This is a genomic window from Aestuariibius violaceus, assembly GCF_040779325.2.
Taxonomy (GTDB): Bacteria; Pseudomonadota; Alphaproteobacteria; order Rhodobacterales; family Rhodobacteraceae; genus Aestuariibius; species Aestuariibius violaceus.
Genome location: NZ_JBFONT020000004.1, coordinates 53,918 through 109,071, shown reverse-complemented (window position 1 = coordinate 109,071; position 55,154 = coordinate 53,918). Strand labels below are relative to the sequence as shown.

The 55,154-nt window shown below is 66.1% G+C and carries 56 protein-coding genes and 1 riboswitch (1 of these 57 cut by a window edge); of the genes, 31 read left to right on the top strand and 25 right to left on the bottom strand.

From position 1 onward, the window contains the following. Positions 1-112, bottom strand: partial view of a TetR/AcrR family transcriptional regulator gene (locus AADZ90_RS14420; RefSeq protein ID WP_367310825.1) — the start only. The gene continues 476 nt to the left of window position 1, outside the view; the window shows 112 of its 588 coding nt (coding positions 1-112); its start codon is at positions 110-112; its stop codon lies beyond the left edge, outside the window. A gap of 81 nt (positions 113-193) precedes the next feature. Between AADZ90_RS14420 and AADZ90_RS14415 the strand changes: the two genes are divergently transcribed. The 10 genes from AADZ90_RS14415 to AADZ90_RS14370 all read left to right on the top strand — a co-directional run bounded on the left by AADZ90_RS14415 (position 194) and on the right by AADZ90_RS14370 (position 9,619). Continuing rightward, complete coding sequence (locus AADZ90_RS14415; protein WP_367310826.1) at positions 194-1,597, top strand: flavin monoamine oxidase family protein; 1,404 nt, start codon at positions 194-196, stop codon at positions 1,595-1,597. 138 nt (positions 1,598-1,735) lie between these two features. Continuing rightward, complete coding sequence (gene coxB, locus AADZ90_RS14410; RefSeq protein ID WP_367310827.1) at positions 1,736-2,587, top strand: cytochrome c oxidase subunit II; 852 nt, start codon at positions 1,736-1,738, stop codon at positions 2,585-2,587. A 64-nt stretch (positions 2,588-2,651) separates the two neighbouring features. Beyond that, the gene (cyoE, locus tag AADZ90_RS14405; protein ID WP_367310828.1) at positions 2,652-3,581 is read left to right on the top strand and encodes a heme o synthase; all 930 of its coding nucleotides are present in this window, start codon (positions 2,652-2,654) and stop codon (positions 3,579-3,581) included. Further along, positions 3,578-3,778, top strand: a complete 201-nt coding sequence (locus AADZ90_RS14400; RefSeq protein ID WP_367310829.1) for a cytochrome c oxidase system small membrane protein — start codon at positions 3,578-3,580, stop codon at positions 3,776-3,778. The genes cyoE and AADZ90_RS14400 overlap by 4 nt, the downstream gene beginning before the upstream one ends. After that, positions 3,775-4,383: a cytochrome c oxidase assembly protein gene (locus AADZ90_RS14395; RefSeq protein ID WP_367310830.1), complete on the top strand. Its 609-nt coding sequence runs from the start codon at positions 3,775-3,777 to the stop codon at positions 4,381-4,383. The genes AADZ90_RS14400 and AADZ90_RS14395 overlap by 4 nt, the downstream gene beginning before the upstream one ends. A gap of 19 nt (positions 4,384-4,402) precedes the next feature. Further along, on the top strand, positions 4,403-5,194 hold the full coding sequence (locus AADZ90_RS14390) for a cytochrome c oxidase subunit 3 (protein WP_367310831.1): 792 nt from the start codon (positions 4,403-4,405) through the stop codon (positions 5,192-5,194). A gap of 111 nt (positions 5,195-5,305) precedes the next feature. Continuing rightward, complete coding sequence (locus AADZ90_RS14385) at positions 5,306-5,965, top strand: SURF1 family protein (RefSeq protein ID WP_367310832.1); 660 nt, start codon at positions 5,306-5,308, stop codon at positions 5,963-5,965. A 3-nt stretch (positions 5,966-5,968) separates the two neighbouring features. Next, positions 5,969-7,366, top strand: coding sequence for a threonine synthase (thrC, locus tag AADZ90_RS14380; protein ID WP_367310833.1), 1,398 nt, complete (start codon positions 5,969-5,971; stop codon positions 7,364-7,366). Positions 7,367-7,742: 376 nt separating this feature from the next. Beyond that, entirely contained in the window at positions 7,743-9,032 is a 1,290-nt protein-coding gene (locus AADZ90_RS14375; RefSeq protein ID WP_411997052.1) for a M16 family metallopeptidase, read from the top strand. Further along, on the top strand, positions 9,029-9,619 hold the full coding sequence (locus tag AADZ90_RS14370; protein WP_367310834.1) for a GNAT family N-acetyltransferase: 591 nt from the start codon (positions 9,029-9,031) through the stop codon (positions 9,617-9,619). Before AADZ90_RS14375 ends, AADZ90_RS14370 begins: the two co-directional genes overlap by 4 nt. A gap of 70 nt (positions 9,620-9,689) precedes the next feature. Here the strand turns inward: AADZ90_RS14370 and AADZ90_RS14365 are convergent, their stop codons facing one another. Next, positions 9,690-10,898, bottom strand: coding sequence for an MFS transporter (locus AADZ90_RS14365; RefSeq protein ID WP_367310835.1), 1,209 nt, complete (start codon positions 10,896-10,898; stop codon positions 9,690-9,692). A gap of 147 nt (positions 10,899-11,045) precedes the next feature. On the opposite strand from AADZ90_RS14365, the gene AADZ90_RS14360 reads away from it, so the two are divergent. Both AADZ90_RS14360 and AADZ90_RS14355 read left to right on the top strand, forming a co-directional pair. After that, entirely contained in the window at positions 11,046-11,858 is an 813-nt protein-coding gene (locus AADZ90_RS14360) for an MBL fold metallo-hydrolase (protein ID WP_367310836.1), read from the top strand. Further along, positions 11,855-13,267 (top strand): FAD-binding oxidoreductase, encoded by a 1,413-nt coding sequence (locus AADZ90_RS14355; RefSeq protein WP_367310837.1) that lies wholly within the window; start codon positions 11,855-11,857, stop codon positions 13,265-13,267. The genes AADZ90_RS14360 and AADZ90_RS14355 overlap by 4 nt, the downstream gene beginning before the upstream one ends. A 255-nt stretch (positions 13,268-13,522) precedes the next feature. Here the strand turns inward: AADZ90_RS14355 and AADZ90_RS14350 are convergent, their stop codons facing one another. The 4 genes from AADZ90_RS14350 to AADZ90_RS14335 all read right to left on the bottom strand — a co-directional run bounded on the left by AADZ90_RS14350 (position 13,523) and on the right by AADZ90_RS14335 (position 15,971). Further along, a complete protein-coding gene (locus AADZ90_RS14350) occupies positions 13,523-13,786 on the bottom strand; it encodes a hypothetical protein (protein ID WP_367310838.1) in 264 nt (87 codons plus the stop codon). Positions 13,787-13,929: 143 nt separating this feature from the next. After that, positions 13,930-14,463 (bottom strand): adenine phosphoribosyltransferase, encoded by a 534-nt coding sequence (locus AADZ90_RS14345; RefSeq protein ID WP_367310950.1) that lies wholly within the window; start codon positions 14,461-14,463, stop codon positions 13,930-13,932. 5 nt (positions 14,464-14,468) lie between these two features. Then, a complete protein-coding gene (locus tag AADZ90_RS14340) occupies positions 14,469-15,095 on the bottom strand; it encodes a LysE family translocator (protein ID WP_367310839.1) in 627 nt (208 codons plus the stop codon). Between the two features lie 9 nt (positions 15,096-15,104). Then, complete coding sequence (locus AADZ90_RS14335; RefSeq protein WP_367310840.1) at positions 15,105-15,971, bottom strand: S-methyl-5'-thioadenosine phosphorylase; 867 nt, start codon at positions 15,969-15,971, stop codon at positions 15,105-15,107. 239 nt (positions 15,972-16,210) lie between these two features. Here AADZ90_RS14335 and AADZ90_RS14330 point away from each other — a divergent pair, with 239 nt between their 5' ends. Continuing rightward, positions 16,211-17,821 carry a SulP family inorganic anion transporter gene (locus AADZ90_RS14330; RefSeq protein ID WP_411997056.1) on the top strand — a complete coding sequence of 537 codons (1,611 nt, stop codon included), beginning with the start codon at positions 16,211-16,213 and terminating at the stop codon, positions 17,819-17,821. A 3-nt stretch (positions 17,822-17,824) separates the two neighbouring features. Here the strand turns inward: AADZ90_RS14330 and AADZ90_RS14325 are convergent, their stop codons facing one another. The 3 genes from AADZ90_RS14325 to AADZ90_RS14315 all read right to left on the bottom strand — a co-directional run bounded on the left by AADZ90_RS14325 (position 17,825) and on the right by AADZ90_RS14315 (position 19,597). Beyond that, complete coding sequence (locus tag AADZ90_RS14325; RefSeq protein WP_367310842.1) at positions 17,825-18,277, bottom strand: cupin domain-containing protein; 453 nt, start codon at positions 18,275-18,277, stop codon at positions 17,825-17,827. 62 nt (positions 18,278-18,339) lie between these two features. Further along, a complete protein-coding gene (locus AADZ90_RS14320; protein ID WP_367310843.1) occupies positions 18,340-18,990 on the bottom strand; it encodes a CatB-related O-acetyltransferase in 651 nt (216 codons plus the stop codon). A gap of 1 nt (position 18,991) precedes the next feature. Then, on the bottom strand, positions 18,992-19,597 hold the full coding sequence (locus AADZ90_RS14315) for a flavin reductase family protein (protein ID WP_367310951.1): 606 nt from the start codon (positions 19,595-19,597) through the stop codon (positions 18,992-18,994). Between the two features lie 71 nt (positions 19,598-19,668). On the opposite strand from AADZ90_RS14315, the gene AADZ90_RS14310 reads away from it, so the two are divergent. Then, complete coding sequence (locus AADZ90_RS14310; protein WP_367310844.1) at positions 19,669-20,157, top strand: GNAT family N-acetyltransferase; 489 nt, start codon at positions 19,669-19,671, stop codon at positions 20,155-20,157. Between the two features lie 31 nt (positions 20,158-20,188). After that, complete coding sequence (locus tag AADZ90_RS14305; protein WP_367310845.1) at positions 20,189-21,001, top strand: EcsC family protein; 813 nt, start codon at positions 20,189-20,191, stop codon at positions 20,999-21,001. Positions 21,002-21,007: 6 nt separating this feature from the next. Here AADZ90_RS14305 and AADZ90_RS14300 read toward each other — a convergent pair whose 3' ends face one another. From AADZ90_RS14300 to AADZ90_RS14285, 4 genes are all read right to left on the bottom strand, one after another. Then, positions 21,008-23,206: a hybrid sensor histidine kinase/response regulator gene (locus AADZ90_RS14300; protein WP_367310846.1), complete on the bottom strand. Its 2,199-nt coding sequence runs from the start codon at positions 23,204-23,206 to the stop codon at positions 21,008-21,010. Further along, complete coding sequence (locus AADZ90_RS14295) at positions 23,203-24,381, bottom strand: FIST N-terminal domain-containing protein (protein ID WP_367310847.1); 1,179 nt, start codon at positions 24,379-24,381, stop codon at positions 23,203-23,205. Before AADZ90_RS14295 ends, AADZ90_RS14300 begins: the two co-directional genes overlap by 4 nt. 42 nt (positions 24,382-24,423) lie before the next feature. Next, on the bottom strand, positions 24,424-25,119 hold the full coding sequence (locus AADZ90_RS14290; RefSeq protein ID WP_367310848.1) for a response regulator transcription factor: 696 nt from the start codon (positions 25,117-25,119) through the stop codon (positions 24,424-24,426). Between the two features lie 210 nt (positions 25,120-25,329). Next, a complete protein-coding gene (locus AADZ90_RS14285; RefSeq protein ID WP_367310849.1) occupies positions 25,330-27,096 on the bottom strand; it encodes a PQQ-dependent methanol/ethanol family dehydrogenase in 1,767 nt (588 codons plus the stop codon). A 176-nt stretch (positions 27,097-27,272) separates the two neighbouring features. Here AADZ90_RS14285 and AADZ90_RS14280 point away from each other — a divergent pair, with 176 nt between their 5' ends. The 3 genes from AADZ90_RS14280 (at position 27,273) to AADZ90_RS14270 (ending at position 29,541) form a co-directional block, all read left to right on the top strand. Continuing rightward, on the top strand, positions 27,273-27,797 hold the full coding sequence (locus tag AADZ90_RS14280; protein WP_367310850.1) for a hypothetical protein: 525 nt from the start codon (positions 27,273-27,275) through the stop codon (positions 27,795-27,797). A 77-nt stretch (positions 27,798-27,874) separates the two neighbouring features. Continuing rightward, positions 27,875-28,843 carry an ABC transporter substrate-binding protein gene (locus tag AADZ90_RS14275; RefSeq protein WP_367310851.1) on the top strand — a complete coding sequence of 323 codons (969 nt, stop codon included), beginning with the start codon at positions 27,875-27,877 and terminating at the stop codon, positions 28,841-28,843. Positions 28,844-28,848: 5 nt separating this feature from the next. Further along, complete coding sequence (locus AADZ90_RS14270) at positions 28,849-29,541, top strand: ABC transporter ATP-binding protein (protein ID WP_367310852.1); 693 nt, start codon at positions 28,849-28,851, stop codon at positions 29,539-29,541. Here AADZ90_RS14270 and AADZ90_RS14265 read toward each other — a convergent pair. The 6 genes from AADZ90_RS14265 to AADZ90_RS14240 form a co-directional block, all read right to left on the bottom strand. Further along, complete coding sequence (locus AADZ90_RS14265; protein WP_411997051.1) at positions 29,481-30,017, bottom strand: tetratricopeptide repeat protein; 537 nt, start codon at positions 30,015-30,017, stop codon at positions 29,481-29,483. The genes AADZ90_RS14270 and AADZ90_RS14265 overlap by 61 nt on opposite strands. Before the next feature lie 54 nt (positions 30,018-30,071). Continuing rightward, a complete protein-coding gene (locus tag AADZ90_RS14260) occupies positions 30,072-30,854 on the bottom strand; it encodes an ABC transporter permease (protein ID WP_367310854.1) in 783 nt (260 codons plus the stop codon). A 100-nt stretch (positions 30,855-30,954) separates the two neighbouring features. Then, positions 30,955-31,686: an ABC transporter ATP-binding protein gene (locus AADZ90_RS14255; RefSeq protein WP_367310855.1), complete on the bottom strand. Its 732-nt coding sequence runs from the start codon at positions 31,684-31,686 to the stop codon at positions 30,955-30,957. Then, complete coding sequence (locus AADZ90_RS14250; RefSeq protein ID WP_367310856.1) at positions 31,667-32,107, bottom strand: hypothetical protein; 441 nt, start codon at positions 32,105-32,107, stop codon at positions 31,667-31,669. Before AADZ90_RS14250 ends, AADZ90_RS14255 begins: the two co-directional genes overlap by 20 nt. 79 nt (positions 32,108-32,186) lie before the next feature. After that, positions 32,187-33,143 carry a YVTN family beta-propeller repeat protein gene (locus AADZ90_RS14245; protein ID WP_367310857.1) on the bottom strand — a complete coding sequence of 319 codons (957 nt, stop codon included), beginning with the start codon at positions 33,141-33,143 and terminating at the stop codon, positions 32,187-32,189. A 284-nt stretch (positions 33,144-33,427) separates the two neighbouring features. Further along, complete coding sequence (locus AADZ90_RS14240; RefSeq protein WP_367310858.1) at positions 33,428-34,600, bottom strand: ABC transporter substrate-binding protein; 1,173 nt, start codon at positions 34,598-34,600, stop codon at positions 33,428-33,430. 154 nt (positions 34,601-34,754) lie between these two features. Here AADZ90_RS14240 and pedF point away from each other — a divergent pair, with 154 nt between their 5' ends. The 6 genes from pedF (at position 34,755) to AADZ90_RS14210 (ending at position 41,096) form a co-directional block, all read left to right on the top strand. Then, positions 34,755-35,441, top strand: a complete 687-nt coding sequence (gene pedF / locus AADZ90_RS14235; protein WP_367310859.1) for a cytochrome c-550 PedF — start codon at positions 34,755-34,757, stop codon at positions 35,439-35,441. 39 nt (positions 35,442-35,480) lie between these two features. Further along, a complete protein-coding gene (locus tag AADZ90_RS14230; protein WP_411997050.1) occupies positions 35,481-36,377 on the top strand; it encodes a substrate-binding periplasmic protein in 897 nt (298 codons plus the stop codon). A 286-nt stretch (positions 36,378-36,663) separates the two neighbouring features. After that, positions 36,664-37,197 (top strand): SRPBCC family protein, encoded by a 534-nt coding sequence (locus AADZ90_RS14225; protein WP_367310861.1) that lies wholly within the window; start codon positions 36,664-36,666, stop codon positions 37,195-37,197. Positions 37,198-37,237: 40 nt separating this feature from the next. Further along, positions 37,238-37,729, top strand: coding sequence for a (2Fe-2S)-binding protein (locus AADZ90_RS14220; protein WP_367310862.1), 492 nt, complete (start codon positions 37,238-37,240; stop codon positions 37,727-37,729). A 103-nt stretch (positions 37,730-37,832) separates the two neighbouring features. Further along, positions 37,833-40,199, top strand: coding sequence for a xanthine dehydrogenase family protein molybdopterin-binding subunit (locus tag AADZ90_RS14215; RefSeq protein WP_367310863.1), 2,367 nt, complete (start codon positions 37,833-37,835; stop codon positions 40,197-40,199). 78 nt (positions 40,200-40,277) lie between these two features. Beyond that, a complete protein-coding gene (locus tag AADZ90_RS14210; protein ID WP_367310864.1) occupies positions 40,278-41,096 on the top strand; it encodes an FAD binding domain-containing protein in 819 nt (272 codons plus the stop codon). A 308-nt stretch (positions 41,097-41,404) separates the two neighbouring features. On the opposite strand, the gene AADZ90_RS14205 is transcribed toward AADZ90_RS14210, so the two are convergent. Then, positions 41,405-42,274: an FAD:protein FMN transferase gene (locus AADZ90_RS14205; RefSeq protein ID WP_367310865.1), complete on the bottom strand. Its 870-nt coding sequence runs from the start codon at positions 42,272-42,274 to the stop codon at positions 41,405-41,407. Then, positions 42,271-44,373 (bottom strand): 4Fe-4S binding protein, encoded by a 2,103-nt coding sequence (locus AADZ90_RS14200; protein ID WP_411997049.1) that lies wholly within the window; start codon positions 44,371-44,373, stop codon positions 42,271-42,273. Before AADZ90_RS14200 ends, AADZ90_RS14205 begins: the two co-directional genes overlap by 4 nt. A gap of 88 nt (positions 44,374-44,461) precedes the next feature. On the opposite strand from AADZ90_RS14200, the gene AADZ90_RS14195 reads away from it, so the two are divergent. Beyond that, entirely contained in the window at positions 44,462-45,223 is a 762-nt protein-coding gene (locus AADZ90_RS14195) for an ABC transporter permease (protein ID WP_367310867.1), read from the top strand. Positions 45,224-45,431: 208 nt separating this feature from the next. Here the strand turns inward: AADZ90_RS14195 and AADZ90_RS14190 are convergent, their stop codons facing one another. Continuing rightward, the gene (locus AADZ90_RS14190) at positions 45,432-45,839 is read right to left on the bottom strand and encodes a hypothetical protein (RefSeq protein ID WP_367310868.1); all 408 of its coding nucleotides are present in this window, start codon (positions 45,837-45,839) and stop codon (positions 45,432-45,434) included. Positions 45,840-45,998: 159 nt separating this feature from the next. Between AADZ90_RS14190 and AADZ90_RS14185 the strand changes: the two genes are divergently transcribed. The 5 genes from AADZ90_RS14185 to AADZ90_RS14165 all read left to right on the top strand — a co-directional run bounded on the left by AADZ90_RS14185 (position 45,999) and on the right by AADZ90_RS14165 (position 51,302). Beyond that, a complete protein-coding gene (locus tag AADZ90_RS14185; RefSeq protein WP_367310869.1) occupies positions 45,999-47,699 on the top strand; it encodes an NAD(P)H-dependent oxidoreductase subunit E in 1,701 nt (566 codons plus the stop codon). Between the two features lie 71 nt (positions 47,700-47,770). Further along, on the top strand, positions 47,771-48,853 hold the full coding sequence (gene ftsY / locus AADZ90_RS14180; RefSeq protein ID WP_367310870.1) for a signal recognition particle-docking protein FtsY: 1,083 nt from the start codon (positions 47,771-47,773) through the stop codon (positions 48,851-48,853). Continuing rightward, positions 48,850-49,779: a hypothetical protein gene (locus AADZ90_RS14175; RefSeq protein ID WP_367310871.1), complete on the top strand. Its 930-nt coding sequence runs from the start codon at positions 48,850-48,852 to the stop codon at positions 49,777-49,779. The genes ftsY and AADZ90_RS14175 overlap by 4 nt, the downstream gene beginning before the upstream one ends. After that, positions 49,776-50,681: an EamA family transporter gene (locus AADZ90_RS14170; RefSeq protein ID WP_367310872.1), complete on the top strand. Its 906-nt coding sequence runs from the start codon at positions 49,776-49,778 to the stop codon at positions 50,679-50,681. The genes AADZ90_RS14175 and AADZ90_RS14170 overlap by 4 nt, the downstream gene beginning before the upstream one ends. Continuing rightward, positions 50,682-51,302 (top strand): inner membrane-spanning protein YciB, encoded by a 621-nt coding sequence (locus AADZ90_RS14165; protein ID WP_367310873.1) that lies wholly within the window; start codon positions 50,682-50,684, stop codon positions 51,300-51,302. Between the two features lie 394 nt (positions 51,303-51,696). Here AADZ90_RS14165 and AADZ90_RS14160 read toward each other — a convergent pair whose 3' ends face one another. The 3 genes from AADZ90_RS14160 to AADZ90_RS14150 form a co-directional block, all read right to left on the bottom strand. After that, positions 51,697-52,035, bottom strand: a complete 339-nt coding sequence (locus tag AADZ90_RS14160; protein WP_367310874.1) for a hypothetical protein — start codon at positions 52,033-52,035, stop codon at positions 51,697-51,699. A 67-nt stretch (positions 52,036-52,102) separates the two neighbouring features. After that, entirely contained in the window at positions 52,103-52,804 is a 702-nt protein-coding gene (locus tag AADZ90_RS14155; RefSeq protein ID WP_367310875.1) for a glutathione S-transferase N-terminal domain-containing protein, read from the bottom strand. 29 nt (positions 52,805-52,833) lie between these two features. After that, positions 52,834-53,736, bottom strand: a complete 903-nt coding sequence (locus AADZ90_RS14150) for an alpha/beta fold hydrolase (RefSeq protein WP_367310876.1) — start codon at positions 53,734-53,736, stop codon at positions 52,834-52,836. 123 nt (positions 53,737-53,859) lie between these two features. After that, positions 53,860-53,937: riboswitch (SAM riboswitch) on the top strand. A 45-nt stretch (positions 53,938-53,982) separates the two neighbouring features. On the opposite strand from AADZ90_RS14150, the gene metZ reads away from it, so the two are divergent. After that, positions 53,983-55,143 carry an O-succinylhomoserine sulfhydrylase gene (metZ, locus tag AADZ90_RS14145; RefSeq protein WP_367310877.1) on the top strand — a complete coding sequence of 387 codons (1,161 nt, stop codon included), beginning with the start codon at positions 53,983-53,985 and terminating at the stop codon, positions 55,141-55,143. Positions 55,144-55,154 lie beyond the last annotated feature (11 nt).

Here is a 55,154-nt window from a genome sequence, read left to right as displayed (position 1 = left end):
GCCGCCGGGTGACATCGCGCGTGGCGGCCTGGGCGAGGCCTTTTTCGAGGATCACCGCATGGGCGGCCTCGATGATCTGCTGGCGCCGATCGGCCCCTGAAATGCGCGTCATGGACACCCTCGCTTGACAATTCGAAGTTGTTGAGCAAGTGCTCAATTGAACACTTGCTCAACTGATGGAGGCTTGGGGCAGATGGTCGAGACTGTCAATGTCGTCGTGGTGGGAGGCGGGGCTGCCGGGCTTTCGGCGGCGGTCGAGATCGAGGCGCAGGGCCTCTCCTGCCGCATTCTGGAAGCGCAGGCGCGGCTTGGCGGGCGGGTCGACACCGTAAGCCTTCCCGATGGCGGCGCGTTCGACCGCGGCGCGCAGCTGGTGAACGGGGACATGACGGCGGTTCTGGCGCTCGCGCGGGAGGCGGGGCTGGCCTGCCATCCGATCCCGGGCGGGGGCCGCGATCTTTGTGTGGTGGGCGGCGAGGTGTTGTCCCGGAGCGAGCTGATCTCGGCTGAGGAGATCTTCGAATTGCTGGAGGCCGAGATCGTGCGCTGGGACAGCCCGAAGGAGATCCTGCGCGCCCTGTGGCAGACCTATCGCTGGTGGACCACCCCGTGGGAGGGCGTGGGCGAGGCCGGCCGCGCGGTGAGCCGTGCGGTTTCCCGCGGGACGGCGCCGGCGGGCAGCCTGGCAGCGGCTATCGACGGGATGCTGCTTTGCAAGGAGGATGCGGCGCTGACCTATGCGATGATGTGCGAACTGACCGGTGCCGCGCCCGAGGCGCTGGATGCCGTGGCCATCCGGGCCGCCTTTCTGCGCTATGCGTCCGACCGGGACGATGCGGAGTTCCAGCTGGCCGGCGGGATGGGCGGGATCGTCGCGGCACTTGCCCGGAAGCTTCGGCACGAACCCCTGCTGGAGGCGTCCGTGCGGGAGGTGCAGGTGAGTGACGGTGGGGTCGAGGTGAACTCGGCCAGGGGGCGCCTGCTGTGCGACCGCGTCATCGTGGCCGTGCCGCCGCCCGTGGCCCGCGGGATCACATTCGGCATGGATCGGGAGGTAGAGCTTCGATCGCTGCTCGACGCGTTCGAGGCGGGGGACATGATCAAGACCGTTCTTCTTTATGGTGATGCGTTCTGGCGGCTGGACGGGTTGAGCGGAGCCGTGTCTTTCGCCGATCCGCCCGGTCTGGAGGTCCTCGATACCAGCCCCGGGGATGGCGGGCCGCCGCGGCTGACCGCATTCCTTGGCGGGCCGGAGGCGCGGTTGCGTGCCGCTTTGCCGCCCGAGGAGCGCCGCGCGAAGCTGCTGGACGATCTTGCGCGCGCCCTGGGGCCGACCGCCGCCGCCCCGCAGCAGGTGGCGGAAGCCCTCTGGATCGACGACGCCTGGGTCGGCGGCGGGTACAACGCCACTGTGCGCCTTGGCCGGTGCCGCGACGCAGTCGAGCGGCTGTCGCGCTGGGACGGGCCTGTGCGTTTTGCGGGGGCGGAGTTGTCGGACACGTTCTGGGGCTATGTCGAGGGCGCCATCCGCAGCGGACGCGCCGTGGCCCGGGATGTCGGCAGCACCGTCACAGGTGCGACGCGGGTCCGGGTGTGAGGCCCGGTGGGCCGTGATGGTTGGGTCCTCCGCCATACAGCCTGCTCAAAGCGTCTATCTGACGCGCCGCGATCGCTTGTCTCGCGCGGAGATATATGGTTTTGGACCGGCAACGAAGAACCGATGCCGGGACACATCATGACCGTAATCCGTAAAGCCGCGATTTCTCTTGCCGCAACCTTGGTTGCCGGTGCCGCCACGGCCCAGGATGCCTTAGGCGACCTGGAGATTGTCGGGGCGCCTGTCCCGGGGGGCACGGGGTTCCAGCCGTCGGCGACGGAGCTGGCGCGGGATGTCGTCTGGTTGGACACCATGCTGCTGGTGATCATCACGGCGATCACGCTGTTTGTGCTGGGACTGATGGCCTACGTGATCCTGCGCTACAACGAGCGGGCGAACAAGACGCCGGCAACCTTCACGCACAACTCGCCGCTCGAGATCGCCTGGACGGTGGTGCCGATCGTGATCCTGGTCTTTATCGGGGCGTTCTCGCTGCCGGTCCTGTTCAAGCAGCAGGAGATTCCGGAGGCGGATCTGACGATCAAGGTGACGGGATATCAGTGGTACTGGGGCTATGAATATGTCGATGACGACGTGCGCTTCGACAGCTTTATGATCGGGTATGGCGAGGGCAATCTGAACGACGGAATCGTCGAACAGCTGGAAGAGGCCGGATATACGGCCAACGAGTTCCGGCTGGCCACGGATACGGCTGTGGTCGTGCCTGTTGGCGCGACGGTCGTGATGCAGGTGACGGGCGCGGATGTGATCCATTCCTGGACGATCCCGGCCTTCGGCGTGAAGCAGGACGGGGTACCGGGGCGTCTGGCCGAGCTGTGGTTCGCGGCGGAGCGCGAGGGCATCTATTTCGGCCAGTGTTCCGAGCTGTGCGGGAAAGACCATGCCTATATGCCGATCACGGTAAAGGTGGTCAGCCAGGAGGCCTACGATTCCTGGCTTGAGCAGGCGAAGGTCGATTTCCCGGCCTAAGGATCTGGCGGGGTGAGCCCCGCCTTGCGGACGGATGTTGACCGTCCTGAGCGGTGAGAAACGAATGACGGATGCAAGCCTGAACGAAGGGCTCCCGCACGAAGCGGGGTTTGGCGACTACGTGGCGCTGTTGAAGCCGCGGGTGATGTCGCTTGTCGTGTTCACGGCGTTTGTCGGGTTGCTCGTGGCGCCGGTCAACGTGCATCCGTTCATTGGATTGGTTGCCATCCTGTGCATCGCGGTCGGCGCCGGGGCGTCCGGCGCGCTGAACATGTGGTGGGATGCCGATATTGACGCGGTGATGCGGCGCACGGCCAAGCGGCCGATCCCGGCGGGCAAGGTGCAGCCGGAAGAGGCGCTGGCGCTGGGGCTGGCCCTGAGCGGCTTCTCGGTCGTCCTGCTGTGGCTGGCGACGAACTGGTTCGCGGCGGCCCTGCTGGCCTTCACGATCTTCTTCTACGCGGTCGTCTATTCGATGTGGCTGAAGCGGTCGACGCCGCAGAACATCGTGATCGGCGGCGCGGCGGGCGCGTTCCCTCCGATGATCGGCTGGGCGGTCGCGACCGGCGGCGTGTCGATCGAGAGCGTGCTGATGTTCGCACTGATCTTCATGTGGACACCGCCGCATTTCTGGGCGCTCGCGCTCTTCATGAAGTCGGATTACGACGATGCGGGCGTGCCGATGCTGACCGTGACCCACGGGCGCAAGGCGACGCGGGCGCATGTGCTGGTCTATACGGCGTTCCTGGTGCCGGTGGCGGTCGGGATCGCCTTCACGAGCATCGGCGGCTGGGTCTATGGCGCGGTCGCGGTGGTTGCCAATCTGTGGTTCCTGAGAGGCGCCTGGCAGATCTGGCGCCGGGACGAGGCCGTGTCCGAGGCCGACGGCTACGCGGTCGAGAAACGGGTCTTCAAGATCTCGCTCCTTTACCTTTTCGCGCATTTCGGCGCGCTTCTGATCGAGGCGGTGCTGCGGGCCGGAGGGCTGACATGAGCTTTGAGAAGGTCGAACATGAGATGCACCAGCGGCGGGCGGGCCGGAACTTTGGCGTTCTGGGCGTGCTGATCGGCGTGGTGGCCATCGTCTTTGGCCTGACGGTCGTTAAGGTGTTGCAACTGGGTGATATCACGCAAATGGAGCGGTTCGATCACGTGGCACGCCCGCAGATCGTCCCGGAGGAGGAGCAATGAGCATCTGGTCCCGCATGAGCGATCCGCAGAAGACGGCGACGCAAGGGGTTGGTGTGGTGCTGTTGATGGGGTCGCTCGCCTGGGCGTCTGTCCCGTTTTATGACTGGTTCTGCCGGGTGACCGGCTTTGGCGGGGCAACAGGCGTGAGCGAGGTCGCGCCGGACGAGGTGCTGGACCAGACGATCACGGTCCGCTTCGATGGCGGGCTGGCGCGCGGGATGCCGTGGGAATTCGAACCGGTCGAGCGCACGATGGAAGTGCGGATCGGCGCCACGAACCTGGCCTTCTACCGGGCGCACAATCCGACGGACCGTCCGGTGGCCGGCATGGCGAGCTACAACGTGGCGCCGTTTCAGGCAGGCGGCTTCTTTTCCAAGATCGACTGCTTCTGTTTCGAAGAGCAGGTGCTGATGCCCGGTGAGACGGTCGAGATGCCGGTGGCCTTCTATGTGGAGCCCGACATCGTGGACGATCGCGAGGGCAAATATATCCACACGATCACGCTCTCGTACCAGTTTGCCGAGATCGACCTGCCGGAGGCCTATCAGGCCCAGGAGCAGGCCGCCTTGACAGGGCCCGCCGGGCGGGCCATCGACACGCAATAGAGATAAACGGGGACGCCACATGGCCGGTGCCAAGAACCACGACTATCACATCCTGCCGCCGTCGATCTGGCCCTTCGTGGGTGCTGTGGGCGGTTTCGTTATGCTCCTTGGCGCCGTCCTGTGGATGCATGATGGCGGCCCGTACCTGTTCCTGATCGGGCTTGTCGCGGTTCTGTTCACCATGTTCGGCTGGTGGTCCGAGGTCGTGGCCGAAAGTCGGGCGGGCGATCACACGCCGGTGGTGCGGATCGGGCTGCGCTACGGCTTCATCTTCTTCATCATGTCGGAGGTGATGTTCTTTGCGGCCTGGTTCTGGTCGTTCTTCAAGCACGCCATCTATCCGATGGAGACGTTCAGCGAAGGACAGTGGCCGCCCCCGTCGATCGAGACGTTCGATCCCTGGCACCTGCCGCTGATCAACACGCTGATCCTGCTGTGTTCGGGGGCTGCTGCGACCTGGGCGCACCATGCGCTGGTCCATGAGAACAACCGCGAAGACATGAAGTGGGGGCTGATCCTGGCGATTGCGCTGGGCGTGCTGTTCACGGGGTTCCAGGCCTATGAATACGCGCACGCGGCCTTCGGCTTCTCGGGCAATATCTATGGTGCGAACTTCTTCATGGCGACCGGGTTTCACGGCGCGCATGTGATCATCGGGACGGTGTTCCTGTTCGTTTGTCTGTTGCGGGTCTATCGCGGGCATTTCACGCCGGAGAAGCATGTGGGGTTCGAGGCGGCCGCCTGGTACTGGCATTTCGTCGACGTCGTATGGCTGTTCCTCTTCGCGGCGATCTATATCTGGGGCGGCTGACCACGGGCGCTCGGCGCTCCCTTGCGGGCGCTTCTCGCTGGGAGCGAAGAGGACTGTGAAGTCCGATGAGCGGCGCGGGGGTTTCCCGCGCTTTTCATTTGGGAGATCGGGATGAGGTATGCGGCGCCCTTGATCGTTGGGATCGTCGGTTGCGCGATCCTTGTTGCGCTGGGGGTCTGGCAGGTTCAGCGGCTGGCCTGGAAGCAAGGGATCCTTGCCGAGATCGACGCGCGAATGGCGGCGGACCCGGTGCCGGTGCCGGCTGCGCCGGATCCGGACGTGGATCGGTATCTGCCGGTGGCCGAGCAGGGTGAGATGACGGGCGACGAGCTGCATGTGCTTGTCTCGGGCGTGGCGGACGGCGCGGGCTACCGGGTGATTGCCGTTTTCGAAGAAGACGGGCGGCGGCTGCTGGTGGACCGGGGCTTCGTGCCTCTCGACGCCAAGGACGCCGCGCGGCGGACGGGCGAGATGATCGTGACAGGCACGCTCGTCTGGCCCGATGAGGTGGATCGCTGGACGCCAGAGCCCGACCTGGAAGACAACATCTGGTTCGCGCGCGACGTCCCCGCGATGGCTGCGGCTTTGGGGGCAGAGCCGGTGCTGATCGCCGCCCGGTCGCGAACCGATCCCGGCGTGACGCCTCTGCCGGTCGACACCTCGACGATCCCGAATAATCATCTGAATTATGCGATCACCTGGTTCTCGCTGGCGGTGGTGTGGTTGGCGATGACGGGCTATTGGATGGCGCGGATCCGACGGAAGGCCTGAAACATGCGGTATATTTCGACGCGCGGCGATGCCCCGGTGCTGGGGTTCGAAGAGGCGATGCTGACCGGCCTCGCGCGGGATGGCGGGCTTTACGTGCCGGAAGACATACCGCAGCTGTCAGAGGCCGAGATCGCCGATCTGGCCGGGCGCAGCTATGAGGAGGCCGCGTTCCGCGTGATGTGGCCGTTCCTGGGCGGCGCGTTCGGCGAAGACCAGTTTCGCGAGTTGATCGCGAACGCCTATGGCGGGTTCGGCCATGCGGCCCGCGCGCCACTGGTGCAGCTGGGGCCGGGGCATTTCCTGCTGGAGCTGTTCCACGGGCCGACGTTGGCCTTCAAGGACTTCGCGATGCAGATCATCGGCCAGATGTTTGAGGCGGCGCTGAGCCGGTCGGGGTCCCGTGTCACGATCGTCGGGGCGACGTCGGGCGATACCGGGAGTGCTGCGATCGAGGCGTTTCGGGGGCTCGATGCGGTGGATGTCTTCATCCTCTATCCGCATGGGCGGATCAGTGAGGTGCAGCGGCGCCAGATGACGACGCCGAGTGAGGCGAACGTTCATGCTCTGGCCGTCGACGGGGATTTCGACGATTGCCAGGCGCTGGTGAAGGCGATGTTCAACGATTTCGCCTTCCGGGATGCGGTGGCTCTGGCCGGCGTGAATTCGATCAACTGGGGCCGGGTGCTGGCGCAGGTGGTCTATTACTTCACCGCCGCAGTTAGCCTCGGGGCGCCGGGGCGGGTGGTGGATTTCACCGTGCCGACAGGCAATTTCGGGGACATTTTCGCGGGCTATATCGCCAAGCGGATGGGGCTGCCGGTGGGGCGGCTGATCGTGGCGACGAACCGCAACGACATCCTGCACCGGACCTTGCAGAACGGGGCTTACGTCAAGGAGGGCGTGCATCCGACGATCAGCCCGTCGATGGACATCCAGGTGTCGTCGAACTTCGAGCGGGCGCTGTTCGACGCCTACGGGCGGGACGGGCGCGCGGTGGCGCAGCAGATGGAGGCTTTGGTCGCCGAGGGCGGGTTCGAGGTGAGCCAGGGGGCGATCGGGGTTTTGCGGGAGCATTATGCCTCTGGCCGGGTGTCGGAGGAGGAGACCTCGGCCCAGATCGCTTTGAGCCTGGAGACGACAGGCGAACTGTTGTGTCCCCATTCGGCGGTGGGCGTGGCGGTGGCAGAGCGGTATTTGCGGCGGGAGGCGCCTATGGTGACGCTGGCCACGGCGCATCCGGCGAAGTTCCCGGATGCGGTGGAGGCGGCGACGGGGGTGCGGCCGCCGTTGCCTGCCCGGATGGCGGATCTTTATGAGCGCGAGGAGCGGGTCACGCGGGTGGCGAACGATCTGCAGGCGGTCGAGGAGATCGTGCGAGATCGGGTTGGGCTGGTGGCGTAAATCGCGAGCATTGAATTGCTTCGCTCAAGACTAGCTCCACCCGCCCGGAATCAAGCGGCAACGCCGCTGCCCAAGCGAGCGCCTGACCGTCCCGCGGGCAGGCGCTTGGTCACCGGAGCGCTGCCCGTTACATCTGTGGGACGAGCTTGGCTGCCATAAAGTGCGCCGTTCGGCCGTGGTAGCGCCAGCCCCCGGTCAGGCGCTCGCCCGGCGCTCTCGGTGGGCGGCTCACCAGTCGAGCGCTGCCCTGCCTTCTTCGCTCCAGCCTTTAATGTCCCAAACCAATCGGTAGAACGGCGGCTCTTCCCTCCCCCCGCTGCTTTGTATATGTCCGGGCGGACCATCCGGGGCCGCGGGGGCGGGGCTCGGATTGCCTATGATCCAACAGACGGGACCGGCCTTGAGCGTACATCTCCACGAGTTGCCGAACGGGTTTCGCATCGTCACAGAAGAGATGCCGGGCCTTGCCTCGGCCAGCATCGGGATCTGGGTGCTGGCGGGCGGGCGGCACGAGCGGGCCGAGCAGAACGGGATCGCGCATTTCCTCGAGCATATGGCGTTCAAGGGAACCGAAACCCGCTCGGCCCTGCAGATCGCCGAGGCGATCGAGGATGTGGGCGGCTATATCAACGCCTATACCAGCCGTGAAATGACGGCCTATTATGCGCGCGTGCTGCAGGCGGATGTGCCGCTGGCATTGGATGTCATCTCGGATATCGTGCTGAATCCGGTTTTCGACGAGGGCGAGATCGAGATCGAGCGCGGGGTGATCCTGCAGGAGATCGGGCAGGCCCTGGATACGCCGGACGATATCGTCTTCGACTGGCTGCAGGAGGTCGCCTACCCGGACCAGCCTATCGGGCGGACGATCCTGGGGGAGGAGGCGCGGGTCGCCCGGTTCTCGAAGGACGATCTGCGCAGCTTTGTCGGTGAGCATTACGGGCCGGGGCAGATGATCCTGTCGGCCGCGGGCGCGGTCGATCACGACCAGATCGTGAAGATGGCGGAGGCGCTGTTCGGTCATCTGAAGCCGATCGAAGCGGAACGGGTGCTGGTGCCCGCGCGGTTCGCGGGTGGAGAGCGGCACGAGGTGAAGGCGCTAGAGCAGGCGCATTTCGCGCTGGCGCTGGAAGGGCCGCATTACCGCGATCCGGAGATCTACACGGCGCAGATCTTTGCGACGGCGTTCGGCGGCGGCATGTCCTCGCGCCTGTTCCAGGAGGTGCGCGAGAAGCGCGGGCTTTGCTACACGATCTTTGCGCAGGCCGGGGCTTATGAGGATACGGGGCTGACGACGATCTATGCGGGCACCTCGGCCGAGCAGCTGGGCGATCTGGCGCGGCTGACCTGGGAAGAACTGGCCCGGTCGGCGGACGACATGTCGGCCGAAGAGGTCGCGCGGGCGCGGGCGCAAATGAAGGCGGGGCTGCTCATGGGGCTGGAGAGCCCGTCGAGCCGGGCGGAGCGGCTGGCACGGCTGGTCGCCGTCTGGGGCCGGGTGCCGCCGCTTGAGGAAACCGTCGCGATGGTGGATGCGGTGACGACCGGCGACGTGCGCGCCCATGCGGCACGGCTTTCGGCGGAGGCCGGGGCCGCGATGACCCTTTACGGCCCGGTAGAGGGGGCACCCCGGCTCGATGCGCTGCGGCTGCCCTTGGCGGCGTGAGCGTCCTCAGCCTGCGGCGGCGGGTCCGGCTCGAGACCGAACGGCTGAGCCTGAGGCCACCGACCCACGCGGATTTCCGGCCCTGGGCCGATCTGCGGGCCGCGAGCCGGGAGTTCCTGACGCCGTGGGAGCCGACCTGGGCCGCGGATCATTTGAGCCGGAAGGCCTTCACGAACCGGGTCTATTGGGCCCAGCGGTCCATCGCCGGGGGCACGGCGGTGCCGCTGTTCCTGATCCGGCGGGCGGACGAGGCACTGATCGGGGCGATCACGCTCGACAACATTCGCCGTGGTCCGGCGCAGGCGGGGACGACCGGGTACTGGATCGGCGAGGCCTATGCGCGGCAGGGCTATATGCGCGAGGCGATCGAGGCGGTGGTGCATTACGCGTTCACGCAGCTCGACATCAGCCGGATCGAGGCGGGGTGCCTGCCGGAGAATACCGCGTCGCGGCGGGTGCTGGAGGCTGCGGGCTATAAGTATGAGGGCGTCGCGCAGAGCTACCTGCAGATCAACGGGCGATGGCGGACCCATGTCCTCTACGCCAATCTGCGCAGTGATCGGCGGGGGCGGGCGGAAACGCCTTAAGCCCTCTGACGGTGACGCGGTTCGGCGCTCGCGGCGGTGCCGCATCGCCCCACCCCCCGTCCCCGATCTGTCACTTGGGATCGACCGGGATACGCCGGGCGGCGAGGGCGAGGGTCGCCAGGCAGCCGATGCCGGCGGCGGCATACCAGCCGAGGATCACCTGGATTTCGCTGTGGCTCATCTGGTCGGCCCCGGCCGCGCCGCCGGCGGCGAGAAAGAGCGTGGCGGCGAAGAGGATGCGGCCGGCGAGGCTCTGGAGCGAGAGATAGGTGGCGCGGCTTTCGTCGGCGAGGAGTGGCTGGATCCGGGCCAGGATGAAAGGCCGCGACAGGGAATCGGGCACCATCCGGAGCATCAGGAGGCCGATGGCGGCCGCGCTGCTGGTCAATGCCAGCGCGCCGCTGAGGGCGATCTGCAGACCGAAGGCCGCAAGCAGGATCGCCGCGAGGCCCAGCCGTTCCCGCAATCGGGGCGCGACGATGCTGGTGCCGACCGAGAGCAGCATCATCAGGGTCGTGACGGCCCCCGAGACCATGGGCGCCTCTGCCGCGAGGCCGATCTGCGAGAGGGCATCGAGGATGAAGGGCTGGCCGAAGACGAAGGGGATGTGGCTGTAGACATACATCAGGAGGCTGAGCGCGAAGATCCAGCCGAGGACCGGATTGCGCAGGGCGGGGCCGAGGGTGGCGATTGCCTCTTTCGTCGTCAGGTCGGGGCTGTCGGCGCGGCGCGGTGGTTCGCGGAAGCGCAGCGTGAGGACGACCATGGCGCAGAAGGCGGCAGCACTTGTGGCGAAGGGCAGCCAGACGGCGGCGCTGTAGAGCAGGCCACCGGTGACGGCCGAGAGGGCGAGGGCGGTGAAGGTGGCGCGCCAGGCGCGCAATTCGTGGCGTTCGACCTCGTCCGCGCGGTCTTCGGCGGCGAGGGATTCGTAGAGAAAGGCGCTGTCGGTGCCGGAGACGAGGGCGGCGCCGAGGCCGAGAAAGCCCTGACCAAGAGCGAAGACCCAGAACGGGCCGCCGATGGCCAGAAGGATCGCACCGGCAAGCATTGCGAGGGCCGAGAGGATGAGGGTCGGCCTGCGCCCAAGGCGGTCGGAGAGGTAGCCCGAAGGAACTTCGAGGATCGTCGTGACGATGTCGTAGACAGCGTAGAGCAGGATGGCCGCGGCGGGTGTCAATGCCTCCTGGAAGTAGAGAAACCAGATCGCCTGCCAGAAGAGCAGGCTCTGGGTCGCCTTGAACCAGGGATAGAGCCGGATGTTGGTGTCGGTGGGCATAGGCTCTGGATCCGGCTCGCGTTCTGCTGGCGAGGTGTCAGCGTTTCACGGCGGGATAGGTGGATGCAAGGGCGGATGATTTCAGAGGCCACGCAGGCGTGAAGATCCGGCGCTGACTTCGCGGGCGCCCGTGCTAGATTTCGCCCCATGCGCATGATCCTTGCAGCCCTTGCCGTTCTGGTCGCCTTGCCCGCCGCGGCGCAGGAGCGGCGGCCAAGCCATTGCATCGCCATGGTTGACGGGCCGGACCAGGTCATGCCAGCAAGCTTCCGGGCGCCGGTGGCGGAAGATACAGTGCGGATCACCTATGTGGATCACGCCATGTTTCTGGTGCAGACCCATGGCGGGTTGTCGGCGGTGACCGATTACAACGGATTTCTCGGTTCGGTCAAGTTCGTGCCCGATGTGGTGACGATGAACCGGGCCCATTCGACCCATTGGACGGCCCTGCCGGATCCGGCGATCCCCCACGTGCTCTGGGGGTGGGAGCCGGAGGGGACGGCGAACCATCACCTCGACCTGGGTGAGATGTTGGTGCGGAACGTGCCGACGGACATCCGTGCCCGCGACGGCAGCCGGACGCTGGAGGCCGACGGCAATTCGATTTTTATCTTCGAAGTGGCGGGGCTTTGCATCGGGCATCTGGGACACCTGCATCACGAGCCGACCGAAGCGGATTACGCGGCGATCGGGCGGCTTGATGTCGTTATGGCGCCGGTCGATGGGGGGCTGACGCTGGATACGGAGACGATGATCCGGGTGCTGACGCGGCTGCGCTCGTCGGTCGTGATCCCGATGCACTGGTTCGGGCGAACCACTCTGGAACGGTTCCTCAGCGGTATGGAGGCGGAGTTCGCCATTGAACGGATTGGTGCGAGCGAGATGACGGTCTCTCTCCGCGATCTGCCGTCGCGGCCCACCGTCCGGGTTCTTGAGCCGAGGTGGCTGAGCGAGGAATGACTTTCACACCTGTTTCGAAGATAGAGCCGGCCCTGCGGAACGCGCTGCCGCGCGCCGCCTTTCGGGAGCTGTCGGCCGCTTACCTGGAAGAACCGCGGGGGCGGTATCACGGGGCGGGCGGGCTGGTATTGGCGCCGACGGATGTGGGGGAGGTGTCGCGTGCCATGCGTTTGGCGGCAGAGGCGCGGGTGGCTGTCGTGCCTTATGGCGGCGGGACGGGGCTGGTTGGGGGGCAGGTTGCGGAGCACGGCGCGCCCTTGATCCTGTCGCTGGAGCGGATGACGGCGATCCGCGAGGTGCTGCCGGGCGAGAATGCGATGATCGTCGAGGCGGGCGCGATCCTGGCGGATGTGCAGGCGGCGGCGCAGGAGGCCGGGCGGCTGTTTCCTTTATCGCTGGCCTCGGAAGGGTCGGCGCGGATCGGGGGGCTTCTGGCGACCAATGCGGGTGGGATCAATACGCTGCGTTACGGGAACGCGCGCGATCAGGTGCTGGGGCTTGAGGCGGTGCTGCCGGACGGGACGGTCTGGAACGGGCTGACGCGGCTTCGGAAGAACAATATGGGCTACGATTTGCGGCATCTGCTGATCGGGGCGGAGGGGACGCTGGGCATCATCACGGCCGCGGCGCTGAAGCTGCAGCCGCGGCCTGCGGCGGAGGGGGCTGCGTTTTTCGTGGTGCCTTCGCCTCAGGCCGCGCTGGACCTGCTCTCGGTCGCGCAGGCGCGCGTCGGCGGCGGGGTCCAGGCGTTTGAGCTGATCGGCCGGATGGGCCTCGATTTCCTCTCTGAGACGATGCCGGAGGTGCGCCAGCCCTTCGGGGAGAAGCCGGACTGGATGGTGCTTGTCGATCTCGGCCTGCCCGCCGGGCAGGAGGCGGACGCGGCGCTGGAGGCGATCTTTGCCGAGGCGCTGGAGGCAGCGCTTGTCAGCGACGGGGTGATTGCCCAGTCAGAGGGACAGCGGGCGGAGTTCTGGGCATTGCGCGAAAGCATTCCCGAGGCGAACCGGCGGATCGGATCGGTGAGTTCGCATGATATCTCGGTGCCGTTGGGGGCGATCCCGGACTTCATCCTGCGCGGGGGGGAGGCGGTCGCAGCGATCGGTGAGTTCCGGATCAACTGCTTCGGGCATGTGGGCGACGGGAACCTGCATTACAACGTTTTCCCGATGCCGGGGCGCAACCGCGCGGATCATGAGAACGAGCGGCCGGCGATCAAGCGGGCGGTGCACGATCTGGTCCACGAAATGGGCGGGTCGGTCAGTGCGGAGCACGGGATCGGGCGGCTGAAGGTCGAGGATCTGGAGCGCTACGGCGATCCGGGCAAGCTTGCCGCGATGCGGGCGATCAAGACGGCGCTGGACCCGGGGGGGATCATGAATCCGGGGGCGGTGTTGAGAGCGATCTAGTAGCTTGCCTTGATCTTTCGACCAGCCCTCGGTCGTTTGCGCGGGCTGGTCGAACCGGGATTTGAGTATTTATGGCCAGATGAAGCGAGGAGCTCTCCTGGCGAAAGGTGCGTTAAGGTTAATGGTTCCTATGATTAACGCGGCTGGGGGAAGTGTTTGGGTGTCCGTGGTCCCTCTGGGAGGTGACCACGGAGCGTTCGGTTCGACGTGCCGGATCCAATGCCGTGAGGGACTGACCCGTGGCCTGGCCGATTCTTAGCCGAGCTCGGCCAGCAGTTCGTCATAAAGGGCACAGGCATCCGCCATGGTGCCGCCTTGCGCGAGGCTTGTCGTCGCTTCCTGCATCCGCGCCGATACCTCCTGCATCTTTGCCGGGTCGCTGGCGGCCAGTTGCTGCATTGCCGACGTCAACTCGGTGGCCTTCTGCTGCATCTCGGCAGCGGTGCACTCCGCTGTCGCTGCGCTGGCAGCGATGGTGGTGAGAGCGACGATAGCGGCGGTGCCAAGTCTTGATGTCATTGGAAAGTGCGTCCTTCTGAAAATAGTCATGATGCCCGCAAACTGCGCGGCTTTGGCAGCTTTTATTCCGAAATCGGAAGCGATTCCAGTGGTTTGATGTCGAGCGGCGCGTTTGTGCCGGTGCCATCAGAACGGCTTGTTCCTCAATCGCCCTCGAATGCACAAAGAGCGTGGACCTGCTGGCCAAGCGCTTCCAGCCTGGAACGGCCACCCAGATCGGGGAGATCGATGACGAAGGCGCAGCCGATGCAGACGCCGCCCAGGCGTTCGATCAGTTTGATCCCGGCCTCTGCCGTGCCTCCCGTCGCCAGAAGGTCATCGACCACGAGAATGCGTTCTCCGGCGTCGATGGCGTCGTCGTGGAGTTCCATGACGGCATGGCCGTATTCGAGCTGGTAGCCCTGCTCGACCGTCTTGCCGGGCAGCTTGCCCTTCTTGCGCACCGGGACGAAGCCAGTGGAGAGCTGGTGGGCGACGGCGCCGCCGAGGATGAAGCCCCGTGCCTCAAGCCCCACAACCTTGTCGATTTCGAGCCCCGCATAGGGGTGGAGGAGCTGGTCGATCGCCATACGGAAGCCGCGCGGATCCGCGAAAAGTGTCGTCACGTCGCGGAACATGATTCCCGGCTTGGGGAAATCCGGGATCGTGCGGATGTAGTCCTGAACGGTGCGGGCCATGGTGTTCACGCGGATCTCCGAAGGGTGGCGGTCATTAGCCCCATGCCGACCAAAGCCGTGCCGCCGAGGCGGGTCATCCAGGTCAGAACGGAGGGCCGCGCGATGGTCGCGCGCAGGCGGTCGGCCAGCAGAGCGTAGGCCAGCGCAATGAGCGCGGCGAGCGCCACAAAGGTGGCGATCAAGATCGCGAATTGGGGGAGGAGTGCCGCCTCGGGCCGGACGAATTGCGGCACGAAGGCGATGAAGAAGGCGATGGATTTCGGGTTGAGGGCGGTCACGGTCGCCGTGTGGGCGAAGATGCGGCGCGGCGCGGTGGCGGGCACGTCCTCGGGCCTTAGCCCATGGGCCGGCGGCTGGCGGAGGAGCTTGATGCCGAGCCAGATCAGGTAGGCGGCGCCGATCCATTTGAGCACCGTGAAGGCGGTGGCCGAGGCCAGGACGAGGGCGCCGAGGCCGGCGAGGGAGGCGCTCATCGCGACCAGGTCGCCGGTCGCGACCCCGAGGGCGGAGGCGGTGGCGACCCGCCGCCCCTGGCTGAGCGAGTAGCTGAGGACAAGCAGGACCGTCGGCCCGGGGATCAACAACAGAAGGGTCGAGGCGGCGACGAAGGCAAGCCAGAGATCGGGGGGCATCGAGGTCTCCTAAAGGACGCGGGCGGCGATGGCATCGAGCCGGGCGAGAAGATCGGGATCCCGCGCCTCGGGCGCCGTCAGGATGGCATGGTCGAGCGCGCGGTCGCAACCATACTCGCACGGGCCGCGGCCCCTCGGCAGGTGGGCGGGCAGGGCCTTGACCAGCGCACGGGCCTTGTCGGCATTTGCGTGGGCCGTCTTCAGGATGTCGGTGATTGAAACAGTGCCGTGATCGGGGTGCCAGCTGTCGTAATCGGTGATCATGGCGATGGTGAGGTAACAGATCTCGACCTCGCGCGCGAGGCGGGCTTCGGGCATCGCCGTCATGCCGATGACGTCGCATCCCAGCGTCTCGCGGTAGAGGCGGCTTTCGGCGAGGGAAGAGAATTGCGGGCCCTCCATGGCAAGGTAGGTGCCGGTGTCGTGGGTCGTGATCCCGGCTGCGCGGGCGGCCTGGCCCACCACCGCGCTGAGGCGGGCGCAGGCGGGATGCGCGAGGCTGACATGGGCGACGCAGCCGGTGCCGAAGAAGCTGGCCGGGCGGCCCTTGGTGCGGTCGATATACTGGTCGACGAGGACGAAATCGCCCGGCGCCATCTCCTCCCGGAACGAGCCGCAGGCGGAGATCGAGACGATATCGGTGACGCCGAGGCGCTTCATCGCGTCGATATTGGCGCGGAAGGGGATCGTGTCGGGCGCATGGACGTGGCCGCGTCCGTGGCGGGGCAGGAAGGCCAGCGGGAGGCCGTCGAGCGTGCCGGTGAGAATGTCGTCGGAAGGCGCGCCCCAGGGGCTGTCGACGCTCTGCCATTCGGCGTCTTCGAGGCCGTCGATCTGGTAGAGGCCGGAGCCGCCGATGATGCCAAGTTTGGTCATTGCGGCCTCCTTCCGATGCGCCGCGGGAAGATCACCATGGGGGGCAAGGGCTGTAAAGTCGTGAGAGCTATGCATCTGACACATGGCAGCTACCCGGCTGGGCGGGTTGCTGGATGGCCGTGGATCGGCGAGACGAAGCGCTGACCTGAGGTGCCCCGGCGCCGGATCGACCCATCAAAGGACATCCTATGGCCCGAGCCATCTTGGCGGCGTTTGCCGACAGAGTTTCTTTTGCCGATATGACCGGTGCACCGGAAGGATTGAGCCTGGGGCGGATCAAGATCGAGCTGCTGTCGGGTCTGACCGTGGCGCTTGCACTTGTGCCCGAGGCGGTTGCGTTTGCGTTCGTTGCGGGCGTTCACCCGCTGGTCGGGCTTTATGCGGCGTTTCTGGTGGGGCTGATCACGGCGCTGATCGGCGGGCGGCCGGGCATGATCTCGGGCGCGACGGGGGCGCTGGCGGTCGTGATGGTGGCGCTCGTGGCGCAGCACGGGGTCGAATATCTTTTTGCGACAGTGATCCTGATGGGGATCCTGCAGATCACGGCGGGCGTGCTTCGCTGGGGGAAGTTCATCCGTCTGGTGCCGCATCCGGTGATGCTGGGCTTCGTGAACGGGCTGGCCATCGTGATCTTCCTCGCGCAGCTCAGCCAGTTTCAGGTCTCAGGCACCGCCGATCCCAGCCATCACGGTCTGCTGCCCGACGGCGATTGGCTGAGTGGGCCCGTCCTGTTCCTGATGCTGGGGCTGACCGCGCTGACGATGGCGATCATCTGGGGGATGCCGAAGGTGACGACCGCGATCCCGGCGCCGCTGGCGGGTATCGGGATCGTCGCAATCCTGGTGATCACGCTGGGGCTGGACGTGCCGCGCGTTGGTGATCTGGCGTCGATCAGCGGCGGTTTTCCGAGCTTCCATGTGCCGTTTGGAACGGGTGAAGGCCTATATGGCGATTTGCTGGCGCCGTTCACGATGGAGACCTTCTGGATCATCCTGCCCTATGCAGTGATCCTGGCCGCGATCGGCTTGATCGAGAGCTTGCTGACGCTGAACCTGGTTGGCGAGATCACTGGCAAGCGCGGCGGGGCGAGCCAGGAATGCATCGCGCAGGGCGTGGCGAACACCGTGACGGGCTTCTTCGGCGGCATGGGCGGTTGCGCGATGATCGGCCAGTCGATGATCAACGTGAAGTCCGGCGGGCGGACGCGGATTGCAGGCGTTGCGGCCGCGCTGTTCCTGCTGGCCTTCATTCTGGTCGCGTCCCCTGTGATCGAGCTGATCCCGTTGGCGGCGCTGGTCGGCGTCATGTTCATGGTGGTGATCGGGACATTCGCGTGGAATTCGCTGAAGATCCTGTTCCGCGTGCCGCGGGCGGATGCCTTCGTCATTGTGCTGGTGACGGCGGTGACGGTGTATGAGGACCTGGCCGTTGCGGTGGTCGTGGGCGTGATCGTCTCGGCCCTGGTCTATGCTTGGGGGAATGCGACGCGGATCTGGGCCAAGACCTACCGGACGCCTGAGGGTGCGAAGGTCTATCAGGTGCAGGGGCCGCTGTTCTTCGGGTCCGCCGAGGGATTTGGCGAGATGTTCGACGTCGCGGGCGACCCGCAACTGGTAATCGTGGATTTCGAGGCGAGCCGGGTGGTTGACCAGTCGGCCTTGCAGGCGATCGAGGCTGTGGCCGGGAAGTACGAGGCGGCTGGGAAAAGGTTGCAGCTCAGGCATCTGAGCCGGGATTGCCACAAGTTGCTGACCCGGGCCGGGCATCTGATGGTCGATAGCGACGATGACCCCGATTACGAGGTGGCCGTCGATTACGGCGTGCGGACCGGGGTCCTCGGCGGGCATTGAGCCTTAGTCGAGCGGCGGTCCGACGAACTCGACGCCGTAGCGCGCTGCGATTTGGGTGATGCGGTCCATGTCGTCCGGCGGATGCAGGTCCTCGGTAGCGATATCAACGAAGAAATTCGCCCCCTCTCCTGGTGTCAACTGAATCAGGACGCGGGAGGTGCCCGGCGCGATGCCCTTGAAGGCGTGGCGCGTGCCGGGCGGGATGACGATGATGTCGCCCGGTTTTCCGGTGATGTCTTTGCCATCGGCATGGAACCGAAGCGCACCATCAAGGACCGTGAACACCTCTGTCTCGGTGTGGTGAATGTGAAGCGGCGGGCCGGCGCCTTCGGGCACCATCTCTTCGAAGATTGCCAAGGTTCCACCTGTCTCGGCGGCGGTGACGCGAAAGAAGCGCTGCAAGCCGAAGGCGTCGTTTGGCTCACCTGATCCGAGCGCGGAGTGGATTGCAGACATGGGCAGGACTCCTTTCTCGATGCGAGATGGCGCCGGCTTGTTCCGAAGCAAGCTGCTTTTCGTCAGGAGTCTTTCGACAGCAGCGCAGAGACCTGTCCGGATTGAAGAGTATCGACACTGTCCTCGATTCGATCCGGCGGCCAGTCCCACCAGGCGAGCCCTTCCAGCGCGGCAATCTCGTCTGGTGAGAAGCGCATGCGGACGACCTTGGCCGGGTTGCCCCTGACGATGGCATAGGACGGGACATGTCCTGAAACCACAGCGCGTGTACCGATGATGGCCCCGTTGCCGATCCGGGCACCGGGGAGAATGGTTGCGCCATGGCCGATCCAGACGTCGTGACCGATGGTCGTGTCGCGTGCGTCGGTCTGATCCATCGCTTCTCGGCTGGTCAGATCGAAGATGGGGAACGGGTAGGTTGTGACGCCGCGCATGTCGTGGTTGGCCGACGATGTGATGATCTCGACCCCGTGGGCGATGGCGCAGAAGCGGCCGATCGTCAGCCGCTCTTTCGAGAAGGGAAAGAGGTAAGGGGCGAGACGGTCGGTGATGCGGGCCGGGTCCTCAGGCGGGTCGAAGACGGACATGTAGGTGTAGTCGCCGACCGTGATCTGCGGATGGTTCGCCGCCGCCGACAGGAAGATCATCCCGCGATGGGGCGCGCCGTTGGGGAAGCGGAACGGATAGATTTCGGTCGGGTCGGGCAGGGGCATGTCAGTCGTCGGGGCGCTGGAGCGAGAAGAGCTCGGTCACGCGGGTGTAGTCGCGATAGCCGAGACGGGCGAGCGGCTGGTAGGTGGTGACATCGAATCGGCCGTCCCTCAGGCAATCATCGTTAAGGTGGATGCCGGTGACCTCGCCGAAGACAACGAAATTGTGCTCTCCGGGCAGTTTGAGGATCTGGGTGAGCATGCATTCGAGGCTCGCAGGGGCGCCCGCGACGCGGGAGCAGGGGATGGTCTCGCACTCCGCGCGTTTCACCTTGGCCAGCTCGAACTCGTCGGTCTCTTTCTCCCACGGGCCGGAGGTCTGGTTCATGATGTCCCGCATCTCGTAGGCGACGGTGTTGATGCAGAAGACGCCGGTGTCGCGGATATTGGCGACGCTGTCCTTGGTGTCGCCGCGGTCGGGCTTGGCCGAGGTGGAGGCGAACATGACCTGGGGGGGCACGTAGGCGACCGCGTTGAAGAAGGAATAGGGCGCGAGGTTCTCGCTGCCGTCGGTGCCACGGGTCGCCACCCAGGCGATGGGGCGGGGCGAGACGACGGCGTTGAACGGGTTGTGCGGCAGGCCGTGGCCGTCTTCGGGGCGGTAGAACATCAGAGTGCTTTCGATCAGGTGTTTTCGCAGACCTAGCAGGTTGTTATCCCGCGTCACCAGTAGGTGACGGAATGCCGATCGAGATTGTTCAGGAACAGGATGCGGATTGGTGGGAGGTCGAGGCACTGTTCGACCTCTGCTTTGCGCCGGGCCGGGAGGCGCTGTCGTCTTATCGTCTTCGCGAGGGTGTCGGGGCGGTGCGGACGCTTTGCCATGTGGCGCGGGAGGACGGGATCTTGGCCGGGGCGATCCGGTTCTGGCCGGTGCGGGTGGGCGATGCGGCGGCGGTGCTGCTGGGGCCTATCGCGGTACACCCGACCCATCAGGGGGAAGGACTGGGCGGGGCCCTGATCCGCGAGGGGCTGGCGGCGGCGCGCGAGGCCGGGTGGGCGCGGGCGCTGCTGGTGGGCGATGCGCCCTATTACGGGCGGTTCGGGTTTCGGCGGCTCGAGGGGGTCGTGATGCCGCCGCCGACCAACCCCGAGCGGGTGCTGGGCGTAGACCTTTGCCCGCCGGGCTGGGCGGGGGTTTCCGGGCCGGTTCGACGCGCGAAAGATTGAAAACTCACGGATGAGTGAGCATTTATAGAGAATGGAAGAGGTCGAGATCCAGCTTCCCAAGCCCGGCCCGGTGCCGATCGACGCCGCGGTCGCCGAAGAGATAGCGGCGCTGGCAGACCGTCAGCGGCGCGCGAATGGCGTGGTGATGAAGGTCATCGTCTTTGCCGGCGGGCAGGTCGAGGACGGGATGAAGCTGCTTCCTGCCAGTGTCCGCAACCAGGTCGAAGCCGCTGCCAGGCGCGCGCTGCAGACAAGCTATGACGCGGCGCAGATCAGCCGGGATCATGCGGCGGTTGCGCGTATCGCCGGGCAGGTCTCCACGGACAGGGCGCATAAGGTTCTTGCCGCAATTTCCGGTGCGCTGGGCGGGATCGGTGGATTGCCGACCGCCCTGGCCGAGCTGCCGGTCGCCACAACGGTGATTTTTCGCGCCGTCCAGGGTGTGGCCGAGGCCCATGGTGAGGATCCGACGGCAGAGGAGACGCGCATCGAGTGTCTGCGGGTCTTTGGCAGCGGCGCGCCGGGGGAGGCCGATGACGGGGTCGATACGAGCTTTGTCGGTGCACGGCTGAGCCTCTCGGGCGCGGCGGTTCATGGGCTGATCTCGCGCGTCGCCCCGAAATTCGCCGCGGTCATCAGCCAGAAACTTGCCAGTCAAGCCGTTCCGGTGTTGGGCGCCGTGGCTGGGGCAGGGATCAACGCGAGCTTCACCAATTACTATGTCGAGCTTGCTCACGTGCATTTCGGCCTGCGTCGGCTGGCCCGGGTGCATGGGGAGGACGCAGTGCTGGAGCGGTTTCATGCCGCCCTTTTGGCCAAGCGCATCCCGTTCAAGGAGATGTAGGGCAGCTTAGCCCACGTTGATGGATTGCAGGAAGGTGAGGAGCCGGTCACGGTCGACCGGCTTCGTCAGAAGCTCCAGCCCGCGTGCGGCGCAGAGCTTGCGGAGATCGCGACTGCGATCGGCCGAGACAATCCGCGCGGGCAATCTGCCGTACTGGTCGCAGATCGCGTCGAAAAGCGCGATCCCGTTCATCCTGGCGCCCAACTGATAGTCGAGCAGCAGGACGTCCGGGGTCAGGTCGATTTCCCGCAAAAGGTCAAGCGCGCCTTCCCCATCCGCGACGTGCAGCACAAGCGCCCCCCAGCTTTCGATCATCAGAGAGGCGGCGCGTGCGAAGGGCTCGTCGTTCTCGACAAGGAGAACAACGAGCCCTTCGCACGACGCCCCTTCGATCAGCGTGGCGCTGGTCTTACCGGAGGGTGCGGAGGTCGCGGTGTGAACCGGCACGGCGACGCTAAAGCAGCTGCCCACCCCTTCCTCCGACCAGAGGCTGAGCGGGTGACCGAGGCTTTCGCAGGCGCGTTCCACGATGGCGAGGCCAAGGCCGAGGCCGCCGGGGCCGGCGGTCTGATTGCCAAGGCGTTTGAACTCCTGGAAGACCGTCTTTTGTTCGGCATCCGGGATCCCCGGCCCGGTATCCCAGACCTCGATTCGGGCGGAGCGCCCCACGCGGCGAACGCCCACGGTCACGCGGCCCTTCTCGGTATAGCGGATGGCATTCGACATCAGATTCTGGACGATCCGGCGCAGGTATCCCGGATCGCTTTCGACGGTCAGGCCGCTGTCGATCACGCGCAGATCCAGACCCTTTGCCGCGGCCACTGGTCCCAACTCGTTGCGCAGCGGTTGAAGGATGGCCGAAAGCGGGGTCGGCCGGATCTCGAACGCCGCCTTCCCGGAATCGAGGCGCGAGATGTTGAGCAGGGCGTCGATGATGTTTTCGACGCTTGTCAGCGCCGTCTCGGCCTTGCCGATGATGTCCAGGGTTTCGGTTTCCTCCGCCCGGTCCGCCAGCGTCGAGACGAAGAGTTTGGCGGCAGATAGCGGCTGCAGCAGGTCGTGGCTCGCCGCGGCGACGAAGCGGGATTTGGAGGCGTTTGCGCGCTCGGCCTCGGCCAGCGCGTCGCCGAGTTCCAGTGTGCGTTCCTCCACCCGGCGCTCCAGCAGCTCGTTCATCTCGAAGAGGGCGTTTGCGGCCTCCCGTTCGGCGGTGACGTCGGTGAAGGAGATGACGAAGCCGCGATCAGGCATTTCCTGCGCGAAGATCGATAGGATCCGGTCGGGTTCGCGGCGCACCTCCAGGGCCAGTGGCTGACGGCCCGAACCGCGGGCCGCCCAGGACAGAAGACCGTCCGCCGTGAACCCGTCGGAGAAGGTGATCCGGTCCGACAGACCGTCGAGCAGCGCGCCGAACGGGGCGCCGAGGACCGGTTCGTCAAGCGGCAGGCCCAGCAGCGTGTCCATCCGCCTGTTCCAGCCGACAAGGTTCCCGCCGCCATCGAAGATGCAGACGCCCTGGTTCAGGTGATCCAATGTCGCGCGCACCATGCGGGCCTGCCGGTCGCGCAGCCGGTCACGTTCCTGCCGTTCGGCGCGCATGATCTCGGTGATGTCGGTCTGCAGGATGACGGTGCCGCCCGTCGCGGTGCGATGTTCGCTGACCTTCAGCCAGCGGTCGAAGATGAGCGAGACATTGAATTCGGCGCTGCGATCCCTGTGGCGGGAAAGGCGGGCAGAGGCCCAGCTGTCGGGCGTCTCGTCTTCGGGAAGGGCCAGGAAACGGCTTGAGCTGACGAGCCGGACATACTCGTCGAAGGACAGCCCCGGCGCGATCTCGTCACCGATATCGAGGAAGTCGCGGCAGAAGCGGCTGTTGGCGAGGACGAGGTGATCCTCTGCATCGAAGAGGGCAAAGCCCTCGCGGACGGTCTCGATGGCTTCGGACAGGTTTGAGCGGGCCGCCTGAGCCTCGGCATTGGCGCTTGCAAGGCGGGCGTTGGAATCCTGAAGGAGATCAAGCGTGCGCTCAAGGTCGCGGGTGCGTTCCTTGACCTGCGCTTCGAGGAGAGCGGCGCGTTCGAACTGCGCGTAGGCAAGGCCCGCCTCGTCGGTCTTCTGTTCCACCTTGCGCATCAGCGCTTCGGTGATGCGGATCAGCCGCTCGTTCTGCCGCTCCAGCGGTTCGTCTGGGTTCAGGAAGGTCACGTTCCGCCCTTCGGCGGGGGATAAAGGGCGACACCGGTCATGGTATGATTGATATGCAGCGGCCCGATCTGTTCGCCATAGGTCGAAAAGCCGCGCACGCCGTGGCGGGCAAGCAGGCGCGAGATGTCACGCTTGGACTGGCGCTGCTCGGCCTCCATCCGGCGCAGCAGGCAATCGCAGGCGAGGATCGAGGCGGGCTGGCCCGGCTGGCTGAGGCGCCTGAGCGCGCGGTCTAGATGGGTCGCGATGTCGTCGGGTTCGGCGACGGAGAGGACCATTCCTTCATCGATGGCGGAAAAGAAGATCAGTTCCCCGTCGTCCGTCACCCGCTGGATCGCGCGGACATGGTGACTGCCCCCGATGCGGACGACGACCGGATGGGCGGCAAAGGCGAAGGGGCCGAGATCGTCGGGGTCGAGCCCGGTGATACGGGCATATTCCCGCGCCGCCGGTTCGGCGTTGATTGTCTTGACGAGGCGGCGCACGGGATCCGCTTCCGTCACGACCATCCTCTGGTCGGTTGGTCGGAGGTGGTCGATGGAGAACACCTCAAGATCGCAGGAGGTGCGAATCAGGCAGAGGGCCGCGCCGTCCGAGAAGGCCGCGCCATCCAGCGCGATCCGGGTGCGGCCGAAGGCGGTGCCGTCGCCCGCCGAGCCACCGAAGAGCGGTGTTGCGGCCAGCGCGGGCGACAGGGCCGCGACCAGCGCATCCTCGCGGGTCGACAGACCGTCGACCATCAGGAAGGCAAAACTGCGCTCCATATCAGGGCTCGCCTGGGCGAGCGTCACCTGTTCGGCGATGACGCGGTCGATCAGGGCGCTTTCGTCGAGCCGGGTGAGATCCCGAATGGCGATGCAGGCGGTGGAAAAGATCTCTGCCGGGAAGCCGGTCGCGATGATCTGCCCGTCGGCATAGCCGGATGCGCCGAGCTCTCCGGCGGTGGTGCAGGCGGCGACGGGGGTGTCAGGCCAATACCGCGTTGCTTCGGCGGCAAGGCGGTCGAACGGAGCGTCGGGACTGATAAAGAGGACGATCAGCGCAAAGGGTCCGCTGCCCAGCCCCGATGCGATGTCCGAAAGCGGATCGGGCGTGTCGATCCCCGTTTCGGCATGGCACAGCGGCGCGGCGCGGTCCGACGTGTCCTCGCTTGCGAGGATGTCGCGTCCGTCCATCAGCGTACTTTCCGTAATCTCCCTGAGATCAAATTAGGAGATTCAGTCGGATTTTGGCAAGACGTTCGCGAATTTGGCTTCCTGGGCGACCAGAACGGCCTGGGTGCGCGACTGGACGCAGAGCTTGCGCATGATCGCTGTGACATGCGCCTTGACCGTCGTTTCCGCGATGGACAGGTCATAGGCGATCTGCTTGTTCAGCTTGCCTTCGCAGATGAGTTGCAGGATGCGGCCCTGCTGGTTGGTGAGCGAGGCAAGGCGCGTCAGGGTGTCGGCCGTCGTGTCGCCGCCTTCGGGTTCGACGAAGCCAGGTGGGCGGTAGGTCTCACCCTTTGCGATCGCATCAAGCGCGTCGCGGAAGACAGAGCGGGGGCTATGTTTTGGGACGAACCCGGCGGCCCCGCCTTTGAGCGCGCCGGCCACGATGGCGTTGTCGGCCATGGAGGAGACCACGATGACTGGCGTGTCCTTGGCCCGTGTCTTGAGCCGGACAAGCCCGTCGAGCCCGCTGACATCGGGCAGGTTAAGGTCAAGGACGATCAGATGAGGATCTGGCCGTTCCTCAAGAAACGCGAGGGCCGCTTCCAGCCGGTCGGCCGTTTCGATGCCGGTGAAGGAGCCAATCGATTTCAGCGTGAGTTCGAGCGCGTCGCAGAAGAGGGGGTGATCGTCAACGACGAGGGCCCAGCCTTTCGGCGCGATCTGAGGACTTGTTTGAGATACCGATACAGTCACCATGGTTGAAGTCTAAAGGGACCGTTCAATCGGCGCACTTGCCAAATGGTCTTAGCATAGGACTGGAACGGCGCTCCCGCTGCGCGGCGCTCGGCCCGTTCGCAAGCGAGATCGTCCACTGGACGGTTTCCGGGTAGCCTGGTCACTCCTGCCCACCGTCCCACAAAAAAGAGGCGCCTTCCGAAGGCGCCTCTTTCCGGGATTTCAGTTGGCTCAGTCAGCCGATGCCAGCTCCGCCGGGAGCCGGAAGGTCCAGAGCATGCCGCCCTGGTTGAGGTAGTTGACCTTGTTGGCCACCTCGCCGCCCCAGAGCGGAACCGCGCCGCCCCAGCCGGAGATGACCGAGACATATTGCTCGCCGTCCTGTTCCCAGGTCACGGGCTGGCCGACGATGCCGGAGCCGGTCTGGAAGGACCACAGTTCTTCCCCCGTTTCGTCGTCGAAGGCCATGAACTTGCCTTCAGGCGTGCCGGTGAAGACCAGACCGCCCGCGGTCGTCATGACACCGGCCCAAAGCGGGGCGTCGTTCTGGTACTCCCAGACGAGTTCGCCCGTGTCCGGATCGATCGCCTTGAGAGAGCCGATGTGGTCCTCGTAGTTCGGCTTGATGGTAAAGCCCGCGCCCAGATAGGCCGCGCCCTGCTTGTAGGTGATCGGCTCGTTCCAGATATCCATGCCCCATTCGTTGGACGGGACGTAGAAGTTGCCGGTTCGCTGGGAGAAGGCCATCGGCATCCAGTTCTTGCCGCCGAGGAAGCCGGGCGAGGCGAAGACCACGTCGCCTTTCTGGCCATCCGCTGCTGCCGAGGGATCGCCGGGGCGGTTGTCCTCGATGAAGATCGGACGCCCGGTCTCGTCGATGCCTTCGGCCCAGGTGATGTCCTTGACGAAGGGCACGGCAGAGATGAACGCGCCGTCTTCGCGGTTGAGCACGTAGAAAAAGCCGTTCCGGTCGGCGGTGGCGAAGCGGGCGTTCCCCTCGCGGTCCGTATAGGAGACGACTTCGTTCACGCCGTCATAGTCCCAGCCTTCGCGCGGTGTCGTCTGGTAGTGCCACTTGATCTCACCATTCGCCGGATCGATGCCGAGCCGCGAGGAGGCATAGAGCGCGTCGCCCATCAGGTCGTCGCTTTCCGTGCCGCCGCCACGCAGCCACGAGTTCCAGGGCGCCGGGTTGCCGGTGCCGAAGACAAGCGTGTCGGTATCCGCGTCGTAAGACCCGCCGAGCCAGGTCGCCCCGCCGCCGGTCTTCCACATGTCGCCGGGCCAGGACGCGTTGAGCGTGCCGGTCATGGTGCTTTCTTCACCGTTGAGCGTGCCCATATGACCTTCGATCACGGGACGTTCCCAGACGAGATCGCCGGTTTCAGCATCCCGGGCCTGTACGGAACCGACGACGCCGAATTCACCGCCAGAATTGCCGGTGATGACGAGCCCGTTCACGATCAGAGGAGCGGCCGTATAGCTGTAGCCCGCCTTGTAATCGGCGATCTGGTCGCGCCAGACCACGTCGCCCGTCTTGGCGTCGAGCGCGACGATCCGGGCATCGAGCGTGCCGAAATAGACCTTGTCGCCATAAATGGCGGCCCCCCGGTTCACCACGTCACAGCAGGGCAGGATGCCTTCGGGCAGACGCGCATCGTACTGCCAGATTTCCTCGCCCGTCATGGCGTCGATCGCGTAGAGGCGGCTGTATGACCCGGTGATATACATGATCCCGTCATGGATCAGCGGCTGCGTCTCCTGCCCGCGCTGCTTTTCCCCGCCCAGCGAGAACGCCCAGGCCGGGACCAGCTTGTCGACGTTTTCGCGGTTGAGCGTATCGAGCGGCGAATACCGCTGCAGGTGCCGACCCATCCCGTTGGTGAGCACGTTTTCCGGTGTCGCCTGGTCGTTGGCGAGGTCTTCTTCGGTCACCTGGGCGTGGGCCATGCCTGTGGCCAGAAGCCCCGCCGTCGCGGCGAGAATAAAGCGGTTCATGTCAATCCTCCCTGAGCCGTCCTTACAGGCCGCGCGCCGAACCGGGGCGCGCTGGGCCCCTTCGGTTAGTATCGGACGAGGGGGCGGGGCGCAGGTATTGAACAATGGTCTTACGACCCCGCGGGGGCTTGACAGGTCGGGATTGCCCTTCGCCTGATGGCGGGCGGGAGGACAACATGCGACGGTCAACGCTGGCGATGACGCTGCTGGTTGCCGCTCAGGCGGGTCATGCGGAAGACGTCCGGACCGCGTGGCTTGAAAGTCTGGCGGGAGAACGGATCGAAGTCGCGCGGACCACGTTCGACGGTAGCGGCTACGAGATCGACTGGGTCGAGGCGCCGTTTGCCGATCACTTCCTGTCGATGCGACCGTTCCGCTGCATCGAGGGGCCGGAAAAGCACTGGTGCCACGTGCCTTACCCCTATGAGATCCGGCGCGACATCGGCGAGGATCTGATCGACCTCGAATACGACTTCCTCTTCATCTGGAAGGGTGCGGCCGAGTACGGGATCGATACCTGGAACGGCGTCTATTACCGACTGGAGGACGAGGGTGAGCGCCTGATTGGCCGGTTGCACGAGATCGACATGAACGTGATCTCGGCTCCGCCGCCGGAAGGCGATCTGCGGCCGGTGCGCGAGATGGATCTGGAGCGTGGCGATCCCGAGGGGCATTGGCTGCCGCGGCTCGTGATAGAATGACGCCGATTGGTCTTTGGTCGCATTTGAGCGGGCGCTGGCGCTGCTAGGTTGAAGGCCAAGCCAAACGGGAGGATCAGATGGGCTTTTTCGGCAGACTGGCCGCTGCGGCGGTGGTTTCTCTCAGCGCGGTCGCGGTATCGGCAGAGACGCCGGTGCTGCGCGCGTCGGTTCTTGAGTTCGGCACGGTGAACTGGGAGCTCGACACGATCGGGCATTACGGGCTCGACGCCGACCACGGGTTCGACCTGCAGGTGCAGGGCGTGGCCGGTGGATCGGCGGCGCAGGTCGCCTTTCAGGGTGGCGAGGCGGACGTGATCGTGTCCGACTGGCTTTGGGTCGCGCGGCAGCGGGCAGCGGGGAAGGATTATGTCTTTATCCCCTATTCCAAGGCGGTGGGTGGCGTGATAGTCGCGGGCGACAGCGACATCGGCAGCATTACGGACCTGGCCGGTGAGAAGATCGGGATCGCAGGCGGGCCGCTCGACAAGAGCTGGCTGATCCTGCAAGCCTATGCGGCGCAACAGGGGCTGGACCTTGCCGGAGAGACCGAGCAGGTCTACGGCGCGCCGCCGCTGATCTTCAAGACCGCGCTTGATGGCGATATCGCAGGCGCCATCAACTATTGGCACTTCATGGCGAAGATGGAAGCGGCCGGGATGCGCCGCCTGATCTCGGTCGCCGAGGCGGCCGAGGCGCTGGGGCTGGATCCCGATACGCCGCTTCTGGGTTACGTAGTGAAGGGCGAGCTGTTGGAGGCGCAGCCAGATCTGGTGCGCGGATTGGCCGATGCATCGCGGGCCGCGAAGGATCTTCTGGCCGAAGATGACGCGGCGTGGGACCGGCTGCGGCCGCGGATGCGGGTCGACAACGATACCCAGTTCGAGGCGTTGAAGGCGGGCTTCCGGGAAGGCATCCCGGAGGCGGGTCCGGTCGATGAGGCCGCCGCGGCGCGGATGCTGGAACTGATGGTCGACCTCGGCGGGCCGGAGCTTTTGGGCGAGGCGACAACTCTGCCCGAAGGCACCTTCCTGCAACCGGCGAGCTGACCGCGATGCTGCGGGCCATCGACGGAGGCGCCGCAGGCCCGCCCGTCCTGACGCTTGCGCTGACGGCGATGTCGTTCGGCGGCGGGCCCGTGCTTGGTCCCATCGACATCAGGCTGAAACCGGCAGAGACGCTGGCCCTTGTCGGGCCGTCGGGGATCGGCAAGACGACGCTTTTGCGGATCATGGCGGGGCTGGAGGCCCGGTTTTCCGGAACGCTGGCGGCGACCGAGCGGCGGGCCTTCGTGTTTCAGGAGCCGACGCTGCTGCCCTGGCGTAGCCTGATTGACAATCTGCGTGTTACAACCGGGGTCGGTGTCGATGCGGCTGAGGCGGCGTTGGCCGAGGTCGGCTTGGCGGGGCGGGGCGGGGACTTTCCCGGCCAGCTTTCGCTTGGCCAGCGGCGGCGCCTCTCACTCGCCCGGGCGTTCGCGGCCGCCCCGGAGCTGTTGTTGATGGATGAACCCTTCGTGTCGCTCGACCCGGACCTGGCGGACGAGATGATGGCGCTGTTCGAACGTCTGCGCGCGTCCCGGCGGGTCGCAACCGTTCTGGTCACCCATGTGGAGGCCGAGGCGGAACGTCTGGCCGACCGCATCGCGGTTCTGGGTGGGTCGCCCGCGCGCATCGTGGAAGAGCGTCAGAAGAGGGGCGCGTATTTCCAGTTGTCGGCGTCGGGCGTGACCTCTTCGGGGTCATAGTCGGCGGCGACCATGCGCCGGGCGATCGGAAGGCCTGTGGCTGCCGCCTCGTCGATCAGGGCGCGGCCCGCCTCTTCGTCCTTCTGCACCCCGTGGCCCCGGATCAGCGCGAGGCCGTAGTTGAACTTACCCACCGGATCGCCAAGCTCTGCCGCCTTGCGGTCCCACTCGGCGGCCGCGTCCGGGTCGTACGCTCCGGCAAGGCCGTTGTTGTCGAGCTGGCTGAGCCAGGTCATCGTGCCGGTCCAGCCATCCTCGGCGCAGGCTTCGAAGATCTTCCGGGCGGTTTCGTGATCGCCCGACTTGGTCATCATGTAGCCTGATGCGCACATCATCATCGAGGTCTCGCCGCGTTCGGCGGCGGTCAGGTTGTTCTGCCACGTCATCTCGTCAGGATTCAGGGTGCCGAATTCGTCGGTTTCAGCCGAGAGTGGCATGGCGAGAAGGGCGAGCGGAAGGACGAGTGTTTTCATCATCTGGCGGACATAGCACGGATTGCGCCGATTTTCGACGCCGCCATGGTCGTAGGCTCAGGTCTTGCGGCGCATGGTGCCGCGGGCCGGGTCGTAGCCCCAGAGGGCGGCCGCGGTGAAGAGCGCCGTGGCGAGCATCGTCCAGCCCAAGGCGGGCAGGTTGAGGTCGACATAGAGCGCGAAGCGGATGAGCTCGACGGCGTGGGTGAAAGGGTTCGCGGCGCAGATGTCATGCAACAGCTCGCTTGATTCCGCCATCTTCCAGAGGGGGTAGAGGGCGGAGGAGAGGAAGAACATCGGGAAGATCACGAAGTTCATCACACCGGCGAAGTTTTCCAGCTGCTTGATGAAAGAGGAGAGAAGGAGGCCAAGGGCGCCAAGCATGAGCCCGGCGACGAGAAGGGCTGGAAGGACCGTGACGTAGCCCCAGGCGGGCAGAGTGATGCCGAAAAGGGCGGCGATGGCGAGGAAGGCGTAGACCTGCAGGATGGAGATCGCGGTCGAGCCGATGAGCTTGGAGAAGAGGAGCCACCAGCGCGGTTGCGGGCTGGTCAGCAGGAGCCGCATCGAGCCCATCTCGCGGTCGTAGACGAGACTGAGGGAGGATTGCATCCCGTTGAAAAGAAGGATCATCCCGCAGAGCCCGGGGACGATGTAGGTCTCGTAGGTGATGTAGGTCTGGTAGGGCGGGATGATCGACAGGCCGAGCGCGGCGCGGAAGCCCGCGGCGAAGACAAGCAGCCAGACGAGGGGGCGGACGAGGGCGGCGAGGAAGCGTTCGCGCTGGTGGACGAAGCGGAGCGCCTCGCGGGCGATGATGGCGATGAGGGAGGCGATCATGGCGCGGCGGCGAGCGCCCGCGCGCCTTCGGCGCGGCGCCCGCCCGCCCAGCCGCGCGGGCCTCCGGCGGGAGGACTTTGTGCCAGATGAAGGGGGACGGTCATGCGGCTTCCGTCAGGGTGAGGAAGCGATCGGCAAGGGGAGTGGGGCCGGTGATGTCGGCGGCGATGCCGTCGGCCCGGATCCGGCCCTGGTGGAGGATGACAAGGCGGTCGGTGGGGCCCACCTCGTCGGTCAGGTGGGTGGCCCAAAGCGTGGTGAGGTGGTTTTCTGCCGTGATTTCATGGACATGGGCCGTGATCGACTGGCGGGTGGCGGCGTCGAGGCCGACGGTCGGTTCGTCGAGGAGCAGGACCTTGGGGTCGTGGAGGAGGGTGCGGGCGATCTCGGTCCGGCGGCGGTGACCGCCGTTGAGGGCACGGACCTTTTCGCTTGCGCGGTCGCGCATGGCGAGGCGGTCGAGGGCGGCGTCGATGCGGGTTGCGGCGTCGCGGCCAGCGAGGCCGTGGAGGGCGGCGAAGTAGCGGAGGTTCTGGGCGACGGTGAGGTCGAGGTCGAGGGTCGGCTGCTGGAAGACCACGCCCATGCTGGCGAGCGCTTTTCTGGGGGATTTCAGAAGGTTGTGGCCCGCGACCTCGATCCGGCCCTGGCGGGTGGTGATCAGTCGTGTGAGGAGCGCGAAGAGCGTGGATTTGCCCGCGCCGTTCGGGCCGAGGAGGGCACAGAACTGACCCGGCTCGACGGTGAACGAGACGTCTTTCAGCGCCTCCTTGCGCCCGTAGGAGAACGAGACGCTATCGACGATCAGCCCGTTATTCGATTGTGATTTCAAGACGTTGAGTTTCTCCTGTCGAGCCTGGGACGCGGAGAGTATAGCGGCCGGGCTTGATGGCGAGGAAGCCTATTTCCATTACGCCCGCCTCGTCGAATTCGACGCTGTCGAGGCCGAGGGGGCGGATCTCGAGGCCCTCGATGACGATCTCGTCGATCCAGATCGCGCGGAAGAACTCCGCGCCCACGAGGGCAAGCTCCTGGGAGCCGTCTGCTTCGATCTCGATTTCGTAGTAAGTGCCTGATTTCAAAGACAAAGGGGCGTCAGAGAGCGGCATGCCGGCGCTGAGGGTGATGGGGGGCAGATCCTCTTTGTTGGAGGCCGAAAGGATGCCTGCGAGGCCGAAGCCTGCATCGCTGTCGGCAAAGGCGGGGCCTGCGGTGAGGGCGGCTGTGAGGGCAAAAGCGGTTAACCTGTTCATGGTTCGGTCCTTATCTGGCCGGGCTGCATCCGGGCGGCAACTGGTCGGCATCGTGTCGGAGTAATTCAATCGTTAAACATTACTCTGTGGGCCGGAAGGCGGCGCCCCAGGGGAAGCGGCCGACCTTGATCGTCTTGATCGGTTCGCGGCGCTCCACGTCGATCACGGTGACGTCCCCGGAGACGCCGTTCGTGGTGAAGAGAAGCGAGCGGTCGGCGTTGAAATCCATGTGCCACACGCGGCGGCCGACGAGGAGGTAATCCTCGACCTCGTAGGTGTCGGCATTGACCACGGCGACGTGGTTCGAGGGGCCGAGGGCGACGAAGGCGTGGGTGTCGTCATTGGTGAATTCGAAGCCCACGGGCTGGACGCGGTCGGGGTGGATGCCCTGGACCTCGAAGGCGATCTTGGCCTTTTCCGCCTGGGTTTCGACGTCGAAGACGGTGATCGTGCCGCCGATTTCCGACGACACCCAGAGCTCTGTCCCCTCTTTCACGAACTCCGCGTGGCGGGGGCGGGTATCGACGAGGGTGTTGGCGAAGAGCTCTTCCGTCTCGGTATCGATCCAGTGGGCCATGTTGGTGGTCTCGCTGGTCGTGATCGCGATCCTGCCGTCGGGAGAGACCGCCATGCCTTCGGGTTCGATGCCCACGTCGATCTGGGCGATGACCTGACGGGTTTCGGTATCGACGACGGTGGTGATCGCGTCATCCTCGTTCGCGATGTAGAGGCGGCGGTTGTCGGGATGGAGGACGAATTGTTCGGGGTCTTCGCCCGAAGGCAGGTCGTGCAGGATCTCGCCCGTGTCCGGGTCCATCACCTGCACCGCATCGCTGTCGGAGGCGCAGATATAGACGACGGAATAATCCTTGGCGAAGGTGATGCCGCGGGGGCGTTCGCCCGTGTCGATCGTGCGCACGACCTCGAGCGTCTCAACGTCGATCACGCTGATCGTGTCGTCCTTTTCGTTGGTCACCCAGATTTCATCGGCCATGGCCGGGGTGGCGAGGACGAGGGCGGCGAGGAGGGATTTCATGATCGGGCTTTCAGTCAGGTGGCGGGGTCGGGTTCGAGTATTTTTGGCCAGATGAAGGGGAGGGGTGGGCTCTGGGCCGGAGACGGGCGCGTTAAGGTTGATCGGCGTTAAGGTTAACGCGCGGTTGGGAGGACGCGTGTCGGTTGGACGGGTATCCGTATCGGGTCGTGCGCCGTCCGTGTAGGGCCGGACGGTATGGTCCATTCGATGCGTTGTGGAGTTGCGGAACTTGGATGCCGGCAGGAGGGGGTCAGAGGTGTCTCGGCAGATGTGGTTGGGGCAGATCATCTCGCGGCCTCGAACGCCGCGCAGCCGCTTTCCGGTGCGTCGAGGCCGAGCGTGTCGAGCTCGGTGCGCTGGTGCAGGAAGCCGTCGAGCGGGGCCTGGGCGACGAGGGCGCGGGCGTGGATGAGCGGGATCGGCTGGCGGAGCTGGCCGTTCCAGGTGCGGAAGGTCAGCGGGCGGCCCTTGAAGCCCGCGAGTTCAAACTCGTCGCCCAGCAGGTAGGCGCGCAGGGTTGCGGCGTCTGCGGCGCTTGTGCGGGTCACGGCCTCTCCGATAGCCCGCACGGCGGCCCAGGCGGCGTAGTCTTCGGGGGCCATGTCGCGGCCGGCGGCTTCGGTAAAGCGGGACTGGAGCTGGGCCGCGCCCCATTGTTCGACGACCGGGGCCCAGGCTTCGGCCTGCAGCCCTTCGGAGCCCGCGACGGGGCGGGGGCGCCAGGTGTTGTAGAGGATGTAGCGGCCGAAATCGTGCGCCTCGTCGGCGACGATCAGGGCGTCGTACTCGCCGAGGTCCTGGGTGAAGAGCGGCACCTCCTGCGCGGCGTTCCGGCGCATGTCGGCATCGAAGGCCCAGGTTTTTTCGGCCTCGAGGCCCAGGCCGAATTTGGTGAGGCTGGTGCGCATGGCGGCCGCGAAGGCCTCGTCGGCCTGCTGTTCGCCCGCGATCAGGGCGAGCGTGTCCCAGCGTTTGGTGACGAAGAACTGCGCGAGCGCATCGGTGCGCATGGCGAGCGACGGCATGGTGTGAAGGACGTTCGCGCGGCACTCGGGCCCGCGCAGGGCCATGTCGGGGGCGGTCGCGTTGAAGAGGAGCGCGCCGTCGGCCTCGGGCAGGTCGGCAATGGTGCGCAGCGCCTCGGCGGGCGCATCGAGGACGATGAGATCGGTTTCCGCAAGCGCGGCGCGGGCGGCGTCGGTCGGGTCTTGGGCTTCGGGTACGGTGGTTTCGGTGAGCGTGTAGCTCTGGCCCAGGAACCGGCCGGTCGTGGTGTTGTCGTCCAGGCCGACACGCGCACCGGCAAGGCCCAGATCCTCGGGGATCGGGTCGAGGTTCGACAGCGTCGGAGGCTTCGCCGTCTCGACGCGCAGGTAGTGGATCGTGATATCCAAATCGGCACTTGCCGCACTCGTCAGGCACAGGGCGGCTGTCGCGGCCGCGATGGTCTGGCGCATGTGATCCTCCCTTGACGTTCACGGTAACCTGCGGGGCGGCGGGCGCGAGTCCGACCTTGGTCTGAGCGGGATCGCGCGTTTTCCGGACTTTGGTCCAATACCCGGGCGGGCGGCGGTCGCTTAGGCAGGGGAAATCTGATCGAGGGAGGATCGCATGGCCGTTTCGCCGTTTCGTTTTGCCGCCTGGGCCGTGATGGCCGGGATGGCCAGTGGGGCCTTTGCCGCCGGGCCGCCCGTGACGCCGCAGGCGGTCGATACGACCGGGCTGCCGGAGCTGGGCGACGAGTGGTTGATCGAGAACCCCTACCGGGCCGAGACGGCGGGTGAGGATGTCTGGGAGCGGGCGATCGAGATCGGCGCGTCGGGCTACAACCAGAATTGCGCGCGGTGCCACGGGATCGAAGGGGTCTCGGGCGGGCTCGCGCCGGATCTGCGGTTTCTCGAGGCCGAGGAATATGGCGACGAGTGGTATGCCGAGCGGTTCGTGAACGGGTACACTCAGGGCGGCGTGACGAAGATGCCGGAATTCGGGGACCTGCTGGGGCAGGAGGCGGCCTGGGCGATCCGGACCTATATCGAGACGCGGCCCGATGATCAGGCGATTGCCGACAACACCGATGCGCTGAAGGCGTTGCGGGACCAGATGGCGGAGGCTTCGGAGACGGATGCGGAGGCCGTGCGCGGCGAATTGATCGAGATCGCCGAGGGGATCGAGACGCTGTCCGGCGCACCGATCGCGGATTCAATTGCGCGGCGGGCGGCGCTGGTGATCGACGGTTCGCCGGAAGGCTTCAAAGAGGCGGCCGAGACGCTGACGATCGGATTGTCGGCCGCGCAATAACGCCCTTGCGGAGCGGGTTTGCGCTGGCATGATGGCGGCATGATCGGGGGTCTTTCACGAGCTTTGTGTCTGGCGGTCGCGCTGCCATCGGTGGCGCTGGCCGAGGATCCTTGCGCGGATTGGGTGCCGCAGCCGAAGCCGCAGAATGCCAGCCGCGATATCGTGGGCCAGGAACTGGACGTGATCCAGGAGCGGGGGTTCATGTCCTTCGCCGTCTACGAGGATTTCCCGCCCTACAGCTATGAGGAGAAGGGCCAGCCTACCGGGATCGATATCGAGATCGCGCGGATCATCGCCGAGGATCTGGGCGTCGAGGCGCGGTTCAACTTCGTGGCGGCGGGCGAAAACCTGGATGCCGATCTGCGCAACAACATCTGGCAGGGGCCGATCATCGGCGGGGCCGTATCGAACGTGATGATGCGGGTGCCCTATGACAGCGCCTTCACCTGCCGGGTGGAGCAGGTCGTGTTCACCGGGCAATACATGACCGAGTCGCTGGCCATCGCCTATGACACTCGCGCCTATCCCGAGACGCCGCCTGTGCCGCTCTATTTCCGGTTCGATCCGGTGGCGGTGCAGAACGACTCGATTGCGGACTTCTATCTATCGAACCTCGCAGGCGGGCAGCTGGCGCCGAATATCCGGCGCTTCCCGACGATGGCGGGGGCCATGGCGGCGCTCGATCAGGGCGCGGTGAAGGCAGTGATGGGACCGCGAAGCCAGGTTGAGTTCTGGGACATCCCGTTCGTGGAGGTGCACGAGCCGCCGCTGCCGGGGCTGGCGAAGTCGTCATGGACGCTGGGGGTGGGGGTGAACTTCCGCTACCGGCCGCTGGCTTATTCGGTGGATGATGCCGTGCGGTATGCGCTGGAGGACGGGCGGATCCCGGCGATCTTCGAGGCGTACGGGGTGACGTTCCGGGAGCCGGAGAGATGATGCTTAAAGAACTTCGCTTCACATCACTGTCCCGCCCGGCGTTTACGCCGGGCAGCGCCCGACCCGCCCCCCACGGGGCGGGCGCTTCTGCGACACCAATAAAGAGCACGACCCTCGGATCAGTCGGCGAAGTCGAACTTAGCTCAGGGCCGCCCCGTCGGGTCGGGCGCTGCCCTTGTTTCTATGCGGTGCCGGAGACTGCGCGACAGGATCCTAGGCCCTTGGTCGCATATGCGGCCCAACCGGGGCGCTTTAGCGTGACACAGACAAAGGAGGCATCGACTCGATGCATATGAGCGACAGCCAGACCATCGCCGCCGACCGGGAAACCGTGTGGGCCGCTCTCCTTGATCCTGAGGTGCTGAAGGATTGCGTTCCGGGCTGCCAGGAGATGGCCGGCTCTCCCCAGGAGGGGTTCGAGGCGGTCGTCGTCCAGAAGGTCGGACCCGTCAAGGCGACGTTCAAGGGCGCCGTGACGCTTGAGGACATGAACCAGCCCGACAGCCTGACGATCAGTGGTGAGGGCAAAGGCGGTGCGGCCGGGTTCGCCAAGGGTGGCGCGAAGGTGCGGCTGGAGGAGGTCGAGGGCGGGACGGAGCTGCACTATGACGTCGACGCGAAGGTGGGCGGCAAGCTCGCCCAGCTTGGCAGTCGGGTGATCGACGGGTTCGCCAAGAAGATGGCCGATCAGTTCTTCACCAATTTCAAGGACCGGGTCGAAGGGCCGCAAGAGCCCGCCGAAGACCAGGTTGCCGCCGCCGAAGACGGGGCGGACGAGCCGAAGAAGAAAGGCTGGCTGGGCAAGCTCGTCGGAAGCTGAGGCCCGCCAGGAAAGACAAGAACGCGAGGGGAGGATTTGCATGACGCGCGTTTCGATGAAGGTGAACGGAAAGGACGTGGCGGGTGAGGTCGAGGGCCGCACGCTGCTTGTCGATTTCCTGCGCGAGGATCTGCGGCTGACCGGCACCCATGTGGGCTGCGACACGTCGCAATGCGGCGCCTGCGTGGTTCATATCGACGGCCAGCCGGTGAAGGCCTGCACGATCTTCGCGATGGAGGTCGAAGGGGCCGACATCACGACGATCGAGGGGATGGCCAACGAGGACGGCACGCTGGGCGTGATCCAGCAGGCGTTCCAAGACCATCACGGGCTGCAATGCGGGTTCTGCACCCCGGGCATGGTGATGGCGGGTGCGGCGCTGCTGAAGGAAAACCCGAAGCCGACCGAGAAAGAGGTGCGCCAGTATCTGGAAGGCAACATCTGCCGCTGCACCGGCTACCACAATATCGTCAAGGCGATCATGGCGGCGAGCGGTCAGCAGGTCGATCCGCCGGCGATGGCCGCCGAGTAACGTTCCGGCGCCTGCAAGAGGAGGCGGGCGCCGGATTTGAGTATTTTTTGCCAGATGAAGGGGAGGGGGCAATGCCCCTGGCCCTTCGACAGGGAGGACGGACATGCCGAAAGATTCCGGGATCGGGGCCCCTCAGAAGCGGCGCGAGGACGTGCGGTTTCTGACCGGGAAGGGGCGTTATACCGACGACATCAACGTGCACGGGCAGCTTTACGTGCATTTCCTGCGCTCGGACATGGCGCATGGCACCATCAATGCGGTGAACACTGCCGAGGCCGAGAACATGCCGGGCGTCGTGCGCGTCTTTACCGGCAAGGATTTCGAAGGGGTCGGCAGCATCCCCTGCGGCTGGCTGATCACGGACCGCTTCGGCGAGCCGATGCAGGAGCCGCCGCATCCGGTGCTGGCCCAGGGCAAGGTGCGCCATGTGGGCGACCCGATCGCCGCCGTGGTGGCCGAGACCTATGCCCAGGCCCGCGACGCGGCCGAGGCGATCGAGCTGGATATCTCGGAACTGCCGGTCGTCGTCGACATGAAGGCGGCGCTTAAGGACGGCGCGACCAAGGTTCACGACGATCTGAAGAACAACCTCTGCTACGATTGGGGCTTCGTCGAAGAGAACCGCGATGCGGTGGCCAAGGCCATGGACGAGGCGGCCCATGTCACCACGCTGGAGCTGGTGAACAACCGTCTGGTTGCCAACCCGATGGAGCCGCGCGTGGCCGTCGGCGAATACAGCCAGGCGACGGATGAATCGACGCTCTACACCACGTCGCAGAACCCCCATGTGATCCGGCTTTTGATGGGCGCCTTCGTCCTTGGCATCCCGGAGCACAAGCTGCGGGTGGTGGCGCCGGATGTCGGCGGCGGCTTCGGATCGAAGATCTATCACTACGCGGAAGAAGCGTTCTGCACCTTCGCCGCGCGGCAGCTGAAGCGGCCGGTCAAGTGGACCTCGTCCCGGTCCGAGGCGTTCATGTCGGACGCCCATGGCCGCGATCACGTGACGAAGATCGAACTGGCGCTGGATGCGGAGAACAACTTCACCGCGATCCGGACCGAGACCTACGCGAACATGGGCGCGTATCTGTCCACCTTCGCGCCGTCGATCCCGACCTGGCTGCACGGCACGCTGATGGCGGGGAACTACAAGACGCCGCTGATCTACGTGAACGTGAAGGCGGTCTTTACCAACACCGTGCCGGTCGACGCCTATCGCGGCGCGGGCCGCCCGGAGGCGACGTTCCAGCTGGAGCGGGTCATCGACAAGGCCGCGCGCGAGCTGGGCGTGGATCCGGTGGAGTTGCGGCGGCAGAACTTCATCACGGAGTTCCCCTATGCCACACCGGTCGCGGTGGAATACGACACCGGCGATTACAACGCGACGATGGACCGCCTGCTCGAGATGATCGACCGGGACGGCTTCGCGGCGCGGCGGCAGGCGAGCGAGGCGAAGGGCAAGCTGCGCGGCCTCGGCATCAACTGCTATATCGAGGCTTGCGGGATCGCGCCGTCGAACCTTGTCGGTCAGCTGGGCGCCCGGGCGGGGCTTTACGAAAGCGCCACGGTGCGGGTGAACGCCACCGGCGGGATCACGGTCATGACCGGATCGCATTCGCACGGGCAGGGGCACGAGACGTCCTTTGCCCAGGTGGTCGCCGACATGATCGGGATCGACGAGAACATGGTCGAGATCAGCCATGGCGATACGGCCAACACGCCGATGGGGATGGGGACCTACGGGTCACGCTCCCTCGCCGTTGGGGGCTCGGCCATGGTGCGGGCGACGGAAAAGATCATCGCCAAGGCCAAGAAGATTGCAGCCCACCTGATGGAAGCCTCCGAAGGCGATATCGAGCTGAAGGATGGCGCGTTCACCGTCGCGGGCACCGACAAGTCGGTCGCGTGGGGGGACGTGACGCTCGCCGCCTATGTGCCCCACAACTACCCGCTGGAAGAGATCGAACCGGGGCTGGAGGAGACGGCGTTCTACGACCCGTCCAACTTCACCTATCCCGCGGGCGCCTATGCCTGCGAGGTCGAGGTCGACCCCGAGACCGGGCATGTGACGGTCGAAAGCTTTGCCGCGGCGGACGATTTCGGCAATATCGTGAACCCGATGATCGTCGAGGGGCAGGTTCATGGCGGACTGGCCCAGGGGATCGGGCAGGCCCTGCTTGAGAATTGCTCTTACGACGAGGACGGTCAGCTGATCTCGGCGTCCTACATGGATTACGCAATGCCGCGGGCGGATGACCTGCCGATGTTCGCGGTCGATCATTCTGTCCACACGCCCTGCACCCACAATCCGCTGGGCGTGAAGGGCTGCGGTGAGGCCGGCGCGATCGGCTCGCCGCCTGCAGTGGTCAATGCGGTGGTCGACGCGCTGCAATCGGCCGGCAAGAACGTGACGCATATCAACATGCCGCTGACGCCGTCACGCGTCTGGGCGGCGATGCAAGGCGCGTAAGGATCGGGCGGCGCGTTCAGGGCCGCCCTTGAAACCAGGTTATTTGGGGCGGAGGAACGCGCCCCGGGGAGGACAAGGATGTATGCATTCGATCTGGAACGGCCGACAACCATCCAGGATGCGGTCGCGGCGCTGAAGACGGAAGAGGCGCAACCGCTGGGCGGGGGGCAGACGCTGATCCCGACGCTGAAGCAGCGGCTCGCCATGCCGTCCAAGCTGGTGTCGCTGCACGGCATTTCCGAAATGAAGGGCATCTGTGCCGACGATAGCGGACGGATCTGTATCGGTGGGGCAACCACCCATGGGGAGGTGGCCGCAGGTGCTGGGGAGTATCCGGCGCTGGCGTACCTTGCCGGTCGGATCGGCGATCCGGCTGTGCGTGCGCGCGGCACGATCGGCGGCTCTCTCGCTAATAATGACCCATCGGCTTGCTATCCGGCGGGGGCGCTCGCCTCGGGCGCGACCATCTTGACCGACAAGCGCGAGATCGCGGCGGATGACTATTTCCAAGGGATGTTCGCGACCGCGCTCGATGAGGGCGAGATCATTACCGAGGTCAAGTTCCCGGTGCCTGAGCAGGCGGCCTATATGAAGTTCATCCAGCCCGCCTCGCGCTTTCCGTTGACGGCTGTCTTCGTCGCGAAGTTCGCCGATGGCGTCCGGGTCGCCGTGACCGGTGCGTCGGAAGAGGGCGTGTTCCGCTGGGGCGAGGCGGAAAGCGCGCTGTCCGGCAATTTCTCGGCCGATGGGGTGTCCGGCCTGTCGGTGGATCGGTCTGGGATGATCGGCGATTTGCACGGAACGAAGGACTACCGGGCGCATCTGGTGGGTGTCATCACCAAGCGCGCCGTGGCAGCTGCGGCGGCGGGTGAGGCCGGCGGAACCGTCGGTCACTGAGGTAGTGGCGTAAGGGGTGGGGGCGTCCTGCGGGGCGCCCTTTGTTTTGCGCCACGCTTGCCAAAGGTCCCGCCCGGCGCAGACGCCGGGCAGCGCCCGACCCGCCCCCCACGGGGCGGGCGCTTTTGCGACGACACAAGAAGCGCACACGCGGAGCTGCTTGACAGGCATTCAGTCAGTTCGGCCCCGCCCCGTCGGGTCGGGCGCTGCCCTAACCGCGCGGTGCCTCCCTCCTAGACTTGATCCGGGACCTCTCCTCCGCCGCCAGAACCGGACGGTTCGGTAAGGCCGGGAGGCCGCCTGCGCCCTTAGAGGGTTCGGATATTGCCGTCAGCATCGATCAATGTGATGCGGCTGATAGCGTCTCCGGCGCGGGCGCGGATTTCTCTCACGCTATCCAGGTCGGCGAGGCAAAGCGCCGTCGAGAGAGCGTCGGCGAGCGTGGCGTCGGGGCCTTCGACCGACACGGTGGACCAGCGGGGCCGGGCGGTCTGGTGGAGGATGTGGCCCCCGCCTGCGAGGGGCGTTGCCGCGGGGCTCGACGTGGCGATGGCGCCGCCGGTCAGCGTGCGTGTGGCGACAAGACCATGCGCGGGGTCCGAAAGACCCAGCCGATAGGGGCCGGAGATGGCAGCATATTCACCGACATGGATCAGCGCGCGGGTCAGGCCGTGGGCGGTGAGCGTGCGGCGCACGGCCTCGGTCGCATAGCCTTGAGCGATGCCGTTGAAGGTGAGCGCCTGGCCCGCGTCCAGGGTGATCGCGAGGTTGTCATGGATGACCCGTTCCCAACCGATGAGCGCGCTGGCAGGGCCTGGGTCGCGCCCCTCGGCCAGCGCCCGCCAGAGGGGCTGGACGGTCGGGTCGAAGAGGCCGCCGGTCAGGTGGTGGGCGTGGTCGGCGGCCTGCACGAGGTCAGCAAAGGCCGGGTTCATGCGCAGGCGGCCGTTTGCGTTGAGTTCGGTCAGCGCCGAGGGGGCATGGAGCGTGAAGAGCCCCTCGATCTCGGCCAGTGTCGCCCGCGCCGCGGCGAGGGCTTTGTCCGCCACGTCCGGCGGCGCCTCGAGCGTGATCTGCGCCTCGGCACCGAGGGCGCGGCCGGTCCAGCGCTCCCGGCTGGCCAGTGCGGGCGTTGCCGCCATGGCTGCCGAGATCATCAGGAAGCGGCGGCGGTTCATTCGGCGGGCACTCCGTTCGGGTGGCCGAGGGGGCGGCCGTTGGCGCGGCGCCCTTCCAGGATCAGCGGAACGCATTGCTTGGGGTCGTCGTAGATCTGCACGCAGTCGAGGCAGGCGAAGCATTCGGAATAGTCGATGCGGCCGGATTTCTCGATCGCGCCGTATTGGCATTTCACCCGGCAGAGCTGGCAGGGCGAGCCACATTCGGCGCGGCGTTCGATCCAGGCGCGCCCGCGCAGCAGCCCGCCCAGGGCGAGGAGCGCGCCCAAGGGGCAGAGATAGCGGCAGAAGCCCTTGAAGAGCGCCATCGATAGGACCAACCAGAAGACGGCGTAGGCGACGTAATACCATTCTCGGAGGAAGAAGGTGGTGATCGCGGTCTTGAAGGGCTCGACCTCTGCCGCCTTGTCGATCTGCGCGGGCGCCCAGATGGCGATACCGACAAGGCCTGCGAGGATCACGTATTTCAGGTATTTCAGCCGCGCGTCCCACAGGGCATTCGGCTCGATCTGGGGGATGCGCAGCAGGCGGCCCAGATGCGCCGCGAATTCCTGCAGCGCGCCGAACGGGCAGAGCCAGCCGCAAAACAGGCCCCGTCCCCAGGCGATCAGCCCGATAATCGTCACCGCCCAGATCAGCAACGAGAACGGATCGTAAAGCAGGAACGCGAAGCTGCCCCCCTGCGAAGCCGCGCTGAGCGTGCCGAGCGGCGTCACGATCGACAGCTGCCCTTGCCCCCACCAGCCGATGAAGACCGTCATGAAGGCAAGGACGCCAAGGCGCATCGGCGTCAGCAGGCGCGGCGCGGCCAGCCGCCGGTCGGCAAAGGCAAGCGCGCCCACGAGGGCCACGAGGAAAACGGCGAGGGCGGTGAAATCGGTGGACCGCTCTTTGAGCGCGGCCAACCAGGGCGGCGGTGGTTTGACCTCCTGAGGCCGGATGAAGAAGCGTTCGGGCGTGACGTGTGTGGCCTCCAACGTGACCGACCCGATCTCGGGCTGGAACATCCCGTGTTCGCGCACCGCCTCGACCTTCAGCACCCACTCCGAGGCTGGGTCGAAGCCCAGCCGCCGGTCGGTCCGCAGGATCATCGCAGTGCCGTTCCGCAGCGCGCGGGGGACGTCGCGGGAGAGGTTCACCAGCAGGTCTGCGTCGCGCAAGGCGATCGGAAAGCCGCCCTGTTCCGCCGAAATCCAGTCGGGCGAGGTGTTGCGCACGAACTCCTCCGAAACCAGGCCATGGCGCGCCGTTTCGACCAGCAGGATCGGTTCGTCGGTTTCGGAAATCTGCTGGAACCGCTGAAGGGCCTGCAGGGACCGGTCGTCCAGCACCGCCCGCGCGATGGACGGCGGCCCGAGATCGACGATCCAGAGGTCGAGATAGGGGGCGTCGGGCTCTGCCGTCGCCTCGGGGTCGTCACTTGCCCAGAGGGTGCCGGCGAAGGCGTCGTTTACCTCGGCATTGGTGACGGTCTTGCGGGTCACGAGGCCCTGCGCCACGAGGTCGTCCCAGGTCAGATCCTCGCTGTAGTCGGGATCGGGATAGGCCGGCGGGCCGGTCGCGATCCCCGACATCCGCTCGCGCGCGACCTGCAGGGTGGCGGCCAGCACGCTTTCATGGGCGATCCGGACCGAGGCCGTCGCCTTCGTCACGCCGTCGAGATAGACCAGCGCGCTGCCCTCGGTCGCGGTCCCGTAGGCTGTGCCGACCACGATAGAGTCCGAGATCGAGTGGCCGCGATACTGCTCGAAGAAGGCATGAAACGGCGCCTGCCCCAGGCCGGAGACGAAGATCGGCTCGTTGTGCTCGATCAGCCTCACGTCCAGGAATCGCCCATCGAGGTCGAGCACGACCAGCATGTTGATCGGCGCGCCGGAAAAGCCGGGCAGGGGGGCCATGGGCCGAGTTTCGAAGACGTAGCCGGCATGGGCCCCGCCGGAATTCAGCAGCTCAAAGACGCCGTCATCGTTCAGCGGCTCGCCTAGCGACATGGGCGGGACGATCATCGCCGCGATATCCTCGCGTGGGGTCGTTTCGGCCATAGAGAGAGAGGCCACAAGCGTGACCAACGCGGCGAGTAAGGCGCGCAAACCTCCCATCCCCTTTGTCTAAAGGGGTGCCCGGGGGCGCCCTATTGGACGAAGGTCGAAGCGGCCCCGTGCGGGCCGCTGTGCGAAGGTAAGCGTCATGCCGCGTGAGGGATTGGATAAGACCGCTCTGGCCCTGTCTTTGCTGGGTCTTCTGGCGCTCTGGTGGGTCGTGTCGCTGGGCGCGGACCCCGACGTGCTGCCGGGGCCGGGAGAGGTCTGGCGGATCCTCGTGGGCGAGGCGCAAAGCGGTGTGCTGTGGACGCATATCGGCGCGACCCTGCTGCGTGTGGCGGCGGCCTTTGCGCTGGCGATGGGCGTGGGGTTGGTGATCGGCCTGGCGCTGGGGTCGAGCGAGCGGGCCGATCGCTGGTTCGGCGCCTGGGTGATGGTGTTCCTGAACGTGCCCGCGCTGGTCGTGATCGTTCTGTGCTACCTCTGGATCGGGCTCAACGAGGTCGCCGCGATCGTCGCCGTCGCCGTCAACAAGACGGCCATGGTCGCCGTGACGGTGCGGGAGGGTGTTCGCGCGCTCGACCCCGCGGTCGCCGAGATGGCGCGCGCCTACCGGATGAGCTGGGCGAAGCGCATGGTCCATGTGGTGCTGCCGCAGCTTTGGCCCTTCATCGCGGCCGCGGTGCGCAACGGGCTTGCCATCATCTGGAAGATCGTGCTGGTGGTGGAGTTCCTGGGCCGCCCCAACGGTGTCGGCTTCCAGATCCACCTTTATTTCCAGCTGTTCGAGGTGGGCCATGTCCTGGCCTACGCCCTGAGCTTCACCGCCGTGATGCTGGTCATCGAATACGGTTTCGTGCAGGCGTGGGAGCGCAAGGTCGTCCGCTGGCGCCGCGTTTCGGCCTAAGGCAGCTTCAACGCGAGACACCGGCCAAATGTCCCGCCCGGCGGCACCGCCGGGCATCGCCCGACCTCCCCCTGGAGGGCGATTTTACAACGTCTCCAGCAGCGCATCGGTGGGGATCTTGGCACTGTCCGTCGTAGCTAAATCGTAGCAACGCCCTCCAGGTCGGGCGATGCCCTCATCCCTGCAGACCTGCCGTCAGGCGACTGGCTCAAACCCCCACATCCGGCCCCATGCAGAGCAGCGGCTCGCTCGTTTCCTCGGCCATGTAGACCGTCGGGTCCGTCGGTTCGCTCTGGAATTCGCCGCGGATGCGGTCGCCCTCGCGATAGAAAGCCCAGCACTGCGGACCCAGATCATCCTCGTAAACGAAACAGATGTCGCCATCCTCGGCCACGTACCACTCCCCGTCGAGGCATTCCTGCACTTCTTGCCCATCGACGAACGACCAGATGACCCGCCGCCCGGGCAGATACCGCTCGGCCCCATAAAGCCCGCCATTCGAGCTGAAATGGAAGGTCCGCCCCTCGGTCGCCTGTTCGAAGGCTTCGGGGGACATCTGCTCTCCGGCGGCCACGGGCGTCGCCAGGGTCAGGGCTGCAAGGATCGCATATCTCATGGCGCCGCTTATCGCAGGCCGTCCGGTCCTTGGCCACCCTGAGGCGACGGCCCCGCGGCATCCCGCCGCGCGCGACAGAAACAGGCGGCGGAGGGTCGCTTTTGCAATGGTTCCGGCGGGCGTCGCGGCATTAGAGTGCCCTCAACCAATGGAGAGACCATGGCACTCGACAACGAGCAGCCGAAAGGCATCTGGAAGTCCGGCAAGGGCAAGGGCCGCATCCGCCCGAAGGGCCGGGCGCTGGACGACGGCGCCTTGGCCGAGGTTCAGCGCCTGCTCGGCGACCGGCCCCGCCGCCGCGATCTGCTGATCGAGCATCTGCACCTGATCCAGGACGCCCACGGCCATCTCTCTGCCGCCCATATCAAGGCGCTGGCCGAAGAGATGCGCCTGGCCGAGGCGGAGGTCTACGAGGTCGCCACCTTCTATGCCCATTTCGACGTCGTGAAGGAGGGCGAAGCGCCGCCGCCCGCGCTGACCGTCCGCGTCTGCGATTCGCTCTCCTGCCGCCTGGCGGGCGCGCTCGAGCTGAAAGCTGCGCTTGAAGATGGCCTCGACCCCAAGCAGGTCCGCGTCGTCCGCGCGCCCTGCATGGGCCGCTGCGACACCGCGCCCACCTGCGAGCTTGGCCACAACCATATCGACCACGCAACGCCGGAGGCGGTCGAAGAGGCCATCGCCGCGGGCGACATCCACCCGAAGATCCCCGATTACGAGGATTTGCAGACCTATCTGCAGAACGTCGGCTACAAGGCGCTCTCCTCCCTCCGAAAAGTAGGAGATGAAGAAGACCCCGAGGAAATCCAGCAGCAGATCCTCGATTCAGGCCTCCGCGGCTTGGGCGGCGCGGGCTTCCCGGCAGGGCGCAAATGGGGCTTTGTCCGCGCCCATGACGGACCGCGCTACCTGGCCGTGAACGGCGACGAGGGCGAGCCCGGGACCTTCAAGGATCGGTACTACCTCGAACGCGCCCCCCACATGTTCCTCGAAGGGATGCTGATCGCCGCCTGGGCGATCGAGGCCGAGCGCTGCTATATCTACATGCGCGACGAATACCCGGCTGTCCTTCACATCCTCCGCACCGAAATCGCAGCCCTCGAAGCCGAGGGGATCGTCGAGGAAGGCTATATCGAGCTTCGCCGCGGCGCCGGCGCCTATATCTGCGGCGAGGAATCGGCGATGATCGAATCGATCGAAGGCAAGCGCGGCATCCCGCGCCACCGCCCGCCTTATGTGGCCGAGGTCGGCCTCTTCGGCCGCCCGACCCTCGTGCACAATGTCGAGACGCTCTACTGGGTCGCCGTGGTCTGCCGGAAAGGCCCCGAGTTTCTCACCCGCACCGAAAAGAACGGCCGCACCGGCCTGCGCAGCTACTCGGTCTCGGGCCGGGTCGCGCGCCCGGGCGTCTACCGCCTGCCCGCAGGCTCCACGATCCGTGACGTGATCGACGCAGCGGGCGGCATGGCCGACGGCCACGCGTTCAAGGCCTACCAGCCGGGCGGTCCGTCTTCGGGCCTCCTGCCCGCGAGCCTCGATGATGTGCCGCTCGATTTCGACACGCTGCAGCCCCACGGCAGCTTCATCGGCTCCGCCGCCGTGGTCGTGCTGTCGGACAAGGACAGCGCTCGCGACGCCGCGCTCTGCATGCTGGAGTTCTTCGAGGATGAAAGCTGCGGCCAGTGCACCCCCTGCCGGGTGGGTTGCGAAAAGGCCGTCAAGCTGATGCGGGCCGAGAAATGGGATCAGCCGTTGCTGACAGAGCTTGCCACTTGTATGCGCGACGCCTCTATTTGCGGGCTGGGACAGGCGGCGCCGAACCCGTTCGAACATGTCATGAAACACTTTCCGGACGAGATCTGACCATCGGGCACCCTTGAGGGCGACCTTACGGAAGGGTAGTTGGAAAAGGGTCACGCTGGGGGACCGTTTTGATGTCGTTTTTTGGTAAGCTGAAGGATCGGATGTTCAAATCCTCCTCGAAGATCGAGGAGAGCCTGGAGGCCATTGTCGAGGAAGGCACCGACGCACCACCAGATCCGGACCCGGTCACCCAGCCGCCACTCACACCGATCCCCTCGCCCGAGCCACTGCCGCAGGAGGCGTTCACGCCCGAACCTGAGCCCGAAAAACAGGGGCTTCTGGGCCGCCTCCTGGGCCGTTCCGCCGATCCCGAGGCAAAGCGCAGGGTCTTCGACGATGCGATGCTCGAAAGCCTCGAAGAGGTGCTGATCGCCGCCGATCTGGGCGTCGAAACATCGCTGCGGGTCGCCGCCAACCTGGCCGAGGCGCATTTCGGCAAGCGTGTGTCGACCGAAGAGATCAAGCAGACCCTCGCCCAGGAGGTCGCCCGGATCATGGAACCTGTGGCCAAGCCCATGCCGCTTTATGCCAAGCGCCCGCAGGTGGTCCTCGTCGTCGGCGTTAACGGCTCGGGCAAGACGACGACGATCGGCAAGCTGGCCAGCCAGTTCAAGGCGGCGGGCAAGTCGGTGGTGATCGCCGCGGGCGACACGTTCCGCGCCGCCGCCGTCGAACAATTGCAGGTCTGGGGCGACCGGGCGGGCGTGCCGGTGCTGACGGCGCCCGAAGGGTCCGACCCGGCCTCGCTCGCCTTCGATGCGATGGCCAAGGCCGAGGCGGAGGGGGCCGATCTTCTGCTGATCGACACGGCCGGGCGCCTGCAGAACCGGCAGGACCTGATGGAGGAACTCGCCAAGATCGTCCGCGTCATCCGCAAGCGCGATCCGGACGCGCCGCACAACACGCTCTTGGTGCTCGATGCGACGACGGGGCAGAACGCGCTCAGCCAGGTCGAGACGTTCCAGAAACTGGCCGACGTCTCGGGCCTCGTGATGACAAAGCTCGACGGGACGGCCAAGGGCGGTGTGCTCGTGGCCCTTGCCGACCGCTTCGGCCTGCCGATCCACGCGATCGGGATCGGAGAGCAGATCGACGACCTCGCCCCCTTCGATCCCGAAGAATTCGCTGTCGCTCTCGTGGGGCTGGATACGTGATCAGATCTGTCATTCTCGCTGCGCTCTGCTCTTTGCCCGCTGCGCTGCCCGCCCAAACGCTGACCCGCGGCACCTGCCTGACCAGCTGGTCCGGCCTGACAGAGGTCGCGGCGCGCTTTGATATGGAGGTCACCGCAGGCTCCGTCGGTCTGAGCGGGGGCGCTTGCGTTGCGACCCGCATCCGCTCCACCACCGATGTCGAGGGCCAGGATTGGGAGGCTGACCGCATCGCGTGGAGTGGTGATGGCCTCGACGCGCTGCCGGGCGGTCTGCCCGCGCAGATCGACATTCGGGGGCAGGGCGTCCGCACGACCCTGCGGCTTGGCAGCGGGCAGGCCCTGCAATTCGCCCGCCCCCACCATTCGTCCCAAACCCGGGTCGACCTGCACTTCGCGATCGCCCACGACCCGGTCGAACGGCGCGTCGTCCTGACGACACCCAGCGTACCACCCGAAGGCGAGAATGCGGTGATCCTCGCTGCCATCGTCGAGGACGTGAACCTGTCGGATGCAACCACCGCCGCGTTCTCGGCAGGCAGCTTCCGGCTGACCTCTCTGGTGGCCGAGATCCGCGGCAACGGCCTTTTCGGCAGCTTCGTCCTGCCCGCCCTGGCGAACGACCTGCTTGCCGACAGCCCCCGCCCGGCGGAAGAGATGCAGGCGCTGCAGGCCAACTGGCGCGGTTTGATCGACGCGCTTCCCGGAACCATGCTCGGCATCGAAAGCCGGGCCGCGGCGGCCGCGATCATCGATGCGATGCCGTCGCCGGACGGCACGCTGACGCTCAGCTTCGCCGACGATCAGGGCCTCGGCCCCGCGCGCTTCCTACCGCTTGCGACCGCGGACGAGGTGGCGCCCGGCGACGTCGCGGCGACGCTCGACGGCATGCGCATCGATCTCGGCTGGGTTCCGGCGCCCGGCGGGTGAGCGACTGGGTCCTCGCGCTCGAGGGCACCGAAGCCGGGGCCCGGGCGGCGCTCGCCCTCGCGCTCTTCGCGGCCTTCCTTCACGCGCTTTTCGGCGCGCTTCAGAAGGGCCGCCACGACCCCTGGATCAGCCGCGCCGCGATCGATGCCTGGCTCGTGATCCTCGCTTGTCCGCTGGCGCTGTTCGTCTTCCCCTGGCCCGAGCCGCATCTCTGGCCGATCCTCGCGGGCGCGATCGTGATCCACTTCGCCTACAAGGTGCTGCAGGCGATGGCCTATAGCCGCGGCGCCTATACGGTGGTCTACCCCGTGGTCCGCGGCACCGGCCCGCTTTTTGCGGTGATCGGCGCCTGGGCGATCTTTGGCGAGACCTTCGCGCCCCTCCAATGGCTCGGCCTCGCCGTCCTGCTGCTGGGGATCTACGGGCTTGCCGCCTACAACCTCGCCCGCGAGAACCTCGACGCGGCGCGGATGCGCCGGGCGCTGTCGCTTGCCGTCGTCACGGGTCTTCTCGTCGCGATCTACACAACCTATGATGCCTACGGCATCCGCGCCGCCGCCGATCCGTTCACCTTCCTCGCCTGGTTCTTTTTTGTCACCTCCTTCGACTTCCCGCTCCTCTTCGCCCTGACGCCGCGGCGTCAGACGCTCATCGGGCTGGCCCTCAAGCCGCTGATCCTGCGGGGTTTTATCGGGGCGATCGTCGCCTTCGGCTCCTTCGGGTCGATCATGCTGGCCACCCGGCTCGACTCTGTGGGCGAGGCCGCGGTGCTGCGCGAGACGTCGACGGTGTTTGCAGCGCTGATCGGGTGGCTTATCTTAGGCGAAACCGTCGGCCCCCGCCGCACGGCGCTGATGGCGCTGATTGCGGCCGGGGCCGTTATTGTGGAGTTCGGAGGGTAGATGGCGGAACGACAGATCAACGGCTGGACCAAGCAGGTGCTTGAGCTTGGGCCGACCATCGCCTTCTTCCTGCTCTACATGCGGATCCGCGACGAGAGCTTCACGATCTGGGGTGTCGACTATTCCGGCTTCATCGTTGCCACGCTGGCCTTCGTGCCGATCCTGCTTGGCGCGATGGCGGTGCTGTGGTTCCTGACCGGCAAGCTCAGCCGAATGCAGATCTTCACCGCCTTCATGGTGATCTTCTTCGGCGCGCTGACCGCCTGGTTCAACGACGAGCGCTTCTTCAAGATGAAGACGACGATCGTCTATGGCTGCTTCGCAGCACTCCTCGGGATCGGGCTGGCGCGCGGGCGCAGCTTTCTGGAATTCGTGATGGGAGAGATGCTGCCCATGGCGCAGGAAGGCTGGATGATCCTGACCCGCCGCCTGACGGCCCTTTTCGCGGGGCTCGCCATCGCGAACGAGGTGGTCTGGCGCACGATGTCGACCGACGCCTGGGTCAAGATCGAAACCTTCGCCTTCCCGGCGGTCCTGTTCGTCTTCCTCTGGGCGCAGATCGTGACGCTTCAGAAATACATGCCGTCCGACGAAGAGGAGGACAGCAGCAAGGCGTCGTGAGCTTCGGTTCAGTGCTTCCGGCTGGCCAATAGGTCGGCTTGATCTTTCGGGGGAAGGCGCCGCGCAAAGCGCCCGCCCGACGGTCACGCCGGGCATCGCCCGACCTCCGCCAGGAGGGCGATTTTGCAACGTTCCAAGCGGCACAACGCTAGAAGCACTTGATGCCGCCTTACACAGTCCAGCTGCGACAACGCCCTCCAGGTCGGGCGATACCCTCATCGCCCATGCCCTTCTGTTCAGTGCGTCGAACACTCACGCCTGAAGTCGTCCACCGGATGATGTCCAAGACACCGCCCACCGCTTCGGGTCGGGCGATGCCCTCATCCCTGGAGTGTGTTTTCTCGGAGGTCCCGCTTCTTTGTATGGAGAGCGCTGGGACCAGCCGACCCCCTCTTCAAGCGATCTCCCGAAAGCTGTGCACATGCCGGCTCATTTTTCCGCGCCCGCGCGCGTTTCCCGAGAAGGCCGGCTTGCGCACCGTATCGAGCTGCCGCGGCGTGATGGGCGCATCGAAGATCAGTCCCGTGACCTCCCCGCGGCGCCACGCCACCCGGGCCGCGACGGGCTGCCCCAGCACCTCGAACCGAACGGCCTCGCCCTTTGTCAGGCCGGCAAGCCCCTCGGCCCGCGCGCCCTTCTCCGTCACGTCGAGGATGCAGGCGTCGCGCACCCCCTCCGACACAGTCATCTCGACATCGAACCGGCATACATACCGGCGAGACCGGAACCTCATAACCAACACTCCGAACTGGTCGCTACCGGTTCAGACTGGCCTGCCGATCCTTAAGAATCGGTTGAAGCTACGCGCGCTTGCCGAACAACACGCTCTGCGCCTTGCGGTCGCTTTCGATATTCGATCGCTTCTCGGCAGCAATGGCACGCCCGCGCTGCACGCCGTCCCGCGCGCCGACCAGATCAAGCCAGCGGGCCATGTTCGGCTTGTCGTCGAGGCTCTGCTGCTGGCCTTCCCAGAGCGACGCCCAGGGCCAGATCGCCATATCGGCAATGGTGAACTCCGCGCCTGCCACATACTCGTGATCCGCCAATTGCCGGTCGAGCACACCATAGAGCCGCGCCACCTCGCCCCTATATCGGTCCTTCGCGTAGGGCAGGTCGTTCGGTGGATCCATCGCGGGCGCGTATTTCAGGAAATGATGTGCTTGGCCCGCCATCGGGCCAAGGCCGCCCATCTGCCACATCAGCCACTGGTCGACGGCGATCCGGTCCCGTTCCGTCGCGCCGCCGAAGCGGCCGGTTTTGCGGGCCAGATATTGCAGGATCGCGCCTGACTCGAAAATCGAAATCGGCGCCCCGTCCGGACCCTCCGGATCGACGATGGCTGGCATCCGGTTGTTCGGCGCGATCTTCAGGAAGTCGGGCGCGAACTGCTCTCCCTTGCCGATATCGATCAGATGCAGGTTATAGGGCAGCCCCATCTCTTCCAGCGCGATGGTGATCTTCCAGCCATTCGGCGTGGGCCAGTAGTAAAGTTCGATGGCCATGGGGCCCTCCCGTCAGAATGTTCTGGCGGTCAGGATGGCGTCTTTCGCGCGAACGGCAAGGGGGCGGGCGGTGCAAGAAGTCGTGTCCACCGCCGCTGCTGGGCGCCGGGAAGGGCGGCGCGCAGCACCCTCAGGGGCAGCTGCTCGGGTCGCCGCAGAAGCGCCTGATAGAACGGAAAAAGGCCGGGGCGCAGATAGACCGACCAATGGCAGATCCGCTGCGCGGGCGGGGCGATGGGATAGCCGAAGTCGCGCAGGGCCGCGGCGGTGCCCGGATGGTCGATCTCGATATCGACCCAGTTCGGCCGCTCCTCGGCCAGCCCGTGGCCCAGCGTCCGCCGCCAGATGTTCAAGGGCGACAGCACCCGCTCGGCCATCAGGTCGAACAGGTCGTTCTCGCGGCTGGTGACGTTGAAGACCTCCGCACTCCGCCCGGCGGGCGTCTCCAGCGCCTCCGCCGCCCGGTCGCGGAACTCGGCCCCGGTCAGCAGGATCATCCGGTCGACCGCGCCCCGGTTAAGATGGCCAAGCGCCGACAGGGCCACCCGCGCGCCCAGCGAGTGGGCAAAGATATGAACGGGCCGCTCCGGCTGCGCCTCCTTCAAGGCCGCGATCTCCGCCGCCAGCCGCTCTCCTGCCACGCCCGCCCGCAGATATGCTTGCCCCAGAGTGCCTCGCCCGTTCCACCCGAAGGCCACGGCCGTCCCCGCATCGCCCGGGCGCCCAAAGCCCAGCCGCCGCGGCCAGCTGACAACGCGCTCTGCCCCGGTCCGCGGATCGAGCGACAGCAGCAGATCGTGCGGGCAGGAGTGCGGATGGCCCGGCGCATACTTGAACCCGTGGATCATCACGATCACCGGCCCCTCCGCGGATGCGGCACGCGCGGCGTCCCCCGGCTTTCCGTCTTCGGCGCTGATGTTGATCAGTGTCATGATCCGAACCACCAGATGTTGGTGTCGCGCGTAGGCCGCGCATGTCTCAGGACGATGACGGCAACGTATCAACAACATGACATCGCACCGCGCGTTGCTTGACCACCACGCGCGCCCCGGCTAATCCGCTGATGTGGCGATTTGTGACCGGATTGCGGGCCACGTTAAACATACCGCTAAAGAGGTCGGGGTCAGCCCCGGTGCCTCTTTGCGCTCCGGGGTTTTTTGATGCCGGGAGGCACCCGAATGACCGACTGGTCGAAACAGACGAAGGCCGTCCATACCGGCATCCGCCGCTCGCAATACGGCGAGGTCAGCGAGGCAATCTTCCTCACCCAGGGCTTCGTCTACGACACAGCCGAGGCCGCCGAGGCGCGCTTCCTGCAATCCGGCCCCGACGAGTTCATCTATGCCCGCTACGGCAACCCCACCGTCGCCATGTTCGAGGACCGCATCGCCGCCATCGAAGGGGCCGAGGATGCCTTCGCCACCGCTTCCGGCATGGCCGCGGTCAACGGCGCGCTGATGTCGATGCTCAAGGCGGGCGATCACGTGGTGTCGGCGCGCGCGCTCTTCGGGTCCTGCCTCTATATCCTCGAGGAAATCCTCCCCCGCTTCGGGGTCGAGGTCACCTTCGTCGACGGCACCGACCTCTCGGCCTGGGAGGCTGCGATCCGCCCCGACACCAAGGCCGTCTTCTTCGAAAGCCTCTCCAACCCCGCGCTCGAGGTGATCGACATCGCCGCTGTCTCCGACCTCGCCCACGCACACGGCGCGATGGTGATCGTCGACAACGTCTTCGCGACGCCCGTCTTCTCGAACGCCATCGCCCAGGGCGCAGACGTCGTCGTCTATTCCGCGACCAAGCATATCGATGGGCAGGGCAGGGCGCTCGGCGGTGTCATCCTCGGGACGACCGACTACATCCGCAAGACCGTCGAGCCCTACCTCAAGCATACCGGCGCCGCGATGAGCCCCTTCACCGCCTGGATGCTCCTCAAGGGGCTCGAGACCATGAGCCTCCGCGTCCGCGCCCAGGCCGCCACGGCCCGGACCCTGGCCGAGGCCCTCGCCTCCCGGACCCGCACCATCTATCCCGGCCTGCCAGACCACCCCCAGCACGCGCTTACGATGACCCAGATGGGCAGCGGCGGCACCGTCCTCTCCATCGACGTCGGCTCCAAAGAGACCGCCTTCCGCACCCTCAACGCGCTGAAGATCTTCACGATCTCCAATAATCTCGGCGACGCCAAAAGCATCGTCACCCACCCGGCCACGACGACCCACCAGCGCCTGCCTGACGAACAGAAAGACGCCCTTGGCATCACCCCCGGCCTCATCCGCATCAGCTGCGGGCTAGAGGATGCGGGGGATTTGCTGGCAGATCTGCAAAGCGCATTGACGTAAGGCTGCCTATG

Coding starts and splice junctions, on each gene's coding strand:
- AADZ90_RS14415 (WP_367310826.1), top strand. CDS start 194: ATGGTCGAGACTGTCAATGTCGTCGTGGTGGGAGGCGGGGCTGCCGGG.
- coxB (WP_367310827.1), top strand. CDS start 1,736: ATGACCGTAATCCGTAAAGCCGCGATTTCTCTTGCCGCAACCTTGGTT.
- cyoE (WP_367310828.1), top strand. CDS start 2,652: ATGACGGATGCAAGCCTGAACGAAGGGCTCCCGCACGAAGCGGGGTTT.
- AADZ90_RS14400 (WP_367310829.1), top strand. CDS start 3,578: ATGAGCTTTGAGAAGGTCGAACATGAGATGCACCAGCGGCGGGCGGGC.
- AADZ90_RS14395 (WP_367310830.1), top strand. CDS start 3,775: ATGAGCATCTGGTCCCGCATGAGCGATCCGCAGAAGACGGCGACGCAA.
- AADZ90_RS14390 (WP_367310831.1), top strand. CDS start 4,403: ATGGCCGGTGCCAAGAACCACGACTATCACATCCTGCCGCCGTCGATC.
- AADZ90_RS14385 (WP_367310832.1), top strand. CDS start 5,306: ATGAGGTATGCGGCGCCCTTGATCGTTGGGATCGTCGGTTGCGCGATC.
- thrC (WP_367310833.1), top strand. CDS start 5,969: ATGCGGTATATTTCGACGCGCGGCGATGCCCCGGTGCTGGGGTTCGAA.
- AADZ90_RS14375 (WP_411997052.1), top strand. CDS start 7,743: ATGATCCAACAGACGGGACCGGCCTTGAGCGTACATCTCCACGAGTTG.
- AADZ90_RS14365 (WP_367310835.1), bottom strand. CDS start 10,898: ATGCCCACCGACACCAACATCCGGCTCTATCCCTGGTTCAAGGCGACC.
- AADZ90_RS14360 (WP_367310836.1), top strand. CDS start 11,046: ATGCGCATGATCCTTGCAGCCCTTGCCGTTCTGGTCGCCTTGCCCGCC.
- AADZ90_RS14355 (WP_367310837.1), top strand. CDS start 11,855: ATGACTTTCACACCTGTTTCGAAGATAGAGCCGGCCCTGCGGAACGCG.
- AADZ90_RS14350 (WP_367310838.1), bottom strand. CDS start 13,786: ATGACATCAAGACTTGGCACCGCCGCTATCGTCGCTCTCACCACCATC.
- AADZ90_RS14345 (WP_367310950.1), bottom strand. CDS start 14,463: ATGGCCCGCACCGTTCAGGACTACATCCGCACGATCCCGGATTTCCCC.
- AADZ90_RS14340 (WP_367310839.1), bottom strand. CDS start 15,095: ATGCCCCCCGATCTCTGGCTTGCCTTCGTCGCCGCCTCGACCCTTCTG.
- AADZ90_RS14335 (WP_367310840.1), bottom strand. CDS start 15,971: ATGACCAAACTTGGCATCATCGGCGGCTCCGGCCTCTACCAGATCGAC.
- AADZ90_RS14330 (WP_411997056.1), top strand. CDS start 16,211: ATGACCGGTGCACCGGAAGGATTGAGCCTGGGGCGGATCAAGATCGAG.
- AADZ90_RS14325 (WP_367310842.1), bottom strand. CDS start 18,277: ATGTCTGCAATCCACTCCGCGCTCGGATCAGGTGAGCCAAACGACGCC.
- AADZ90_RS14320 (WP_367310843.1), bottom strand. CDS start 18,990: ATGCCCCTGCCCGACCCGACCGAAATCTATCCGTTCCGCTTCCCCAAC.
- AADZ90_RS14315 (WP_367310951.1), bottom strand. CDS start 19,597: ATGTTCTACCGCCCCGAAGACGGCCACGGCCTGCCGCACAACCCGTTC.
- AADZ90_RS14310 (WP_367310844.1), top strand. CDS start 19,669: ATGCCGATCGAGATTGTTCAGGAACAGGATGCGGATTGGTGGGAGGTC.
- AADZ90_RS14305 (WP_367310845.1), top strand. CDS start 20,189: ATGGAAGAGGTCGAGATCCAGCTTCCCAAGCCCGGCCCGGTGCCGATC.
- AADZ90_RS14295 (WP_367310847.1), bottom strand. CDS start 24,381: ATGGACGGACGCGACATCCTCGCAAGCGAGGACACGTCGGACCGCGCC.
- AADZ90_RS14290 (WP_367310848.1), bottom strand. CDS start 25,119: ATGGTGACTGTATCGGTATCTCAAACAAGTCCTCAGATCGCGCCGAAA.
- AADZ90_RS14285 (WP_367310849.1), bottom strand. CDS start 27,096: ATGAACCGCTTTATTCTCGCCGCGACGGCGGGGCTTCTGGCCACAGGC.
- AADZ90_RS14280 (WP_367310850.1), top strand. CDS start 27,273: ATGCGACGGTCAACGCTGGCGATGACGCTGCTGGTTGCCGCTCAGGCG.
- AADZ90_RS14275 (WP_367310851.1), top strand. CDS start 27,875: ATGGGCTTTTTCGGCAGACTGGCCGCTGCGGCGGTGGTTTCTCTCAGC.
- AADZ90_RS14270 (WP_367310852.1), top strand. CDS start 28,849: ATGCTGCGGGCCATCGACGGAGGCGCCGCAGGCCCGCCCGTCCTGACG.
- AADZ90_RS14265 (WP_411997051.1), bottom strand. CDS start 30,017: ATGATGAAAACACTCGTCCTTCCGCTCGCCCTTCTCGCCATGCCACTC.
- AADZ90_RS14260 (WP_367310854.1), bottom strand. CDS start 30,854: ATGATCGCCTCCCTCATCGCCATCATCGCCCGCGAGGCGCTCCGCTTC.
- AADZ90_RS14250 (WP_367310856.1), bottom strand. CDS start 32,107: ATGAACAGGTTAACCGCTTTTGCCCTCACAGCCGCCCTCACCGCAGGC.
- AADZ90_RS14245 (WP_367310857.1), bottom strand. CDS start 33,143: ATGAAATCCCTCCTCGCCGCCCTCGTCCTCGCCACCCCGGCCATGGCC.
- AADZ90_RS14240 (WP_367310858.1), bottom strand. CDS start 34,600: ATGCGCCAGACCATCGCGGCCGCGACAGCCGCCCTGTGCCTGACGAGT.
- pedF (WP_367310859.1), top strand. CDS start 34,755: ATGGCCGTTTCGCCGTTTCGTTTTGCCGCCTGGGCCGTGATGGCCGGG.
- AADZ90_RS14230 (WP_411997050.1), top strand. CDS start 35,481: ATGATCGGGGGTCTTTCACGAGCTTTGTGTCTGGCGGTCGCGCTGCCA.
- AADZ90_RS14225 (WP_367310861.1), top strand. CDS start 36,664: ATGCATATGAGCGACAGCCAGACCATCGCCGCCGACCGGGAAACCGTG.
- AADZ90_RS14220 (WP_367310862.1), top strand. CDS start 37,238: ATGACGCGCGTTTCGATGAAGGTGAACGGAAAGGACGTGGCGGGTGAG.
- AADZ90_RS14215 (WP_367310863.1), top strand. CDS start 37,833: ATGCCGAAAGATTCCGGGATCGGGGCCCCTCAGAAGCGGCGCGAGGAC.
- AADZ90_RS14210 (WP_367310864.1), top strand. CDS start 40,278: ATGTATGCATTCGATCTGGAACGGCCGACAACCATCCAGGATGCGGTC.
- AADZ90_RS14205 (WP_367310865.1), bottom strand. CDS start 42,274: ATGAACCGCCGCCGCTTCCTGATGATCTCGGCAGCCATGGCGGCAACG.
- AADZ90_RS14200 (WP_411997049.1), bottom strand. CDS start 44,373: ATGGGAGGTTTGCGCGCCTTACTCGCCGCGTTGGTCACGCTTGTGGCC.
- AADZ90_RS14195 (WP_367310867.1), top strand. CDS start 44,462: ATGCCGCGTGAGGGATTGGATAAGACCGCTCTGGCCCTGTCTTTGCTG.
- AADZ90_RS14190 (WP_367310868.1), bottom strand. CDS start 45,839: ATGAGATATGCGATCCTTGCAGCCCTGACCCTGGCGACGCCCGTGGCC.
- AADZ90_RS14185 (WP_367310869.1), top strand. CDS start 45,999: ATGGCACTCGACAACGAGCAGCCGAAAGGCATCTGGAAGTCCGGCAAG.
- ftsY (WP_367310870.1), top strand. CDS start 47,771: ATGTCGTTTTTTGGTAAGCTGAAGGATCGGATGTTCAAATCCTCCTCG.
- AADZ90_RS14165 (WP_367310873.1), top strand. CDS start 50,682: ATGGCGGAACGACAGATCAACGGCTGGACCAAGCAGGTGCTTGAGCTT.
- AADZ90_RS14160 (WP_367310874.1), bottom strand. CDS start 52,035: ATGAGGTTCCGGTCTCGCCGGTATGTATGCCGGTTCGATGTCGAGATG.
- AADZ90_RS14155 (WP_367310875.1), bottom strand. CDS start 52,804: ATGGCCATCGAACTTTACTACTGGCCCACGCCGAATGGCTGGAAGATC.
- AADZ90_RS14150 (WP_367310876.1), bottom strand. CDS start 53,736: ATGACACTGATCAACATCAGCGCCGAAGACGGAAAGCCGGGGGACGCC.
- metZ (WP_367310877.1), top strand. CDS start 53,983: ATGACCGACTGGTCGAAACAGACGAAGGCCGTCCATACCGGCATCCGC.